This window comes from Mycobacterium sp. (assembly GCF_036490025.1).
Taxonomy (GTDB): Bacteria; Actinomycetota; Actinomycetes; order Mycobacteriales; family Mycobacteriaceae; genus Mycobacterium.
This window is the reverse complement of the sequence record NZ_DASXEP010000200.1, coordinates 1-57,671: the sequence shown is the minus strand read 5'-3', so window position 1 is coordinate 57,671 and position 57,671 is coordinate 1. Positions and strand designations below refer to the sequence as shown.

At 66.3% G+C, this 57,671-nt stretch carries 53 protein-coding genes, 1 tRNA gene and 1 pseudogene (1 of these 55 running past the window's edge); 22 read left to right on the top strand and 33 right to left on the bottom strand.

What is annotated here, in order from left to right:
* A protein-coding gene (locus VGG53_RS23440) for a class I SAM-dependent methyltransferase (RefSeq protein WP_331520514.1) crosses the window boundary here: on the bottom strand, positions 1-464 show its 5' portion. The gene continues 283 nt to the left of window position 1, outside the view; 464 of the gene's 747 nt are visible here — the first part of the coding sequence; its start codon is at positions 462-464; its stop codon lies beyond the left edge, outside the window.
* A gap of 117 nt (positions 465-581) precedes the next feature.
* On the opposite strand from VGG53_RS23440, the gene VGG53_RS23435 reads away from it, so the two are divergent.
* Genes VGG53_RS23435 through VGG53_RS23425 form a run of 3 tightly spaced genes read left to right on the top strand, consistent with a single transcriptional unit; the run spans position 582 to position 2,910 of the window.
* The gene (locus VGG53_RS23435) at positions 582-1,577 is read left to right on the top strand and encodes a GNAT family N-acetyltransferase (protein ID WP_331520513.1); all 996 of its coding nucleotides are present in this window, start codon (positions 582-584) and stop codon (positions 1,575-1,577) included.
* 1 nt (position 1,578) lies between these two features.
* Entirely contained in the window at positions 1,579-2,232 is a 654-nt protein-coding gene (locus VGG53_RS23430) for a DUF5642 family protein (protein ID WP_414689041.1), read from the top strand.
* Between the two features lie 24 nt (positions 2,233-2,256).
* A complete protein-coding gene (locus tag VGG53_RS23425) occupies positions 2,257-2,910 on the top strand; it encodes a DUF5642 family protein (protein ID WP_331520511.1) in 654 nt (217 codons plus the stop codon).
* Positions 2,911-2,913: 3 nt separating this feature from the next.
* Here the strand turns inward: VGG53_RS23425 and VGG53_RS23420 are convergent, their stop codons facing one another.
* The gene (locus VGG53_RS23420; RefSeq protein ID WP_331520510.1) at positions 2,914-3,510 is read right to left on the bottom strand and encodes an alpha-ketoglutarate-dependent dioxygenase AlkB; all 597 of its coding nucleotides are present in this window, start codon (positions 3,508-3,510) and stop codon (positions 2,914-2,916) included.
* 50 nt (positions 3,511-3,560) lie between these two features.
* The gene (soxR, locus tag VGG53_RS23415; RefSeq protein ID WP_331520509.1) at positions 3,561-3,992 is read right to left on the bottom strand and encodes a redox-sensitive transcriptional activator SoxR; all 432 of its coding nucleotides are present in this window, start codon (positions 3,990-3,992) and stop codon (positions 3,561-3,563) included.
* Positions 3,993-4,037: 45 nt separating this feature from the next.
* Between soxR and arcA the strand changes: the two genes are divergently transcribed.
* On the top strand, positions 4,038-5,246 hold the full coding sequence (gene arcA / locus VGG53_RS23410; protein WP_331520508.1) for an arginine deiminase: 1,209 nt from the start codon (positions 4,038-4,040) through the stop codon (positions 5,244-5,246).
* A 371-nt stretch (positions 5,247-5,617) separates the two neighbouring features.
* On the opposite strand, the gene VGG53_RS23405 is transcribed toward arcA, so the two are convergent.
* Both VGG53_RS23405 and VGG53_RS23400 read right to left on the bottom strand, forming a co-directional pair.
* The gene (locus VGG53_RS23405) at positions 5,618-6,499 is read right to left on the bottom strand and encodes a hypothetical protein (RefSeq protein WP_331520507.1); all 882 of its coding nucleotides are present in this window, start codon (positions 6,497-6,499) and stop codon (positions 5,618-5,620) included.
* A 102-nt stretch (positions 6,500-6,601) separates the two neighbouring features.
* Positions 6,602-8,161: a dolichyl-phosphate-mannose--protein mannosyltransferase gene (locus VGG53_RS23400; RefSeq protein WP_331520506.1), complete on the bottom strand. Its 1,560-nt coding sequence runs from the start codon at positions 8,159-8,161 to the stop codon at positions 6,602-6,604.
* A gap of 87 nt (positions 8,162-8,248) precedes the next feature.
* Between VGG53_RS23400 and rsmI the strand changes: the two genes are divergently transcribed.
* Entirely contained in the window at positions 8,249-9,088 is an 840-nt protein-coding gene (gene rsmI / locus VGG53_RS23395) for a 16S rRNA (cytidine(1402)-2'-O)-methyltransferase (protein WP_331520505.1), read from the top strand.
* Here rsmI and VGG53_RS23390 read toward each other — a convergent pair.
* The 4 genes from VGG53_RS23390 to VGG53_RS23375 form a co-directional block, all read right to left on the bottom strand.
* Positions 9,024-10,301, bottom strand: coding sequence for an aminodeoxychorismate synthase component I (locus VGG53_RS23390; protein WP_331520504.1), 1,278 nt, complete (start codon positions 10,299-10,301; stop codon positions 9,024-9,026). The genes rsmI and VGG53_RS23390 overlap by 65 nt on opposite strands.
* A 21-nt stretch (positions 10,302-10,322) precedes the next feature.
* A complete protein-coding gene (locus VGG53_RS23385) occupies positions 10,323-11,225 on the bottom strand; it encodes an RNA polymerase sigma-70 factor (RefSeq protein WP_331520503.1) in 903 nt (300 codons plus the stop codon).
* Positions 11,222-12,397 carry an NAD(P)/FAD-dependent oxidoreductase gene (locus VGG53_RS23380; RefSeq protein WP_331520502.1) on the bottom strand — a complete coding sequence of 392 codons (1,176 nt, stop codon included), beginning with the start codon at positions 12,395-12,397 and terminating at the stop codon, positions 11,222-11,224. Before VGG53_RS23380 ends, VGG53_RS23385 begins: the two co-directional genes overlap by 4 nt.
* A gap of 88 nt (positions 12,398-12,485) precedes the next feature.
* Complete coding sequence (locus tag VGG53_RS23375) at positions 12,486-13,064, bottom strand: TetR/AcrR family transcriptional regulator (protein WP_331520501.1); 579 nt, start codon at positions 13,062-13,064, stop codon at positions 12,486-12,488.
* Between the two features lie 99 nt (positions 13,065-13,163).
* Here VGG53_RS23375 and VGG53_RS23370 point away from each other — a divergent pair, with 99 nt between their 5' ends.
* On the top strand, positions 13,164-13,628 hold the full coding sequence (locus tag VGG53_RS23370) for a DUF1772 domain-containing protein (protein WP_331520500.1): 465 nt from the start codon (positions 13,164-13,166) through the stop codon (positions 13,626-13,628).
* 20 nt (positions 13,629-13,648) lie between these two features.
* Positions 13,649-14,017, top strand: a complete 369-nt coding sequence (locus tag VGG53_RS23365) for a hypothetical protein (RefSeq protein ID WP_331520499.1) — start codon at positions 13,649-13,651, stop codon at positions 14,015-14,017.
* Positions 14,018-14,019: 2 nt separating this feature from the next.
* Here VGG53_RS23365 and metG read toward each other — a convergent pair whose 3' ends face one another.
* A complete protein-coding gene (gene metG, locus VGG53_RS23360; protein WP_331520498.1) occupies positions 14,020-15,561 on the bottom strand; it encodes a methionine--tRNA ligase in 1,542 nt (513 codons plus the stop codon).
* An 18-nt stretch (positions 15,562-15,579) separates the two neighbouring features.
* On the opposite strand from metG, the gene VGG53_RS23355 reads away from it, so the two are divergent.
* The 5 genes from VGG53_RS23355 to VGG53_RS23335 all read left to right on the top strand — a co-directional run bounded on the left by VGG53_RS23355 (position 15,580) and on the right by VGG53_RS23335 (position 21,579).
* A complete protein-coding gene (locus VGG53_RS23355) occupies positions 15,580-16,425 on the top strand; it encodes a TatD family hydrolase (RefSeq protein WP_331520497.1) in 846 nt (281 codons plus the stop codon).
* Between the two features lie 138 nt (positions 16,426-16,563).
* Positions 16,564-17,691, top strand: a complete 1,128-nt coding sequence (locus VGG53_RS23350) for a transglycosylase family protein (protein WP_331520496.1) — start codon at positions 16,564-16,566, stop codon at positions 17,689-17,691.
* Positions 17,655-18,605: a 16S rRNA (adenine(1518)-N(6)/adenine(1519)-N(6))-dimethyltransferase RsmA gene (rsmA, locus tag VGG53_RS23345; RefSeq protein WP_414689040.1), complete on the top strand. Its 951-nt coding sequence runs from the start codon at positions 17,655-17,657 to the stop codon at positions 18,603-18,605. The genes VGG53_RS23350 and rsmA overlap by 37 nt, the downstream gene beginning before the upstream one ends.
* A 56-nt stretch (positions 18,606-18,661) precedes the next feature.
* Entirely contained in the window at positions 18,662-19,627 is a 966-nt protein-coding gene (locus VGG53_RS23340) for a 4-(cytidine 5'-diphospho)-2-C-methyl-D-erythritol kinase (protein ID WP_331520530.1), read from the top strand.
* A gap of 317 nt (positions 19,628-19,944) precedes the next feature.
* A complete protein-coding gene (locus tag VGG53_RS23335) occupies positions 19,945-21,579 on the top strand; it encodes a fatty acyl-AMP ligase (RefSeq protein WP_331520495.1) in 1,635 nt (544 codons plus the stop codon).
* A 17-nt stretch (positions 21,580-21,596) separates the two neighbouring features.
* Here the strand turns inward: VGG53_RS23335 and pth are convergent, their stop codons facing one another.
* The 10 genes from pth to VGG53_RS23285 all read right to left on the bottom strand — a co-directional run bounded on the left by pth (position 21,597) and on the right by VGG53_RS23285 (position 29,186).
* Positions 21,597-22,172 carry an aminoacyl-tRNA hydrolase gene (pth, locus tag VGG53_RS23330; RefSeq protein ID WP_331520494.1) on the bottom strand — a complete coding sequence of 192 codons (576 nt, stop codon included), beginning with the start codon at positions 22,170-22,172 and terminating at the stop codon, positions 21,597-21,599.
* A gap of 3 nt (positions 22,173-22,175) precedes the next feature.
* Positions 22,176-22,838, bottom strand: coding sequence for a 50S ribosomal protein L25/general stress protein Ctc (locus VGG53_RS23325; RefSeq protein ID WP_331520493.1), 663 nt, complete (start codon positions 22,836-22,838; stop codon positions 22,176-22,178).
* A 126-nt stretch (positions 22,839-22,964) separates the two neighbouring features.
* Complete coding sequence (locus VGG53_RS23320) at positions 22,965-23,831, bottom strand: oxidoreductase (protein WP_331520492.1); 867 nt, start codon at positions 23,829-23,831, stop codon at positions 22,965-22,967.
* Between the two features lie 32 nt (positions 23,832-23,863).
* Positions 23,864-24,514, bottom strand: coding sequence for an LpqN/LpqT family lipoprotein (locus VGG53_RS23315; protein WP_331520491.1), 651 nt, complete (start codon positions 24,512-24,514; stop codon positions 23,864-23,866).
* Complete coding sequence (gene arsC / locus VGG53_RS23310) at positions 24,511-24,858, bottom strand: arsenate reductase (glutaredoxin) (protein ID WP_331520490.1); 348 nt, start codon at positions 24,856-24,858, stop codon at positions 24,511-24,513. Before arsC ends, VGG53_RS23315 begins: the two co-directional genes overlap by 4 nt.
* Complete coding sequence (locus VGG53_RS23305; protein WP_331520489.1) at positions 24,859-25,839, bottom strand: ribose-phosphate diphosphokinase; 981 nt, start codon at positions 25,837-25,839, stop codon at positions 24,859-24,861.
* An 81-nt stretch (positions 25,840-25,920) separates the two neighbouring features.
* Positions 25,921-27,399 (bottom strand): bifunctional UDP-N-acetylglucosamine diphosphorylase/glucosamine-1-phosphate N-acetyltransferase GlmU, encoded by a 1,479-nt coding sequence (glmU, locus tag VGG53_RS23300; protein WP_331520488.1) that lies wholly within the window; start codon positions 27,397-27,399, stop codon positions 25,921-25,923.
* Positions 27,400-27,516: 117 nt separating this feature from the next.
* Entirely contained in the window at positions 27,517-28,170 is a 654-nt protein-coding gene (locus VGG53_RS23295; protein WP_331520487.1) for a TetR/AcrR family transcriptional regulator, read from the bottom strand.
* A gap of 46 nt (positions 28,171-28,216) precedes the next feature.
* Positions 28,217-28,891: a TetR/AcrR family transcriptional regulator gene (locus VGG53_RS23290; protein WP_331520486.1), complete on the bottom strand. Its 675-nt coding sequence runs from the start codon at positions 28,889-28,891 to the stop codon at positions 28,217-28,219.
* Positions 28,892-29,114: 223 nt separating this feature from the next.
* A tRNA-Gln gene (locus VGG53_RS23285) sits at positions 29,115-29,186 on the bottom strand.
* 129 nt (positions 29,187-29,315) lie between these two features.
* Between VGG53_RS23285 and VGG53_RS23280 the strand changes: the two genes are divergently transcribed.
* From VGG53_RS23280 to VGG53_RS23245, 8 genes are all read left to right on the top strand, one after another.
* Complete coding sequence (locus VGG53_RS23280) at positions 29,316-29,909, top strand: TetR/AcrR family transcriptional regulator (RefSeq protein ID WP_331515053.1); 594 nt, start codon at positions 29,316-29,318, stop codon at positions 29,907-29,909.
* Positions 29,910-29,984: 75 nt separating this feature from the next.
* Positions 29,985-33,632, top strand: coding sequence for a transcription-repair coupling factor (gene mfd, locus VGG53_RS23275; RefSeq protein ID WP_331520485.1), 3,648 nt, complete (start codon positions 29,985-29,987; stop codon positions 33,630-33,632).
* Positions 33,629-34,645 carry a nucleoside triphosphate pyrophosphohydrolase gene (locus VGG53_RS23270; protein WP_331520484.1) on the top strand — a complete coding sequence of 339 codons (1,017 nt, stop codon included), beginning with the start codon at positions 33,629-33,631 and terminating at the stop codon, positions 34,643-34,645. Before mfd ends, VGG53_RS23270 begins: the two co-directional genes overlap by 4 nt.
* A 219-nt stretch (positions 34,646-34,864) precedes the next feature.
* Positions 34,865-35,596 carry a lytic transglycosylase domain-containing protein gene (locus tag VGG53_RS23265; RefSeq protein ID WP_331520482.1) on the top strand — a complete coding sequence of 244 codons (732 nt, stop codon included), beginning with the start codon at positions 34,865-34,867 and terminating at the stop codon, positions 35,594-35,596.
* 53 nt (positions 35,597-35,649) lie between these two features.
* Positions 35,650-36,942 (top strand): phosphopyruvate hydratase, encoded by a 1,293-nt coding sequence (gene eno / locus VGG53_RS23260; RefSeq protein ID WP_331520481.1) that lies wholly within the window; start codon positions 35,650-35,652, stop codon positions 36,940-36,942.
* Positions 36,943-36,953: 11 nt separating this feature from the next.
* Positions 36,954-37,610, top strand: coding sequence for a septum formation initiator family protein (locus VGG53_RS23255; RefSeq protein WP_331520480.1), 657 nt, complete (start codon positions 36,954-36,956; stop codon positions 37,608-37,610).
* Positions 37,603-38,094, top strand: a complete 492-nt coding sequence (locus VGG53_RS23250) for a DUF501 domain-containing protein (RefSeq protein ID WP_331520479.1) — start codon at positions 37,603-37,605, stop codon at positions 38,092-38,094. The genes VGG53_RS23255 and VGG53_RS23250 overlap by 8 nt, the downstream gene beginning before the upstream one ends.
* Positions 38,091-39,032 carry an exopolyphosphatase gene (locus VGG53_RS23245; RefSeq protein ID WP_414689039.1) on the top strand — a complete coding sequence of 314 codons (942 nt, stop codon included), beginning with the start codon at positions 38,091-38,093 and terminating at the stop codon, positions 39,030-39,032. The genes VGG53_RS23250 and VGG53_RS23245 overlap by 4 nt, the downstream gene beginning before the upstream one ends.
* Positions 39,033-39,036: 4 nt before the next feature.
* Here VGG53_RS23245 and VGG53_RS23240 read toward each other — a convergent pair whose 3' ends face one another.
* The 12 genes from VGG53_RS23240 to VGG53_RS23185 all read right to left on the bottom strand — a co-directional run bounded on the left by VGG53_RS23240 (position 39,037) and on the right by VGG53_RS23185 (position 55,468).
* Positions 39,037-40,452, bottom strand: a complete 1,416-nt coding sequence (locus VGG53_RS23240) for a PPE family protein (RefSeq protein WP_331520478.1) — start codon at positions 40,450-40,452, stop codon at positions 39,037-39,039.
* Between the two features lie 56 nt (positions 40,453-40,508).
* Positions 40,509-41,921: a PPE family protein, SVP subgroup gene (locus VGG53_RS23235; protein WP_331520477.1), complete on the bottom strand. Its 1,413-nt coding sequence runs from the start codon at positions 41,919-41,921 to the stop codon at positions 40,509-40,511.
* A 15-nt stretch (positions 41,922-41,936) separates the two neighbouring features.
* A complete protein-coding gene (locus tag VGG53_RS23230; protein WP_331520476.1) occupies positions 41,937-42,176 on the bottom strand; it encodes a hypothetical protein in 240 nt (79 codons plus the stop codon).
* Positions 42,177-42,548: 372 nt separating this feature from the next.
* Positions 42,549-44,342 carry a potassium channel family protein gene (locus tag VGG53_RS23225; RefSeq protein ID WP_331520475.1) on the bottom strand — a complete coding sequence of 598 codons (1,794 nt, stop codon included), beginning with the start codon at positions 44,340-44,342 and terminating at the stop codon, positions 42,549-42,551.
* Positions 44,343-44,604: 262 nt separating this feature from the next.
* Entirely contained in the window at positions 44,605-45,285 is a 681-nt protein-coding gene (locus VGG53_RS23220; protein WP_331520474.1) for a response regulator, read from the bottom strand.
* On the bottom strand, positions 45,278-47,806 hold the full coding sequence (locus VGG53_RS23215; protein WP_331520528.1) for a sensor histidine kinase KdpD: 2,529 nt from the start codon (positions 47,804-47,806) through the stop codon (positions 45,278-45,280). Before VGG53_RS23215 ends, VGG53_RS23220 begins: the two co-directional genes overlap by 8 nt.
* A gap of 89 nt (positions 47,807-47,895) precedes the next feature.
* Positions 47,896-48,831, bottom strand: a complete 936-nt coding sequence (locus VGG53_RS23210) for a potassium-transporting ATPase subunit C (RefSeq protein ID WP_331520473.1) — start codon at positions 48,829-48,831, stop codon at positions 47,896-47,898.
* Position 48,832: 1 nt separating this feature from the next.
* Complete coding sequence (gene kdpB / locus VGG53_RS23205) at positions 48,833-51,010, bottom strand: potassium-transporting ATPase subunit KdpB (RefSeq protein WP_331520472.1); 2,178 nt, start codon at positions 51,008-51,010, stop codon at positions 48,833-48,835.
* Position 51,011: 1 nt separating this feature from the next.
* Positions 51,012-52,673: a potassium-transporting ATPase subunit KdpA gene (gene kdpA / locus VGG53_RS23200; protein ID WP_331520471.1), complete on the bottom strand. Its 1,662-nt coding sequence runs from the start codon at positions 52,671-52,673 to the stop codon at positions 51,012-51,014.
* The gene (locus VGG53_RS23195) at positions 52,674-52,763 is read right to left on the bottom strand and encodes a potassium-transporting ATPase subunit F (protein ID WP_331520470.1); all 90 of its coding nucleotides are present in this window, start codon (positions 52,761-52,763) and stop codon (positions 52,674-52,676) included. It abuts the gene before it with no gap.
* Positions 52,764-53,191: 428 nt separating this feature from the next.
* Positions 53,192-54,676 carry a HAMP domain-containing sensor histidine kinase gene (locus VGG53_RS23190; protein WP_331520469.1) on the bottom strand — a complete coding sequence of 495 codons (1,485 nt, stop codon included), beginning with the start codon at positions 54,674-54,676 and terminating at the stop codon, positions 53,192-53,194.
* An 18-nt stretch (positions 54,677-54,694) separates the two neighbouring features.
* Entirely contained in the window at positions 54,695-55,468 is a 774-nt protein-coding gene (locus tag VGG53_RS23185; RefSeq protein ID WP_331520468.1) for a response regulator transcription factor, read from the bottom strand.
* Between the two features lie 324 nt (positions 55,469-55,792).
* Here VGG53_RS23185 and VGG53_RS23180 point away from each other — a divergent pair, with 324 nt between their 5' ends.
* A complete protein-coding gene (locus tag VGG53_RS23180) occupies positions 55,793-56,101 on the top strand; it encodes a PE family protein (protein WP_331520467.1) in 309 nt (102 codons plus the stop codon).
* A gap of 31 nt (positions 56,102-56,132) precedes the next feature.
* The gene (locus tag VGG53_RS23175; protein ID WP_331520466.1) at positions 56,133-57,488 is read left to right on the top strand and encodes a PPE family protein; all 1,356 of its coding nucleotides are present in this window, start codon (positions 56,133-56,135) and stop codon (positions 57,486-57,488) included.
* 71 nt (positions 57,489-57,559) lie between these two features.
* Here VGG53_RS23175 and VGG53_RS23170 read toward each other — a convergent pair.
* Positions 57,560-57,671, bottom strand: a pseudogene (locus VGG53_RS23170) (type VII secretion protein EsxI); the annotation flags it as partial.

Genomic DNA, 57,671 nt, shown 5'->3' with positions numbered 1-57,671 from the left:
GCGTCGAAAGTTTCATCGCCGAACGGCAGCGTGCTCGCGTCACCGCGGACATAACCGGTGCGTGGTCCGCTGTTGTCGAGCACCGCGCGGGTCAGCATCGGCACCGAGATGTCCAACCCGACAGCAAGGCCGCCCGACGGTAGTTGTTGAGCCAATTGAGCGGTGAAATTGCCTGGGCCACATGCGATATCGAGTAATCGGTGTGCGCCAGACAAGCGCAGGGCATCGGCAGCTCGGCGTTGCTCGGCGCGGGTGGTGACGCCGCTGGCAACGTAGAACGCCACTGGGCGCCACAGCCGCTCGTACACCGTCGCGACCAGCGGGCTGTTCATCGCGAGCTGAGCCAGCGTGGGGGTTTCGCTGGCCACCGACGCGCCGAGCACGTCGAGGAAGCCGTGTCGCAAGCTGGCTTCGCGATCGAGCAAATCGCGGGTTGTCTCCAGCGGATCGTCGGTGCTGCCCATCTCAGTGAGTTTGGCCGCACGGGGGTCGGGATGCGCGTCCGGGGCCGATTTCCTTGCTGCAACACGATCAAAACACCTAGCCTGGGCACCATCTTCAGAAGTCGACAGGGGCGGCATGTGACCGAACTGACCGCACTGCGCGCCGACGAACTTGCCGGACTGGACATCTTCACGGGCCGTCCCGCCGAAGACTTGATGCCATTGGCGGCCAGCCTGCAGCCCCTGCAGGCCGCTGCCGGTCAGGTCCTGATGAGACAGGGCGAAGAGGCGGTGTCCTTCCTGCTCATCGCGTCGGGCACGGCCGCGATCAAGCACGTCGCCGACGACGACGTGGTGACCGTCGAGCAGGTGTCGGCCGGCACGATCGTCGGCGAGATCGCGCTGCTGCGCCACATCCCGCGGACGGCGACGGTGACCACCTCTGAGCTGCTGACCGGTTGGATCGGCGACAACGACGCGTTCGCGCGGCTGGTGCACATCCCCGGGATCATGAGCCGGTTGGTGCGCACCGTCCGCCAGCGGCTCGCGGCCTTCCTCACGCCGATCCCGGTCCGCACCCGTGACGGCACCGACCTGTTACTGCGCCCGGTGCTTCCCGGCGACAGCGAGCGGACTTTGCAGGGCCACGTCTGGTTTTCCAGCGAGACGCTGTATCGACGCTTCATGTCGGCGCGCTTGCCCAGCCCGGCGCTGATGGACTATCTGGCCGAGGTCGACTACGTCGACCACTTCGTCTGGGTGATGACCGATCGCGATGGCAATCCGGTAGCCGACGCGCGCTTCGTGCGCGACGACCATGATCCGGCGGTCGCCGAGATCGCGTTCACCGTCGCGGACGCATACCAGGGCCGCGGGATCGGGTCGTTTTTGATCGCCGCCCTCTCCGTTGCCGCCCGGGTCGCCGGGGTCGAAAAATTCTCCGGCCGCATGCTCGCCGACAATGTGGCGATGCGCACGATCATGGACCACTACGGCGCGTTCTGGGAGCGCGACGACGTCGGGGTGGTCACCACCACGATCGACGTACCCGATCCGCACGATCTTCTGCTGAGTCGCGACATGATCGCCGAAATCAAACACACTGCCCGCCAAGTCATTCTGGCTGTCAGCTAGCATGCGGTTCTGGGCAGTCGCATTGGTTTGCCTACTGCTCGCCGCGTGCAGTCATCCAAGTGAGCGTGCACCCGCACCTACGGCCAAGGCAGCGATGCGACACGTCGATCCCGCCAATGTCAGGCGGGTGCGGCGCGAACTACCGCCCGGCTACGAGGTGACCGCGGTATCGGCAGTGACTGCGCCGCCGGGGATCTGGGGTCTGGGTGGGGCCGCTGTCGCGACCCCACCGCGCTGTGCGGCGCTGGCCGACCCGGCCGGCGGGCACAGGCAATCCGCGCAAGGTGTTTCGGGATCGGGCGCCGGCGGCACGGTGTACGCGGTGGTGGTAGCGGCGTCCGTGGCGCTGGATCAGTCCCTGGTCGCGCAGTGCCGGCAATGGAGCATGACCGGCCGGCGCGCGCACGCGCGTGTTCATCTCGTCGACCCGCCGCGCATCGACGCCGCTGAAACCCTGGGTATGGCCGTCGAAATCGTGACATCGGTCGAAGGCGGCAATGAAATCGGTTCGCAGGCAAGCACCTTCACCGCGTATCTGGGCGACTACTACGCATTCACCACCGTGGTCAGCGACCCCGGCTCGCCGGACCCCGCGCTGACACCTCAGTTCGCGCGCGAGTTGCTGGTGAAAACGGTATCGGCGTTACGCGGTTGACGGCGGTGCGTTAGATTGACGCGAATGATGCGGATTGCGGTGGCGATCGGAAGTGTCTGCGTGTTGGCGGCTTGCTCGCATGGATCTGAGGCGCCGCCCTCAGCCGATATCACCAAGATCGGGCAGGTGAAGTCCGACTTCGGGCCGGGCTACAAAGTCAAGGAAACGGCGAAAACCGGGATCGATCCCAAGGTGTTGTCGACGCACAAACTTCCGCCGGGGCTGACCTTCGATCCGCCCGACTGCGCGTCGTTCGTGGTCGGCGAGGACATGCCATCGGGTCTGCAGGGAAACATGGCCGCGGTGGCCGCCGAAGGGACCGGCGGCCGCTTCATCGCGATGGCTGTGCAGACGTCGCAGCCGGTGCCGTTCAAGGAGCCCGGGCGAAACTGCCAGAAGGTGGCCTTTCAAGGTGGCCGGGTCCGCGGTCTCATCGAGGTCATCGAGGTGCCGCAGATCGAAGGGACGCACACCCTTGGCGTGCACCGCGTTCTGCAGACCGTGGTGCAGGGAAAGCCGCGCAGCGGCGAGTTGTACAACTACACCGCCCGTTTCGGCGACTATCAGGTGATCGTCACCGCCAACCCGATCGTGGAGCAGGGCCAGCCCGCCAAACCCGTCGATACCAAGCAGGCGCGCGACTTGCTCGTCAAATCGGTCGCCGCGATCAAGGGCTGATGTCTAACGGACGTTCCTGGGCCTGAACTGAATACTGATCCGCGGCCCAGTGCTGGCCGACGTCTTCGGTACCGAGTGCTCCCAAGTCCGCTGGCACGAGCCCCCCATCACCAGCAGATCGCCGTGCGCCTGCGGCAATCGCAGCGACGAGCCGCCCCCGCGGGGGCGCATCGCGAAGGTGCGGGTGGCGCCGAGGCTGATGATCGCCACCATGGTGTCGTGGGTGCTACTGCGGCCGATGGTGTCGCCGTGCCACGCCACGCTGTCGGACCCGTCGCGATACCAGCAGAGGCCGACGGTGGTGAACGGCTCGCCGAGCTCGCCCGCGTAGATGTCGTTGAGACGCCGCCGGATCCGGGCCAACTGCGGATGCGGCGGCTCCTCGGCGGCGAGGTCGTGAAAGCTCACCAGGCGGGGAACATCCAGCACCCGGTCATACATCTGGCGGCGTTCGGCCCGCCAGGGGACCGTCTTTTGCAATTCGCCCAACAACTCGTCGGCACCGGTCAACCATCCTGAGCGGATATCGATCCAGGCTCCGTGGCCGAGCGTTCGACGGTCGTTGCACTCAAACAACGACTCCTGAACCGAGATCGCCACGGCGGCCAGTCTATCGCACAACTGTTCGAACTTCGCGTGGCGACGATGCACTACAGCCGGACCGGCCCGGGGCCCTGGTTGGCGAGCACGTCGCCGGGATTGAACAGCGCGCAACTGCGCAGGCTCAGACATCCGCAGCCGATGCAATCGGCGAGGTTGTCGCGTAGCCGCTGCAGATGCAGGATCCGATCGTCGAGGTCGGCGCGCCAGTCGGTGGACAGCCTGGCCCAGTCCCGGCTGGTCGGGATCCGATCGGCGGGCAGCGTGGCCAGCGCGTCACGGACGCGTGCCAGCGGAATGCCCAGCCGCTGCGACATCTTGATGAACGCGACCCGCCGCAGGGTGTCACGGCTGTAGCGGCGCTGGTTGCCCGACGTGCGCCTGCTGACGATCAGACCCCGCCGCTCGTAGAAGTGCAGAGCTGAGATCGCGACGCCGGCCCGACTGGCGAGTTCACCGGGAAGCAGCTCATGGCCGTGCACAAGCTGAACCTACTTGAGGTGCAGTTTCGCATTAACGTGCTAAGTGTGAGCAACGGTGGGCTGGGCGTGAATTCCGAAGTGGGTGCATTACGGGTAGTCATCGTGCACCGGCCCGGCGCCGAGCTGCGCCGGCTCACCCCGCGCAACTACGACGATCTGCTGTTCGACGGACTGCCTTGGGTGGCACGGGCACAAGAGGAACACGATGCGTTCGTCGAGTTGCTCCGCTCCCGCGGAGTCGAGGTGCTGTTGCTGGCCGACTTGCTGAACGAGGCGCTGGCCAGCGGCGCAGCCAGAATGCAGGGCATAGCGGCTGCCGTTGATGTCCTGCGGTTGGGATCGCCTCTGGCGCAGGAACTTTCGATCTATCTGCGTGCCCTCGAACCGACCGCGCTGGCTGATGTGCTGATGGCCGGCATGACGTTCGACGAGTTGCGGTCGGATATGCGCCCGGACGCTTCGCTTGTCCGTCGCATGTATCGCGGCGGCGACTACGTCATCGAGCCGTTGCCGAACCTGGTGTTCACCCGCGACTCGTCGATCTGGCTCGGTCCCCGGGTCGTCATCCCGTCGCTGGCCTTGCCCGCACGAGCCCGCGAGGCCTCGCTGACCGACTTGATCTATGCCCACCACCGCCGTTTCACCGGTGTGCGACGCGCCTATGAATCGCGCGCTGCGCCCATCGAAGGTGGTGACGTGTTGTTGCTGGCTCCGGGGGTGCTCGCCATCGGCGTGGGCCGGCGAACTACTCCGGCGGGCGCAGAAACTTTGGCGCGCAGCTTGTTCGACGATGGTCTGGCCGAGATCGTGCTGGCGGTGCCGCTGGCCCAGGAGCGTGCGCAGATGCACCTGGACACGGTATGCACGATGGTCGACACCGACGCGGCGGTGATGTACGCCGACGTCGTCGACACGTTGTCCGCGTTCACCATCGCGCGCACATCCGACGGGGTGCGGATCTCCGATGAAGCACTGTTCGTCGACGCCGCGGCCGCCGCGATGGGCATCGACAAGTTACGCGTCATCGACACCGGGCGCGGTGCCGTTGTCACCGAACGGGAACAGTGGGACGACGGCAACAACACACTCGCCCTGGCGCCCGGCGTGGTCGTCGCCTACCAGCGCAATTCGCGAACCAACGCCCGCCTAGAGGATGCCGGGATCGAAGTGCTGACTATCGGCGCCTCCGAGCTGGGCACCGGCCGGGGTGGGCCGCGGTGCATGTCGTGTCCAGCCGCCCGCGATCCGCTGTAGTCGCGCCCGTCAGATCAACGACACGCCCACGGCGGGACACCAAACCATAACGATCCGGCAACCGACCTGCCGTTGTCGCGCGGAACCTGTCACTGTCGTGGTCGTGGCTATTGATACCGACGACCTCGGCAGCGCCGGCGAGCGAATATTTACCGAGAGACAGCCTTACCGCTGTACGCGGGGGCACTGGTTGTTGCCGGGACACATGATCGCCGGAAGCGTGCGGTGCTCATGCGCTCGACGTCGACACACCACGTGGGAGTGCGAATGCGGCGACGTCACATATGCGCCGGCGCTCGCCAAGGCGTGCGCACCACTCAACGCACGCGGCTAGACGGCGCTCCGCGCGAAACAGAAGCTGCGGCAGTGCTTTACGCCGCATCGCGACCCTGGCTTCTGTTTCGAGGCGGTGTCTCAGCGTATCCACGTCGCGCGAGGGCCCGCGATGCCCGTTCAACGATGTCGCGTGGACGATCTTCTTTGATGACCTTGACCACGTGCCAACCGAGTCGTTCGAGCATTTCCGCTCGCCTGATGTCTTTGACATATTGTCGGCGGTCGGTGCGGTGGTGGTCGCCGTCGTATTCGAGTGCGGTCATCTGATCTTCCCAACCCATATCGAGGTATGCGACTTGCTGCCCATCGGTTACCCGAATCTGCGTGGTGGGGTGGGGAAATCCGGCATCGACCAAAACCAGCCGCAGCCAAGATTCCTTCGGTGATTCCGCACCTGCGTCCATGAGGTCGAGGGCTTGTCGTGCCCGTTGGTTGCCGCGGGCACCGGGATAGCGCGCGACGAGAACCATCACGTCCTGCCTCGTGACATTTGTCGCCCGGGCGAGGGCGTCGAGGTACGCGACCGCCTTGCTTCGCGGAAGATGTCGCGCGAGGTCGAAAGCCGCTCGTGCCGGGGTGGCAACCGCGACTCCTGTGATCGACGTGACCTCGTCCGGTTCGAACCGCTCGTCGCGAACTACGACGCCGGGCGGGTAGTGATTGTTGCGCCGCAGCAACTCGACCGGCGCTTGTTCCCCGATCCACCGCGCGCCGTGCAACGCCGATGCCGCCAGGCCGGTGACGAGCGCGCGTCGGCCGGACCACAGCCAGGCGCCGATTGTCATGACTTCCAACGACCGAGACATCGATTTCGGGACGTATACATCCGGAAAGATAGGCCGGTAGTTCCAGCGCAACTGGCCACGAGTGAGTGAGCCACTGGCCAACGCTTCGCTGCCAATGGTGGGTGCGATCATGTAATGATCGTGATCGTCGGCACTGACATCCCGCGAAGCAGAAGCCAGGGCTGTGGATTGCCGCGAAACTACAGCCCTAGCTTCTGTTTCGAGGTGGGGAGGTCAGCGCCAGCTGGGCAGCCAGATCTCCATGTTCCAGGTGTTCTGCGAAATCGGCTGACCGGTGAGCACCGGAAACAGCCACGCGAAGTTCGTCAGCACGAGAGCCACGTAGCAGGACACCGCGATGAGCCCGAGGCTGCGGCGTTCGGCACCTTTGATCCCAGGTTTGTAGAGGATGTCGCCGAGGATCAACGCGATCGCCATCGCCAGGAACGGCGCCATGGTGGCCGCATAGAAGAAGTACATCTGGCGGTCGATGTCGGCGAACCACGGCAGCCAGCCCGCGCAATAACCAACCAGCACTGCGGCGTAGCGCCAGTCCCGGCGCACGATCATCCGCCAGCAGGCGTAGGCGAGGACGGGTACCGAAATCCACCACATCGCCGGTGTGCCAACCAACATCACGGCTTTGACGCACGATTGCGCGCCGCAGCCGGGAACGTTCTGCTGGTCGATGGCGTAGAGCACCGGCCGCAACGACATCGGCCAGGCCCATGGTTTGGATTCCCACGGGTGGTAGTTGCCCGCGGAATTCGTCAGGCCGGCGTGGAACTGGTAGGCCTTGACGGTGTAGTGCCAGAGCGACCGGATCGCATCGGGCAGCGGGAAATTCGTCTGTGGCCCGATCGACTGGCCGACCTCGTGCCGGTCGATGGCAGTCTCGGACGCGAACCACGGCGCGTAGCTGCCCAGGTACACCGCGAACGGAATGAGCAACAGCGCGTACGCCGTTGGGATCACGTCACGGCGTACGGCGCCCAGCCATGGCCGCAGCACCTGGTATTGCCTGCGCGCCGCGACGTCGAAGGCCAACGACAGCAGTCCGAAGAACACGACGAAGTACAGTCCGGACCACTTTGTTGCACAAGCCAATCCGAGCAGTACCCCGGCGCCGAACCGCCACCAACGCACGCCCAGCCGCGGTCCCCACACCGTCTCGCCGATCCGGCCTTCGATTGATGCGACGTGCATGCGCTCGCGCACCTGGTCCCGGTCGACGATCAGCGCGCCGAACGCCGCGAGCACCAGGAAGGCCAGGAACCCATCGAGCAGTGCGGTGCGTGCCACCACGAAGCTCACCCCGTCGGCGATCAGCAGTACTCCTGCGATTGCACCGACCAGTGTCGAGCGGCTGATCCGACGCACGATCCGCACCACCAACGCCACCATGGTCACGCCGAGGACGGCGCCGGTGAACCGCCAGCCGAGCCCGTTGTAGCCGAAAATGGCCTCGCCGATCGCGATCAGCTGCTTGCCGACCGGCGGATGGACGACGAGGCCGTAGCCGGGGTTGTCCTCCACGCCGTGGTTGTGCAGCATCTGCCAGGCCTGCGGGGCGTAATGCTTTTCGTCGAAGATCGGGGTGCCGGCATCGGTGGGCGAACCCAGGTTCACGATTCTGGTCACCGCGGCCAGCGCGGTGAGGACGCCGGTGACCACCCAACCCTCTAAGCGGTCGACGGGCCCGAAGTCGGGTGCCGGCGTCAGCGGCCCAGGGCTGATCACCGGGACGGTCCGCTCGGGAGCGACGAGCTCGTCGGCCGGGGCGGTGGTGCTCATCAGAGACGATCGTAGGCTGTGGCGGATGACGGCGCGCCGGCGACGATGAACAGAACAGTGCGATCAGAAAAGGAGGAGGAGCGGCGCATGACGGGTGGTCGACTGCTGCTGGGCGCCACGCCGTTGGGTCAGCCGTCCGATGCGTCATCGCGGCTGATCGCGGCGCTGTCGACGGCGGACATCGTCGCCGCCGAGGACACCCGCCGGGTGCGGACCCTGGCCAAGGCACTTGACGTGACGATCGGCGGAAAGGTGGTCAGCTTCTTCGATCATGTCGAGGCCGCCCGGGTGCCCGCGCTGGTCGAGCAGCTCAACGCCGGCGCCACCGTGCTGGTGGTCAGCGACGCCGGGATGCCGTTGATCAGCGACCCGGGTCACCGGCTGGTGGCGGCCTGCGTGGCGGCTGGCATTGCGGTGCAGTGCCTGCCGGGCCCGTCGGCAGTGACGACCGCGCTGGCGGTGTCCGGGCTGCCGTCGGAGCGGTTCTGCTTCGAAGGTTTCGCGCCACGCAAACAGGCAGCGCGCAGAAGCTGGCTGACGTCGCTGGCGGCCGAGCCGCGCACGGCGGTGTTCTTCGAATCGCCGCGGCGGCTGGCGGCCTGTCTGGGCGACGCGGTCGATCAACTCGGCGGGGATCGCCGGGCGGCGGTGTGCCGCGAGCTGACCAAGGTGCACGAGGAAGTGGTGCGCGGATCGCTGGACGAGCTGGCCGCGTGGGCCGCCGATGGCGTGCTCGGCGAGATCACCATCGTGCTGGCGGGTGCGACTCCGCGCGCCGACCTGCCTTCGCTGGTGGTGGAGGTGAGCGCGCTGGTCGACGGCGGGATGGGCGTCAAAGACGCCTGCGCGCAGGTGATTGCGGCTACGCCGGGAGCGCCCTCACGGCGTGAGCTCTACGACGCGGTGCTTCGCGCCCGGCGGCGGTGATACCGGCTCCGATGATCGGCGCCGCCTTGTGCAGGCATTCCTCCCATTCGGCGTCGGCGTCGGAGTCTGCGGTGATCCCGCCGCCGGAGCCCAGCACCGCGTTGCCTATCGCGTCGAATTCCACCGTGCGGATCGCGACATTCAGTTCGCAGCCGGCCACCGGCGAGGCCAAACCGACTGTGCCGCAATAAACTCCGCGTCGCGACTGCTCCCACTGCGAAATAAGTTGCCGCGCACGTAATTTCGGCGTGCCAGTGATCGAGGCCGGCGGGAAGGTGGCTTCCAGCAGCGCCGAGGTGGGCAGCTCGATGGGTACTTGCGCCGACACGGTCGACACCAGGTGCCACACCCCGGGTGCGGGCCGCACCTCGAGCAACTCGGGAACCGTGACCGATCCGGTGACCGCGACCCGGCCCAGGTCGTTGCGGACCAGGTCGACGATCATGATGTTCTCGGCGACATCCTTGCTCGAGGCTCGCAGCGCCGACGGGGGAGCGTAGAGCGGCAACGTGCCCTTGATCGGACTCGAAATGACCAGGTCGCCGCGTCGGCACAAGAAGAGCTCCGGCGACAGCGATGCCACCGCGCCCCAGGGGCCGGCGACGTAGGCCGCCCGCGCCGGTGCGGTGCGCGCTACACCGTCGACGAAGAAGTCCAGCGGCTCCCCGGCGATGGTGCCGGCGAATTGCGTGCACACACAGGCCTGGTAGACCTCCCCGGCGCGGATGGCTTCCAGACAGGCCAGCACCCCGGCGCGATGCGCCTGACGGTCGGCGGCGTCCCAGTCGATCCGGTACGCCCGCGCCGGCACCGGAGCCGTCAGCGCGTCGGCCAGCCAACCGGGCATCGGGGCACCGGACAGGCTTTCGAACCACCATTGCCGGTCGCGGTCGCAGCGCAACACGCAGTCGGTCCAGCCGCCCGCGGCCTCGGGTATCCGGGCGGGTCGCCCATCGGCGCCCGGATCGGGATAGGACAGGTAGCCGATCCAGCCACCGCCGACCGTCGTACTGTGCGAACCCGGTCGCACGTCGAACGCATCGGCTGGGTCGACGGGCTGCACCGACAGGCTCGGGGCGATCACGGCCAGCGCGCCGAACCATTGGCCGGTCAGCGCGGCCGGTGGCGGCAGCTCCAGCCGGTTCGCGGCGTCGCCGATGGCCCGCAGCACCTCGTGAGCGCTGCCGAGATCGCCGAGCCGGTCGATTCGCACGCTCCTAGCTTTGCAGAAATCTCAGCCGCGGCTGATTTTGCGTACGATCGTCGCGGCGGCGAGCTTGTCGGGATTGCGCATCGCATAGAAGTTTCTGATCTTTCCGTGGACGATCTCCACGGTGAAAACACCTTCCAGTCGGTCGCCGGCGTAGAGCAGCACCGCCGGTGCCGCGTTGCAGACGACCATCTCCACGCGGACACCGGGCAGTTGCATGCCGCGCCCGATCAGCCCGACGACCGCTCTGGCGACCCGATCGGCCCCGATCACCGGACGGCGGGCCGCGCTGGCCTTGCCGCCACTGTCGGCGGTCCACACTACGTCCGGAGCCAGCATCGACATCACCGCCTGCACATCACCGCCGGCGGCCGCCGCCATGAACTCGGTGGCGATCCGCGCGTTCTGCTCCGGGTCGACCGGAGCGAAGCGCTTCCGCCGGGCCTGGACGTGTTCGCGGGCCCGATGAGCGACTTGGCGCACTGCGGCCGCCGATTTGCCTACCGTGGAAGCGATTTCGTCGTAGTCGAAGCCGAAAACCTCACGCAGCACGAACACCGCGCGTTCGTCGGGACCCAGCGTCTCCAGCAGCACCAGCATCGCCATCGAAACCGACTCGGCCAGAAGGACATCCGCCGACGGGTCCTGCTCGTCGAGCAGCAGCGGCTCGGGTAGCCACGGCCCGACGTAGTCCTCGCGACGCCGCGCACCCGCCCGCAGCGCGTTGAGCGACTGACGGGTGACCAACCGGGCCAGATACGACTTGGTGTCGTGCACGGTCGAAAGGTCCACCTCCGCCCAGCGCAGGTAGCTGTCCTGCAGGACGTCATCGGATTCGGTTGTCGAGCCGAGGATTTCGTAGGCGATGGTGAACAGCAGCGGCCGCAGCAGCATGAACCGTTCGGCGTGGTCGTTGGAGGTGGTCACGGTACCGCGACCACCTCGGGAGCGATGCGCTCGGCCCGCTTGCCACCTTTGAGCCAGCGGTACCAGCCCGGCTTGGCGGCCTCCCGGCGAATGCCCCACACCGTGCCTTTGCACACCGCCTCTTTGATCGACGCGGCGAGCCGGCCGCCGATGAACAGGTTCACCGGGCTGTCGTCGGGGCGAGCGAACTGGACCGTGGCATACGAGCGGCCCAGGCTGATGCACTGGCCGGTGAAAGCCTGGTTGATCGCGGCGGGTTCCGTGCCGGCGATCCGGCTGAGCACCGTGTTGGCGGCCTGGGCACCCAGCGGGATCGCCGCTTGGCAGCTCATCCGCAACGGCTGGTCCGACGGCGCAGCAGCGTCACCGGCCGCCACGACGCGCGGATCGTCCACGCTGGTCAGTGTCTCATCGGTGAGTAGCCGGCCCAGCGCGTCGGTACGAAGTCCGCTGCGAGCGGCCAGATCCGGCACGCCGAAGCCCGCGGTCCACACCGTGACCGTGCTCGACAGCACGGCGCCGTCGTCCAGTACCACCGCGTCGGGGCGGACCTCGCCGACCGTTGCGGTTTCGAGCACGTTCACACCAAGGCGACGCAGCCACTTGGCCACCGAACGGCGGCCGGGCCGGCTCAGCGACGGCCCCAGCAGTCCGCCGCAGACCAGCTGCACCGATCGGCCCTGCTCGGCCAGTTCGGATGCCGTTTCGATGCCGGTCAGACCGGCGCCGACAACGGTGACCGGGGCGTCGGGATGCACCTCGTCCAGGGTGCGACGAAGCCGCTCGGCGTGCTCGAATTCAGCGATGGGATAGGCGAATTCAGCTGCGCCGGGCACTACGGCCGGAACCGCTCCGGTGCTGCCGACCGCATAGACGAGGTAGTCGTAATCCAACACGAACGAAGATGCCAGCTCGATCTGGCGATCAGCGGTGTTGATCCGCTCGGCGCTGTCGACGACTAGCTGGATGCCGTCGCCGAGCAGGGTGCCGTAGTCGACGGCGGCGGTGCCACTGCCTGCGGCCAACTGATGCAACCGGATTCGCTCGACGAAAACCGGACGTGGGTTCACCATGGTGATGTCGAGATCGGCGCGCAGCCGCAAATGGTTGGCGGCCAGCGTGCCGGCGTATCCGCCGCCGATCACGACGACGTGAGTGCGCTGGGCAGTCATTGTTGTCTCCTGTTCTCGCGGGTTGTCCTGCCCTCAAGACACCGCTGAGACCGACGATGTGACAACGGTGGCGCCGCTGTGACCAGGCTCACGTCGGGTGCGAGAAGCCGACAAGCAGTAGATCTACCCGCGCGGCGTCATATTCCGGTCGCAACCGGCCGCTGCGGTCGAGGGTGACCAGGCCGTGCAGCGCGGCCCACACCACTTCGGTCAGCGTGTCAGGATCCCGGGTGCCGGCGATCATCTCCACCGCCGCGCGCAGTTCGGCGAAGCCCGCGTTCAGTTCGGCTGGTGTGTCCTCGGCGGCGAACGGCAGGGTGGTCGCCCGGGTGAACATCGCGTCGAACAACGCGGGGTTATCGCGGGCAAACGCGATGAACGCGTTGGCAACTCGGGTCAGGGCGTCGCGGCCGCCGGCTGCGCCGGTGCGCGCGGTGCACAGCGCGCCGGCAAGTTCGCCGAATCCCTGGAGGGCGACCGACGCGACGATGCCTTCCATGCCGGCGAAGTGCTTGTAGAGCACCGGCTGGCTGTATTCGATCTCGGCGGACAGCCGACGGGTGGTCACGGCGTCCCAACCCTCTTCTTCGGCGAGCCTGCGTGCCGTGTCGGTGATGAGCCGGCGGCGGGCGGCTCGCTCGCGCTCACGGCGGTCTTCGATGGCCATGCGATCCATGTTAGCGACGATATGAAAGCTAGCGACGCTATTGACGCGCCGAATAGGTTGGGTTAGCGTTGCTAACACCTACCGCGGAGGGGAGCACGCATGATCGGCAAATTGTTCGCGTTGATCGCGGTACTGGGTACCGGTGTCGTCTATGGCACCGACGTGTTCTGCGCGATGGTGCAGCGGCCCGCGCTGGCGCATGTCGACGACCGGGCCCTGCTCGCGGTGATGGGCAACATCCATCGCTACGGCGACCGGCGGATGCCGGTGCCCGGCGTGCTCGGCGTGGCGGCCGCAGCGATCAGTGCGGCATTCGCCGCGGCGTCCGGCAGCTGGACCCAAGCCGGCGCAGCCGGTGTCGGCGTCGGCCTGCTGCTGCTGTGGCTACTGCTCTACCTGCGCGTCAGTGCGCCGATCAACCACCAACTCATTGCCGGGGCCGACCGTCTCGAGCTGTCGACGGATGCCCGTGCACTGCAAGGCAACTGGGATAAAGTCATCACCGCCAGGGCCAGTCTGCAAGGCCTGGCGGTCGCGGCGTTGTGCGTGACGTTGCTGATCTGAAACGAAAGGGGATCGATCCAATGACCATTGGCAAAAACGTCGGGCGGCTGCTCATGCGCGCGGCTCCGCTGTTCAACGCGCCAATAACGGCGATCGCGACCTCCCCCCGGCTGGGGGCGGGACTGCGGCGCAATATCGCGCTGATCACCTACACGGGGCGACGTTCGGGACGAACGTTCAGCATCCCGGTGGCCTACCGCCGTCGCGGTGACGAGAACATCGATATCGTCGCGAACCTGCCCGACGCCAAGACGTGGTGGCGCAACTTCGTCGGCGACGGCGGTCCCATTTCGTTGACACTCGACGGAGCCGAGCGGGCCGGACATGCCGTCGCCCACCGAGACGCCAGCGGGCGCGTCACCGTCCGGGTTCGCCTGTCCGACTTGTGAACTCAGTCGACTTGGTAACGCGGGAAAACGCCGACCGGCGCCGGTAGCGCCGTGCCGGGTGTCAGACGTGTGCCGATCGCGGCAAAGTCGCGCTGCTCCGGTGGCTGGCCAAGCAGGTCCAGGAGCTTGCCTGCCGATTCGGGCATCACCGGCTGAACCAGCAGCGCCGCAATGCGCACCGCTTCGCACGTCGTATAGAGCACGGTCGCAAAGCGCGTCTGGTCTTCCGCCGATTCGCTCTTGCGCAATACCCACGGCTGCTGAGCCGAGAAGTACCTGTTGGCTGCGCCGAGCATCAGCCAAATCGCTTCAAGTGCGAGATGCATTGCCTGGCTGTCGAATTCGGCACGAACCCGATCGAGCAGACCATCGGCGATGGTGAGCAGCTCGGTGTCGTCGGTGCTGAATTCGCCGGGCGCGGGGACCACCCCGTCGAGATTCTTGGCCACCATCGACAGCGACCGCTGGGCCAAGTTGCCGAGCTCGTTGGCCAGGTCGGTGTTGATCCGGGTGATGATCGCGTCTTCGCTGTAACTGCCGTCCTGGCCGAACGGGACTTCGCGCAACAGGAAGTAACGCACCTGGTCCAGGCCGAAGGTGTCGACCAGGGTGTTGGGATCGACGATGTTGCCCACCGACTTGCTCATCTTCTCGCCGCGGTTGAGCAGAAAGCCGTGCGCGAAAACCCTTCGTGGCAAATCGATTCCGGCTGACATCAAGAAAGCCGGCCAGTAGACGGTGTGGAATCGGATGATGTCCTTGCCGATCATGTGCAGGTCGGCGGGCCAATAGCGTTGAAACAGTTCGGATTCGGTATCCGGGTAACCGACACCGGTCAGATAGTTGGTGAGCGCGTCGACCCAGACGTACATGACGTGGTCGGGATGTCCGGGGACCTTCACGCCCCAGTCGAATGAGGTGCGGGAGATGGACAGGTCGCGCAGGCCGCCCGAGACAAAACTGACCACTTCATTGCGTCGCACCTCGGGTGCGATGAAGTCGGGGTTGGTGTGGTAGTGGGCCAGCAACTTCTCGGCATATGCCGACAGCCGGAAGAAGTAGGTCTGCTCCTCGGTCCAGGTCACCGGTGCGCCGGTTTCGACGGCGATTCGAAGCCCGTCGACCAACGCCGTCTCCGATTCCACGAAGAACCGTTCGTCGCGCACCGAGTACCAGCCCGAGTAGCTGTCGAGGTAGATGTCTCCGGCGGCTTCCATCCGTCGCCAGATGTCTTTGGACGCCTCGTGGTGGTCGGCGTCGGTCGTGCGGATGAACCGGTCGAAGGAAATGTCCAACTTCTTCTGCAGGCGCTGGAACACGTCGGAGTTGCGCCGGGCCAACTCGGCGGTCGGAATGCCCTCGGCCGCTGCGGTCTCGACCATCTTGAGGCCGTGCTCGTCAGTGCCGGTCAGAAAGCGGACGTCGAAGCCGTCGAGCCGCTTGAACCGGGCGATCGCGTCGGTGGCGATGTACTCATAGGCGTGCCCGACATGCGGGTCGCCGTTGGGGTAGGTGATCGCGGTGGTGATGTAGTACGGCGTCATCGCGTCTCACCCTATTGTGTGCGCGTGAGCTCCAAACGTCAGCCGCCACCCGCCCCGCAACGGCTGAGCCCGCTGATCGACGCGCACACCCACCTGGACGCCTGCGGCGCGACGGACGCCGACGACGTGCGCGCCATCGTCGATCGCGCGGCGGCGGTCGGTGTGGTCGCGGTGGTCACCATCGCCGACGACCTGGCCTCGGCGCGCTGGGCGACACAGGCCGCCGAGTGGGATTCACGCGTCTACGCCGCGGCGGCACTGCACCCCACCCGCGCCGGCGCCCTGACCGAGGCGGCCCGCACCGAGATCGAGCGGCTGGCGGCGCACCCGCGGGTGGTGGCGATCGGCGAAACGGGAATGGACCTGTACTGGCCGGGAAAGCTCGAGGGCTGCGCGGACCCCGCCCTGCAGCGGGAGGCTTTCGCCTGGCATATCGACCTGGCCAAGCGGACCGGCAAACCGTTGATGATCCACAACCGCGACGCCGACACCGAGGTGCTCGACGTGCTGCGCGCCGAGGGCGCGCCCGACACCGTGATCTTCCACTGCTTCTCCTCGGGGCCGGGATTGGCGCGTGCCTGCGCGGATGCCGGCTGGCTGGTCAGCCTGTCGGGGACGGTGAGCTTCCGAAACGCACATGAGCTGCGCGAAGCCGTTCCGCTGGTGCCGCCGGCCCAGCTACTGGTGGAGACCGATGCACCGTTTCTGACCCCGCACCCGTATCGGGGCGCCCCGAACGAGCCGTACTGCCTGCCTTACACCGTGCGGGCGCTGTCCGAGCTGATCGACCGGCCCGCTGACGAACTGGCCGAGATCACCACCGGCAACGCCCGCCGGGCCTACGGATTGACGCTGACGAGTTAAAAGTCGGTGAACGCGGCAGGTTCGAGTTGCCCTATCCACCGCGGATTCGTTACCTTCTTGTGATCGAACGGTTGGGGCCCCTGGCGGGCCTTTTTATTTGTTACCCAAGTGCATTTTGAGGTCGGGGATAGACGCGCGTTGAACGTACTCACAAAACTCCATCAGGCTCCGTCACCGGCCCTGCGGCTCCTGGTCGCGGGCCTTCTGCTGGTCTTGGCATTCGCCGGCGGCTTCGCTGTCGCCGACTACAAGACGGTGACGCTGAGCGTCGATGGCACCGCAATGACCGTGACGACGATGAAGTCGCGGGTGATCGACATCATCAAGGAGAACGGATTCACCGTCAGCGACCGGGACGACCTGTACCCGAACGCCGGTGAGCGGGTGCCCGACGCGGCGAACATCGTGCTGCGGCGAAGCCGGCCGCTGCAGATCTCGTTGGACGGCCAGAACACCAAGCAGGTGTGGACGACTGCCTCCACGGTCGACGAGGCGCTGGCCCAGTTGTCGATGACCGACACGGCGCCGGCGGCGGCCTCGCGCGGCAGCCGCGTCCCGCTGGCCGGGATGGCCTTGCCGGTCGTCAGCGCCAAGACGGTCGAGGTCGACGACGGGGGCGTGGTGCGCAACGTGCACCTGGCCGCGGCCCGGGTCGGCGATCTGTTGGCCGACGTCGGGGTGCCCCTGGAGCAAAGCGACCAGGTCACGCCCGGGGCGGCGGCACCGGTGATCGACGGCATGCACGTCCAGGTGACCCGCAACCGGATCGAGCGGCTCACCGAGCGGGTGCCGCTGGTTCCGGCTCGGCACCGCATCGAGGATCCGCAAATGAACATGGACCGCGAGGTCGTCGAGGATCCGGGTACCCCGGGCACCCAAGACGTGACCTTCTCGGTGTCCAAGGTGAACGGCATCGAGACCGGTCGGTTGCCGGTGGCCAGCCACGTCATCACACCCGCTCGCGAGGCGGTCGTGCGGGTGGGCACCAAGCCGGGCACCGAGGTGCCCGAGGTCGCTCACGGCGAGATCTGGGACGCGATCTCGCATTGCGAGGCCGGCGGCAACTGGGCGATCAACACAGGAAACGGCTACTACGGCGGCGTGCAGTTCGACCAGAACACCTGGGAACGCAACGGTGGCCTGCGGTTCGCGCCGCGCGCCGACATGGCGACCCGGGAAGAGCAGATCGCCGTCGCCTCGGTGACGCAGGCGCGTCAGGGCTGGGGCGCGTGGCCGGTGTGCAGCGGCAGAGCGGGTGCGCGCTGACCATCCGGCTGCTTGGCCGGACCGAAATTCGGCGGTTGGCCAAAGAACTCGAATTCCGACCGCGTAAATCGTTGGGGCAGAACTTCGTTCACGATGCCAACACAGTGCGCCGGATTGTGTCGTCGTCCGGAATCAGCCGGAACGATCACGTCCTGGAAGTCGGGCCCGGTTTGGGATCGCTCACGCTGGCACTGCTGGACCGCGGCGCCACGGTGAGCGCCGTCGAGATCGACCCGGTGCTGGCCGATCGGCTGCCGCAGACGGTGTCCGAGCACGCGCACAGTGAAATCCAGCGGCTGACGGTGATCAACCGCGACGTGTTGTCCATCGGCCCCGCCGATCTGGCTTCCGAGCCGACGGCGGTGGTGGCGAATCTGCCCTACAACGTCGCGGTACCGGCGCTGCTGCATCTGCTTGCCGAATTCCCTTCGCTGCGAACGGTGATGGTGATGGTGCAGGCCGAGGTCGCCGAGCGGCTCGCCGCCGAACCCGGTGGCAAGGAATACGGCGTGCCCAGCGTCAAGGTGCGCTTCCACGGACAGGTCCGCCGGCACGGCATGGTGTCGCCGACCGTGTTCTGGCCGATTCCGCGGGTGTACTCCGGACTGGTCCGCATCGACCGTTACACCAATCCGCCGTGGCCGACCGATGCCACCTTCCGGCAGAACGTGTTCAAGCTCGTCGACACCGCATTTGCGCAGCGGCGCAAGACATCTCGCAACGCCTTCGTTGAGTGGGCGGGTTCGGGTAACGAATCGGCGAGTCGGTTGCTCGCCGCGAGTATCGATCCGGCACGCCGGGGCGAGACGCTGACCGTCGACGAATTCGTCCGGCTTCATCAGCGCTCGGCGGACCTCGGCGACGCCAATCCACCCGGCCGCGGCCTTCCTCATCGGCACGCCTCGGCCAGCTGACAGGTCACGGCCCGGACCCGCACCCGGGCGGCGGGCGATAGTCTCGTTCGGTGCCGATGGACGGGAGCACCGCAGCTCAATGGGTGCCCACTGGGTCGGTGACGGTCCGCGCGCCCGGGAAAATCAACCTCTATCTGGCCGTCGGTGATCTGCTGGAAGGCGGTTATCACGAGCTGACCACGGTGTTTCAGGCCGTTTCGCTGCTCGACGAGGTGACGGTGCGCAACGCCGATGTGCTCTCGCTCGAGATCAGCGGCGAGGGCGCCGACCAGCTTCCTCTGGACAACCGCAATCTGGCGTGGCAGGCGGCCGAATTGATGGCTGAGCATGTCGGTCGTGCGCCCGACGTGTCGATCCTGATCGACAAGTCCATCCCGGTGGCCGGTGGAATGGGCGGCGGTAGCGCGGATGCGGCGGCCGTGCTCGTGGCGATCAACTCGTTGTGGGAACTCGGCGTGCCCCGGCGCGACCTGCACACGCTGGCCGCAAAGCTGGGCAGCGATGTGCCGTTCGCGTTGCACGGTGGCACCGCGCTGGGCACCGGCCGCGGCGAGGAGCTGGCTACGGTGTTGGCCCGCAACACTTTTCACTGGGTACTGGCGTTCGCCGAGGGTGGGTTGTCTACTCCGAAGGTGTTCAGCGAGCTGGACCGGTTGCGGCTCGGCAAGCGCAAGGGGGCGGCTGCACCACCGAGGCTCGGTGAACCGGGCCCGGTGCTGGGGGCACTGGCGGCCGGTGACCCCGAACAACTCGCGCCGCTGTTGGGCAACGAATTGCAAGCCGCCGCAGTGAGCATGAACTCCGCGTTGCGCCGCGTTCTGCGGGCGGGTGTCGATGCCGGCGCACTGGCGGGCATGGTGTCGGGTTCCGGGCCGACGTGTGCGTTTTTGTGCCGGTCGGCGCCCTCGGCGGTCGACGTCGGCATCGAGCTGTCGGGGGCCGGTGTCTGCCGCACGGTGCGCGTCGCCAGCGGCCCCGTGCACGGGGCCCGGGTGGTGCCCGCGCCCGCCGCTGACGTGTGACGAAGCGCCTATTTCGCCACACGGTTTGTTTAGTTACTTAAGAGGAGTTTAAGATATTCGGCGGTGACAATTACCGGTCAAGCAATGCGCCTGGTTCGTCCGCCCGCCGTCCCTACCGGCGGGCGTGCCATTGACGCTGTACGGCGGCCCCGCCGCCGTGGCCTCGCCGACACCGAGATGTTGCGCGAGGTTATCGCTGCGCCACCGATTCGAGATGAAATTGCTCCCCAATTGTGGGCGCGCGGATGTCCCAATGTGTGCTTGAGCAGGGGCAACATTAGACGCTGGGCGATGGCGCCGGAACCGAGGAGGCAATCGTGAGCAGGTTTACCGACAACATGTTCCGCAACGCCCATGAGACTACGCGGGGCATGGTTACCGGCGAGCCGCACGAGCCCGTCCGGCACACCTGGCTCGAAGTGCATGAGCGGGCGCGCCGCATCGCCGGCGGACTGGCCACCGCGGGCATCGGGCACGGCGACGCCGTCGGCGTGCTGGCCGGGTTCCCGGTGGAGATCGCGCCGACCGCGCAGGCCCTCTGGATGCGTGGCGCGAGCCTGACGATGCTGCACCAGCCGACGCCCCGCACCGACCTCGCCGTCTGGGCCGAGGACACCATGAACGTCATCACGATGATCGAGGCGAGCGCCGTCATCGTCTCGGAGCCGTTCCTCGTCGCCATTCCGGTGCTTGAGGAGAAGGGCATCAAGGTGCTTATCATTGGCGACCTGCTCGACGGCGAGCCGATCGATCCGGTCGAGACGGACGAAGACGACCTGGCGCTGATGCAGCTGACGTCGGGCTCGACCGGATCTCCCAAGGCGGTGCAGATCACCCACCGCAACGTCTACTCGAACGCCGAGGCCATGTTCATCGGCGCCGAGTACGACGTCGACATGGATGTCATGGTCAGCTGGCTGCCCTGTTTCCACGACATGGGTATGGTCGGGTTCCTGACCATCCCGATGTACTTCGGGGCCGAGTTGGTCAAGGTCACCCCGATGGACTTCCTGCGCGACACGTTGCTGTGGGCCAAGCTCATCGACAAATACCACGGCACTATGACCGCGGCGCCCAACTTCGCCTACGCGTTGTTCGCCAAGCGGCTGCGCAACCAGGCCACCCCCGGCCAATTCGATCTGTCGACGCTGCGATTCGCGCTGTCCGGCGCGGAGCCCGTCGACCCCACCGATGTCGAGGACCTGCTGGATGCGGGTAAGGCCTTCGGGCTGAAGCCGTCGGCCATCCTGCCCGCCTATGGCATGGCGGAGACGACGCTCGCGGTGTCGTTCTCGGAGTGCAACGCCGGCTTGGTCGTCGACGAGGTCGACGCCGATCTGCTGGCTGCGCTGCGCCGCGCCGTCCCGTCCACCAAGGGCAACACCCGGCGGCTGGCATCGCTCGGTCCGCTGCTCAAGGACCTCGAGGCCCGCATCGTCGACGAGAACGGCGAGGTGATGCCCGCTCGCGGCGTCGGCGTCATCGAACTGCGCGGCGAATGCGTCACCCCGGGCTACATCACCATGGGTGGGTTCCTGCCCGCACAGGACAAGAACGGCTGGTATGACACCGGCGATCTCGGTTACCAGATGGAAAACGGCCACGTCGTGGTGTGCGGTCGCGTCAAGGACGTCATCATCATGGCCGGGCGCAACATCTACCCGACCGACATCGAGCGCGCTGCGGGCCGCGTCGAGGGTGTGCGCATCGGCTGTGCCGTCGCGGTCCGGCTCGACGCCGGGCACTCACGCGAGACCTTCGCCGTCGCGGTGGAATCCAACGCTTACCAGGACCCCGTCGAGGTGCGCCGGATCGAGCACCAGGTGGCCCACGAGGTCGTCACCGAGGTTGACGTGCGGCCGCGCAACGTCGTGGTGCTCGGCCCCGGCACCATCCCCAAGACGTCGTCGGGCAAGCTGCGGCGAGCCAACTCCGTCACGCTGGTCACGTAGTTCTCAAGCGCGCCGACTCACCAGGCATGCACCCGGTTCTGGGCAGCCTCGAGACCCAGCTCGATCAACAGCTCGGTGGCGTCAGCCGCCTGCTCGCAGACCGTCGGCACCTCCGGGCGTTCGGCGGCGGTGAAATTCTCCAACACGAACGCCGCCGGGTCTTTGCGTCCCGGCGGCCGGCCGATGCCGATCCGCACTCGCTGAAAGTCCTTGGTACCCAGTGCGTTCACGATTGAGCGCAGCCCGTTGTGGCCGCCTTCGCCCCCACCGAGCTTAAGTCGGATCTGACCGAAGTCGATATCGAGTTCGTCGTGGATGATCAGCACGTCAGCCGGCGACACCGAGTAGAACTTGGCCAGCGGGCCCACCTGGCGGCCGGACTCGTTCATGTAGCAGCGCGGCTTGGCCAGCACGACGGGACGTCCGCCGAGCCGGCCGGTGACGATCTCCGCACCGGAACGCTTGTGCACCTTGAAGTTTGAACCCAGCCGGGCAGCGAGCCGGTCTGCGACCATGAACCCCAGGTTGTGCCGCGTCTGGGCATAGTTCGGTCCGGGGTTGCCCAGACCCACCACCAATTGTGGGCCGGCCACGGTCTATTCGGATTCGGACTCGGCTTCGGCTGCCTCGTCCTCGCCTTCGGCGGCCTCCTCGGCCGGCGCTTCGGCCTCGGCCACCTCGCCGGCGCCCTCGCTCTCGAGCTCCTCGGCGGTCGGCGCGTTCACCACGTTGACCACCAGCAGCTCGGGGTCATCGATAAGCGTGACCCCCGCTGGCAGGGCGATCTGCCCGGCGGTGAACTGGGTGCCCGGCTCGGCGCCGTCGATCGACAAGGTCAATGACTGCGGGATCGACATTGCGTCGGCCTCGATCTCGATGGTGCTGGCCTCCTGGGTCACCAGGGTGCCGTATGCGGCCTCGCCCACCACGTCGACGTTGACCTCGACGGTGACCTTCTCGCCGAGACGAACCACCAGCAGGTCGGCGTGCGTGATGCTGCGGCGGATTGGGTGGATTGCGAGCGCCTTGGTCAACGCGAACTGTTCTTTGCCGTCGATGTCGAGGGTCAGCACCGCGTTGGTGCCGGAGTGGCGCAGCACCGCGGCGAAATCGCGCCCGGGCAACTCCAGGTGCTGCGGGTCGGCGCCGTGACCGTAGAGAACGGCCGGAACCTTGCCTTCGCGCCGTGCCCGCCGGGACGCGCCTTTGCCGGTCTGGGTCCGCACCAGCGCGGTGAGCTTATTCGCAGATCTAGCCATGGTGTCGCTCCTGGGTCAGGTTTCTGGCACGGCCAGGATCGCGACAATGAGTCGGTCCCGTCGATGACGGTGGCTTGTCTAAGCCACCCTCGCCGTGACGCCTGGTCAGGCTAGCGCATCAGCACCTCAGAGCGGAAATTTGGTGGCCGTGAGCCGCTCGGACAGCTCCCACAACGCAGCGGCGGTGGCGTCACGTTTGGCCAGCGGGCTGCGGCCAGCCGGCCGACTGCGTCCGAACACGCCGAAGGTCGGGCCGATGAAGCTGTTGCCCGGGACGTCTTGTGCTACCGCGTACAGCGTCTGCCGGGCACCGAAGTCGGCGTTGGTGGCCAACCGGTTGCCGACCGACATCAGTGCATCGCCGAGTTTGCGCCCGGATTGGCCCTGCAGGTTGGTGTGCGAGTAGCCGGGGTGGGCGGCCACCGCCCGCAGCTGCGAGCCGGTCGCGGCCATCCGGCGCTGCAACTCGCTGGTGAACAACAGGTTGGCGAGTTTGGACTGGCCGTAGGCCAGCCACGCCGAGTAGGGCCGCGACGTCCAGTTCAGGTCCCGAAGGCTGATGTAGCCCATCCAGTGCATCAACGACGACACCGTCACCACCCGGTCGGTGACCTTCGGCAACAACAGGTTGGTCAGCGCGAAGTGGCCGAGATGGTTGGTGCCGATCTGGCTCTCGAACCCGTCGGCGGTGACCGCGTGCGGGACGGCCATGATGCCGGCGTTGTTCACCAGGATGTCGACGGTGTCGACCCCGTCGGCGAACTGCCGCACCGAAGCCAGATCCTGCAGGTCGAGTCGGCGCACCTCGACGTCTCCGGTCATCTCCCGGGCGGCGGCTTCACCCTTGCCGGTGTTGCGCACGGCCAGGATCACTTGAGCGCCGGCCCGGGCCAGCTCGCGGGCCGTGACCGCACCCAGGCCGCTGTTGGCTCCGGTGACGATGGCCGTGCGTCCGGCGAATGAGGGCAGGTCTGCGGCGGTCCACGACGTCATGGCACACACAGTAATGCGGTGCCGTTGTGGTGCTACTTCGCGGCGACGGTGAATCCGTGGATGATCGCCTCGACGTCGACCGCGTCGGCGACCGCCTTGTCGGCCAGGCTGGTGACCGCGAGCTGGACGAGGTAGCGGTCCGGTTCGGCGCCGGATCCGGTGGCGATCACCATCCGGTTGATGGTGTGCAGCCGCTGGTCGCCGAGGTTGTAGCTGCCCTCGATCATCGAGGACGGAAAGCCGTGGAAGTCGGCCGTTGACGACTCGAGCTGCTTGAAGTTCTGCGCGAGCCGGGCATCGTCATTGCCGTGCTTGACCAACTCGGCGGCATCGAAATCGCCGTCCAGTTTGAACACGATCAGCATCGCGTTGGGAAAGCCGTCGTCCTTGGCGATCATTTCGGTGGTGGGCGGGATGTTCGGCTTGTCGGCCTTCTGCCAGCCCGGCGGGGTCGGGATCGACACGGTCAGGTCGGTCAACTTGTCGGGCGCGACGGGGCGTCCGGACACCCCGCTACTTTCCAGATACTGCGAGAAAGGTACCGGGGTTCCCGTCGGCGTCGGGGTTGTCGACGTGGTTGTCATCCAAATCGACTGGTAGTCAGGGTTTTTCGGCCCGCAGGCAACCGGCAAGAGGGTCAGTAATGCCGAGGCCACCAGCAGCGCCCGCCGTGGCCGGCTCACAGGATCTCGCGGACCGTGTCGACCGGACGAGCCAGCCGCGTGCCTTTCGGTGTGACGACGAATGGCCGCTCGATGAGGATGGGATGCTCGGCCATCGCGTCGAGCAGTTGGTCGTCGCCGGCATCGGCCAGACCGAGCTCGGCGTAGAGCGCTTCGCGTTTACGCACGGCGGCCCGCACCTCGATGCCGGCAGCGCGGATCATCTTCACCAACTCCGCACGGGACGGCGGTGTTTTCAGGTACTCCACAACGTCGGGCTCGATACCGTTGTCGCGCAACAACTCCAGGGTCTTGCGCGACGTCGAGCACTTGGGGTTGTGGTAGATGACGGCGGCACTGGCCATCTACGCGTCACCGTCGAATAGACCTGTGACCGAACCGTTTTCGAATACCGCGCGAATGGTGGTTGCCAGCAGCGGGGCGATCGACAACACGGTGAGCTGCGGAAAGCGCTTCTCCTCGCCGATCGGCAGCGTGTTGGTGACGATCACTTCCTTGGCGCCGCTCTCGGCCAACCGCTCGGACGCCGGGTCGGACAGCACGCCATGAGTCGCGGCGATGACGACGTCTTTCGCGCCGTCCTTGCGCAGCAGCGTGACCGCGCCGGCGATGGTGCCACCGGTGTCGATCATGTCGTCGATCAGCACGCAGGTACGCCCCTGCACCTCACCGACCACGCGATTGGACACCACCTGGTTGGGCACCCGCGGGTCGCGGGTCTTGTGGATGAACGCCAGCGGGACGCCGCCCAGCGCGTCGGCCCACTTCTCGGCGATACGCACCCGGCCGGAGTCGGGGGAGACGACCACCATGTCGCCGCTGTCGTAGTTGTCCTTGATGTAGCCGGTCAGCAGGTTCTGCGCGCGCATGTGGTCGACCGGCCCGTCGAAGAAACCCTGGATCTGGTCAGTGTGCAGGTCGACGGTCACGATCCGGTCCGCACCCGCGGTCTTGAACAGGTCGGCGACCAGGCGCGCCGAGATCGGCTCGCGGCCGCGGTGCTTCTTGTCCTGACGGGCGTACGGGTAGAACGGCACGACCGCGGTGATCCGCTTGGCGCTGCCGCGTTTGAGTGCGTCGATCATGATGAGCTGTTCCATCAGCCACTGATTCACCGGTGCCGGGTGTGATTGCAGGACGAATGCGTCGCAACCGCGGACCGATTCCTGGAATCGAACGAAAATCTCGCCGTTGGCGAAGTCGCGTGCGGTCTGCGCGGTGACCTGCACATCGAGCTCCTTGGCCACCTGTTCGGCCAGCTCGGGGTGCGCGCGACCGGTGAAGAGCATCAGGTTCTTGCGGTTGTCAGTCCAGTCGTAGCTCACGTGCTGCCCTCGCTGGTTCGGGTCGGATGGCTGCTTTACGAATACTAGGTAGTGAAACGTTGCTCCGCTGCCCCGGTGGTGTCATGTCGGCTCCGTGGGTGTGGTGTGTGCCCCGTCATCGGCGGTTCGCGTCCGCTCCGCGGCCTGTGCGGCCGCGCTGCCGGGCCGTTTGCGTTCGACCCAGCCCTCAATGTTGCGCTGCTGGCCGCCGGATACCGCCAGCGCGCCGGGCGGAACGTCCTCCCGGACCACCGTGCCGGCCCCGGTGTAGGCCCCGTCGCCGACGGTGACCGGGGCGACGAACATGGTGTCGGAGCCGGTGCGCACGTGCGAGCCGACCCTGGTGCGCTGCTTGGACGTGCCGTCATAGTTGACGAACACGCTGGAAGCGCCGATATTGCTGTGTTCGCCGATGTCGGCGTCGCCGACGTAGGTCAGGTGCGGCACTTTGGTGCCCGGGCCGATGGTGGAGTTCTTGGTCTCGACGAATGCGCCGAGCTTGCCCTCGGCGCCCAGCACCGAACCGGACCGCAGATAGGTGAACGGGCCGACCACAGCGCCGTCACCGATCGACGCGTCGGCGCCGTGGGTACGGACCACCGACGCGCCGTCACCGACCGCGACGTCGGTCAGCGTGGTGTCCGGGCCGATGGTGCAGCGCCCGCCGATGCGGGTGGCGCCGAGCAGCTGCGTTCCCGGCTGGATCACGGTGTCGCGGCCGATGCTCACATCGATGTCGATCCAGGTGGTCGTCGGATCGACGATGGTGACGCCGGCCAGTTGGTGAGCGGCCACGATACGGCGGTTGAGCTGGGCCGCCAGCTCAGCCAACTGGACACGATTGTTGACCCCGGCCACCAGCGAGCTGTCGTCGACGTGGCGGGCCTGCACCACCTGCCCGTCCTGGCGAACGATCGCGACGACGTCGGTGAGATACAGCTCCCGCTGCGCGTTGTCGGCGGACAGCCGGCTCAGCGCCGATCGCAACGCCGCGATGTCGAAGGCGTACACGCCGGCGTTGACCTCGCGGATTTCTTGCTGTGACGGCGTCGCGTCGGCCTGCTCCACGATCCCGATCACCTCGTGGTCCTGTGTCCGCAGCGTGCGGCCGTAGCCGGTCGGATCGCTCAGGGTGGTGGTCAGCACGGTGACCGCCGCGCCGCGGGAGTTGTGCGTGGCGACCAGGTCGGCGAGCGTGTCGGCGTCGAGCAGCGGAATGTCGCCGGAGGTCACCACGACGACGCCGCGGAAATCGTCCGGCAGTGCTGACAAGCCGCACAGCGCCGCATGGCCGGTGCCCAGTTGTTGGTCCTGCGTTGCCACGTCGATCCGGCGGTCGAGGGTTTGTGCCAGTTCACCGATCGCCTGGTCGATGCGTCGGTGATCCCGGCCGAGCACCACCACCAGGTGTTGGGGGGCCATCTTGGTGATCGCGTGCAGCGAATGCGCCAGCATGCTGCGGCCGGCCAAGGTGTGCAGCACCTTCGGGGTGTCTGAGCGCATGCGGGTGCCGGCCCCGGCCGCCAGGACGAGGACCGCTGATTCGCCGTGTGTCGTCATCGAACCTCCTCGCTGCCGGCCGCCCGGTGGCACAAGCATGCATGTCGGTGCGCCGCCATCCGTTCAGCGTGTCATTATCCGCACGGTTGCGGCAAAGCACGACGACCGCGATGGGCATCAATCGCCGCGCGCGACGTGACGCAGCGCCTCGCGGGCCAGGAACTCGCGGTAGTAGCCCAGCGACGCCTCGGTGACGATGGCGGGAAACAACAGCTCCCACATCTGCGTGAGTCGCTGGACGAGATCGTGGCCGTTGGCCGTCGCTTGGCCCAGCAGCCGGGCACCGAATGTCGCGCCGATGATCGACTCGCTGACTATCTTGGGGTCGAGTTCTGACCGGATGTCGCCTTCGGCTACCGCCCGCCGGGTCTGTGCCGTCATCGCCTCGATCCAGGGGGCGTACGCGGCACCGACCGGGTCGACGAATTTACCGAACGCGAGAGCCAACTGTTCGGCGGTGCGCACGACGTCGTTGGTAGCGAACAGATCTGCGGTGACGAACGTTCCGTGCAGGATGTTCTCCAACGCCGGAGAAAACGAGTCCGACATCACGCTCAATGTGGCGACCACACGGTTGGCGCCGTCGTCGATGATGGCCGACGCCAGTGACTCCATCGAGTCGAAGTGGTGGTAGAAGGCGCCCTTGGTCATCCCGGTGCGCTCGATGATCGCGCCCCGGTCGGCAGCCGCGAACCCGACCTCGGTGAACACCTCAACCGCAGCGTCGAGGATCTTGCGCCGAGTCGCCTCCGATCGAACCTGACGGGCCACGCCGATCACCTCCGGAGTTCCGCTGGTGCGCTTGGCTTCCGGACCGTCATGTCGAACCCGCCAGCGCGGTCGTACTTCCGATCGCGATTGTCGTACGTCGCCTGATGAATTGCCGGAAGTAGTCGATCCGCTCCGGCCGCACCAGGCCGGGCAGTGCCACCGCCCAAACCTTCTCCAGCTGGCGGAGGAATCGTTCCGGCTCGTCGAGGTCACTGACCCGGCGCAGCCCCATGTAAGTCGACACCAGCAGACGTCCCACGTCATGGGGATCGCGTTCCTCGAACACGTCGCCCTCGACGATGGCCTGCCGGACGGTGAGCGCGACGGTATCGATCCATGCCGCAAGAGATTTCGACTGCAAGCCGTCGATTCGCCCGATTGACTCGAGCAGATGCAAAGCCGCGCGGGAGAGGTCCTCGCTGATGTCGCGGACCGCCAACTGGTACGACAAATCGATCAGCGTCTCCAGGCCGGATAATTTCCGTGCCAGCAGGTCGGCGACCGCCGCGCTGGACCGAGCGTACTGATCGTCGATGACGGCCAGCGCCATCGCATGCTTGGAACGGAAGTGGAAATACATTGCGCCCTTGGTCAATTCGGCCTCAGCCAGGATTTCATCAAGGCCGACCTGATGGTAGGGCCGCCGGGCGTACTGTCGCGCGGCGGCACGCAGAATCTGCTGGCGGGTGGAATCCGCTCTGCTGTCGGTCGTCTGGGTCATGGTTGGCCACCTAATCGTGCTGCGCGGCAGGGGTTCGACGATCGGTTTGCGATCGACGGGAGCTGGCAACGTTCGACTGAGCTTGGCGGGAATCGATGACTGCGAGTTTATCAAAAGCGCCAGATAATCCCGATAGCATGTATCAATTTCCCGGTTTGCATGCTCGGCGGCCGTCATGGCGCGGAGGTCGTGGACCGGCGAACGATGGCCGGACTCGAGGAAGCTCCGTCGCCAGGACTCGAACCTGAACTGTCTGAACCAAAATCAGAAGTGCTGCCGATTACACCACGACGGATCGCTACGACCAGCGGTAAGACCGCGTCCACTCTAGACGACCGTGCGGACCGATCACCGACCGCAGGCGAGGGATAACCTTTGAGGCGTGGCCGCGCCGGACAAGGAAACGCGGGCGCCTCGCACCAGGATGACCGGTAGCGAGCGCCGGCACCAACTCATCGACATCGCGCGGTCGCTGTTCGCCGAGCGGGGCTACGAAGGAACCTCGATCGAGGAGATCGCCCTTCGGGCCAACGTGTCCAAACCCGTCGTCTACGAGCATTTCGGCGGCAAAGAAGGTCTGTACGCGGTGGTTGTCGACCGGGAGATGTCGGCGCTGCTGGACGGCATCACCTCCTCGCTGACCAACAACCGGTCGCGGGTGCGGGTCGAGACGGTTGCGCTGGCACTGCTGACCTATGTCGAGGAACACACCGACGGATTTCGCATCATGATCCGCGACTCGCCGGCTTCGATCAGTTCTGGCACCTACTCCAGCCTGCTCAACGATGCCGTCAGCCAGGTCAGCTCGATCCTGGCCGGCGACTTCGCCCGCCGCGGCCTGGACTCCGACCTTGCCCCGCTGTACGCCCAGGCGCTGGTCGGCTCGGTGTCGATGACCGCACAGTGGTGGCTGGACACTCGAGAACCAAAGAAAGAAGTGGTCGCCGCCCATCTGGTCAACCTGGTGTGGAACGGCCTGACCCATCTGGAAGCCGACCCGCACCTGCAGGACGAATAATCACTTCCCGCACGGATCCTTGACAGCGCTCGGCCAGAAATTGGCGATGCTCGGCCCCCATACAATGGCGGCATCATGACCGCAGGGGGGCCGGAAATCACAGATACCCCGATCGCGGGGCTTGTCGAGCTGGCGTTGCGAGCGCCGACGCTACAACGACTCGTCGACCTGGCTGCCGATCGACCCGACGATCTGGCGTTGGTCGGGCCGGCCAGCGCGCGACTGTTCGTCGCCTGCGCGCTGGCCCGCACCGGCCCGCTGCTGGTCGTCACCGCCACCGGCCGAGAGGCCGATGACCTTTCCGCCGAACTGCGCGGCGTCCTCGGCGATGCAGTGGTGATGTTCCCGTCCTGGGAGACGCTGCCCCACGAGCGGCTCTCTCCCGGCGTCGACACCGTCGGCGCCCGGATGATGCTGCTGCGCCGGCTGGCCCACCCGCAGGACGGCCGGCTCGGCCCGCCGGTGCAGGTGGTGGTCACGGCGGTCCGCTCGCTGCTGCAGCCGATGGCACCGCGGCTCGGCCTGGCCGAGCCCCTCACGCTGACCGTCGGCGGCCAGGTGGCCTTCGAAGACGTCATAACCCGGCTGGTCGAGCTTGCCTACACCCGAGTGGACATGGTGGGCCGACGGGGCGAATTCGCCGTTCGCGGCGGCATTCTCGACATTTTCGCTCCGACCGCCGAGCACCCGGTACGGGTCGAGTTCTGGGGCGACGAGGTCACCGAGATGCGGATGTTCTCGGTGGCCGACCAGCGGTCGATAACGGAGATCAGTGTCGACTTCCTGGTCGCGGTCGCGTGCCGCGAGCTGTTGCTGACCGATGAGGTGCGGGCCCGGGCCGCCGAGCTGGCCGGACAACAGTCGGCGCCCGAGCACGGTATCACCGGCGGCGTCGGCGACATGCTGGCCAAGCTCGCCGAGGGCATTCCGGTCGACGGCATGGAGGCACTGTTGCCGGTGCTGCGGCCCGACGGTGTCACGTTGTTGACCGATCAGCTGGCCGATGGCACCCCGGTGCTGGTCTGCGACCCGGAAAAGGTCCGCACCCGGGCGGCCGACCTGATCAAGACCGGCCGCGAATTCCTCGAGGCGTCGTGGTCGGTGGCCGCGGTCGGCGGTGATTCGCCCATCGACGTCGAACAACTCGGCGGATCGGGATTCCGCGAACTCGACGAGGTGCAGGACGCGGCGCGGACGTCCGGGCACCGGTGGTGGACGCTGTCCCAGCTGTCCGACGAGTCGGCGATCGAGCTGGATATCCGCGCCGCGCCGTCAGCCCGCGGCCGGCAGAGCGCTGTCGACGAGATCTTCGCGATGCTGCGCGCGCACGTGGCGACCGGCGGGGCCGCCGCCGTCGTCGCACCGGGGACCGGAACCGCACACCGCGTCGTCGAGCAGCTGGCCGAATCCGAAACGCCGGCAACGATGTTGGAGTCGGGAGCCGAGCCCAAGCCCGGCGTCGTCGGAGTGCTCAAAGGCCCACTGCACGACGGTGTCGTGTTGTCGGATGCGGGGCTGGTGATCGTCACCGAAACCGACCTGACCGGCAACCGGGTGACCGCCACCGACGGCAAACGGCTGGCCGCCAAGCGCCGCAACACCGTCGACCCGCTGGCCCTGACCGCGGGTGACCTGGTGGTGCACGATCAGCACGGCATCGGCCGATTCGTGGAGATGACCGAACGCACCGTCGGCGGAGCGCGGCGCGAGTACCTGGTGCTGGAGTACGCGTCGAGCAAGCGGGGACTCAACGAGACCGACAAGCTCTACGTGCCGATGGATTCGCTGGACCAGCTGTCGCGCTATGTCGGTGGCCAGGCGCCGGCGCTGAGCCGGCTCGGCGGCAGCGATTGGACCAACACCAAGACGAAGGCCCGCAAAGCGGTCAGGGAGATCGCCGGCGAGCTGGTGGCGCTGTACGCCAAGCGGCAGGCGAGCGCGGGGCATGCGTTCGGGCCGGACACGCCGTGGCAGGCCGAGATGGAGGACGCGTTCGGCTTCACCGAGACCGTCGACCAGCTCACCGCGATCACCGAGGTCAAGGCCGACATGGAGAAACCGGTGCCGATGGATCGGGTGATCTGCGGCGACGTCGGCTACGGCAAGACCGAGATTGCGATCCGTGCGGCATTCAAGGCGGTCCAGGACGGCAAGCAGGTCGCGGTGCTGGTACCCACCACGCTGTTGGCCGACCAGCATCTGCAGACTTTCACCGCGCGGATGTCCGGATTCCCGGTCCGGATCAAGGGTCTGTCCCGATTCACTGAGCCCGCTGAATCCCGTTCTGTCATCGAGGGTTTGGCCGATGGCTCGGTGGACATCGTGATCGGCACCCACCGGCTGCTGCAGACCGGGGTGCGCTGGAAAGACCTTGGCCTGGTGGTCGTCGACGAGGAGCAGCGCTTCGGTGTCGAACACAAGGAGCACATCAAGTCGCTGCGCACCCACGTCGACGTGCTGACGATGAGCGCCACCCCGATCCCGCGCACACTGGAAATGAGCCTGGCCGGGATACGCGAGATGTCGACGATCCTGACGCCGCCCGAAGAGCGCTATCCGGTGCTGACTTACGTCGGTCCGCAGGACGACAAGCAGATCGCCGCTGCACTGCGCAGAGAGTTACTGCGCGACGGGCAGGCGTTTTACGTGCACAACCGGGTCAGCTCCATCGACGGGGCCGCGGCGCGGGTACGCGAGATCGTGCCGGAAGCCAAGGTCGCCGTCGCGCACGGTCAAATGCACGAGGAGCTGCTGGAAACCACCGTCGAAGGATTCTGGAACCGCGAGTTCGACATCCTGGTGTGCACCACGATCGTCGAGACCGGCCTGGACATCTCCAACGCCAACACGCTGATCGTCGAGCGTGCCGACACCTTCGGTCTGTCCCAGCTGCACCAGCTGCGCGGGCGGGTCGGCCGCAGCCGGGAACGCGGCTACGCCTATTTCCTGTATCCGCAGCACGCGCCGCTGACCGAGACCGCCTACGACCGGTTGGCGACGATCGCCCAGAACAACGAGCTGGGTGCCGGCATGGCGGTCGCGATGAAGGACCTGGAGATCCGCGGGGCGGGCAACGTGCTGGGGGCCGAGCAGTCCGGGCACGTCGCCGGGGTGGGCTTTGACCTCTATGTCCGCCTGGTCGGCGAGGCGGTCGAGGCGTATCGGGCCGCAGCCGACGGGCAGACGGTCCTCAGTGCCGAGGAGCCGAAAGATGTGCGTATCGATCTGCCGGTGGATGCGCACCTGCCGCCGGACTACATCCCGAGCGATCGGTTACGGCTGGAGGGATATCGGCGGCTGGCCGCGGCGGGGGATGACGCCGCCGTTGAGTCCGTCACTGAGGAGCTGACCGACCGCTACGGGCCGCTGCCCGAAACCGCCGAACGGCTCGTCGCGGTGGCGCGACTTCGACTGCTGTGCCGCGCCGCGGGTATCACCGAGGTGTCGGCGGCGACTGGAGGGACAGGGGCCACGCTGCGGCTGGCTCCGATGACGCTGCCGGACTCCGCCCAGGTGCGGCTGGCGCGCCGGTATCCGGGTGCGCGTTACCGGGCGACGACGTCCACTGTGCAGGTCCCGATTCCGCGGGCCGGCGGTGTCGGCGCACCACGCATTCGCGATCTCGAACTTGTTCAGATGGTGGCCGATTTGGTGGCGGCGCTGATCGGGAAACCTGCAGAATCGACCCAGGTAGTGACGTCAAGCCAGGAGTGGCGCCGATGACTGTCATCTTGGTGGACCCTCGCCGCCCGTCGCTGGTTCCGGTGGAAGCGATCGAGCTGCTCACCGGCGAAGTGCAGTACACCGAGGAGATGCCCGTCGCGGTGCCCTGGACGCTGGCGTCGGCGCGCCCGGCGCACACCGGAGACGACGCTCCGGTGCTGTTGTCGTCCGATCCCGAACACCCCTCGGTCATTGCGCGATTGGCCGCCGGTGAGCGCCTGATCTCCGCGGCCGGCCGGCAGCTCGGGGAGCGGCTGGTGGACGCCGTCGCGATGATGGACAAACTGCGTACCGCCGGGCCCTGGGAAAGTAAGCAGACGCACGACTCGCTGCGCCGGTTTTTGCTGGAGGAGACTTACGAGCTTTTCGACGCGGTCCGCAGCGGCGACACGGATGCCCTGCGCGAAGAGCTCGGTGACGTGTTGCTGCAGGTCCTTTTTCACGCGCGCATCGCCGAGGACGCGCCTGCGCATCCGTTCACCATCGACGATGTCGCCGATACGTTGCTGCGGAAGTTGGGCAATCGAGCTCCGGGAGTTCTTGCCGGAGATCAGGTTTCGCTTGACGAGCAGTTGGCGCAATGGGAGGAGCGCAAAGCCCAGGAGAAGCCGCGGAACTCACTGATGGACGATGTGCCTACCGGTCAACCGGCTTTGGCGTTGGCACACAAGCTGATTCAGCGGGTCACGCGGGCCGGCTTCCCGATCGACCTGATCCCGACCGACATCACGTCGGTCACCGTGACAGCCGACGCCGATGCCGAAAACGCCTTGCGCACCGCTGCACTGGAATTCATGGACACCGTCCGCGCCGTCGAGAAGGCAATCGCCGCGGAGCGTCGCTCAGAGGATGTCCCCGCAGAGCTGGATGTCGCTGCGATCGGCACGATCACCGAGCACGAGTGGCGGGCATGCTGGCCATCGACAGACGGGGCCGAACCCGGGCCCGTCACCGAACCCGACGAGACAGCCGAGGATGCCGAACCCTCGTCGGATGACCCGGACGAAGACTGACAGCGGTATTGACGCGGGCGAAAACATTCCGGAACCAGCAGTGGGCGCGGTGATGTTCGACACGCCCGATGAGGCGATTGCCATCCGGCGAAATGCAGCCAGGACGCGGATCATCACGCCTGGACAACCTAGGTGCGCCAGCGATTGGTGTTCGCGGCGGGCTGACCTACTCGATTCCCATGCGACCATGGTCGGGGAAATCGTGTTGAGGGGTGTGTTGTGTCGCCGGTCCGTTGGCTGCGCGCGTTCGCCGTCATAGGTGCAACGGCGCTGCTGTTGGCATCGAGCTGCTCCTGGCAGCTCGGCCCCTACATTCCCAAAGGCGTCCCGCCCCCACCGGGCGCCACGGTGCCGCCGGTCGACACCCACGCCAAGGGCCGGCCCGCCGGCCAACTGCATGGCTGGGCCGCCGAGCGTGCCCCGGCGCTGCGGATACCGGTGACCGCTCTGGAGGCCTACGGCTACGCGGCGCGGGTCGCCGAGGTGGAGAACCCGAACTGTCACATCGCCTGGACAACGCTGGCCGGCATCGGGCAGGTGGAAAGCCATCACGGCACGTATCACCACGCGACGCTGTTTGCCAACGGTGACGTGCGCCCGCCGATCAGGGGAGTGGTGCTCGACGGAACCAACGGCACCATGCGCATCATCGACAGTGAGGCCGGCGGGATGGACGGTGAGCCCGACACCGTCCGGGCGATGGGACCGATGCAGTTCATTCCCGAGACGTGGCGGGAATATGGCGTGGACGCCAACAACGACGGCGTCATCAGCGTCGACAACATCGACGATGCCGCGTTATCTGCTGCGGGCTATTTGTGTTGGCGCGGGAAGGATCTCGCCACTCCGCGAGGGTGGATCACGGCGCTATGGGCCTACAACGACTCCGACGTCTACGCCCGCGCCGTTCGTGATTCGGCTACCGCCTATGCGGCGGGTCACCCGCTGTAGACCAAGGCTCTAGGCTACTGGGTGCTGTAACCCTCACGACGCAAGGAGAACCAGTGCCGATTATCGAGCAGGTCGGGGCCCGCGAGATCCTCGATTCCCGCGGTAACCCGACAGTCGAGGTCGAGGTGGCTCTGATCGACGGGACGTTCGCGCGAGCCGCGGTACCCTCCGGCGCGTCGACCGGCGAGCACGAGGCCGTCGAGCTGCGGGACGGCGGCGAACGCTATGGCGGCAAGGGTGTCAAAAAAGCCGTGCAGGCCGTGCTCGACGAAATCGCTCCGGCGGTGATCGGGCTCAACGCCGACGATCAGCGGCTGGTCGATCAGGCGCTGCTCGACCTCGACGGCACCCCGGACAAGTCCCGGTTGGGAGCCAACGCCATCCTGGGCGTCTCCCTGGCGGTCAGCAAGGCCGCCGCCGATAGCGCCGCTCTGCCCCTGTTTCGGTACCTGGGCGGACCGAACGCGCACATCCTGCCGGTACCGATGATGAACATCCTCAACGGTGGCGCGCACGCCGACACCGCCGTCGACATTCAGGAGTTCATGGTGGCCCCGATCGGGGCGCCGAGTTTCTACGAGGCGCTGCGCTGGGGCACGGAGGTCTACCACGCCCTCAAGGCGGCACTGAAGAAGCAAGGGCTGTCCACTGCGCTGGGTGACGAAGGTGGATTCGCCCCTGACGTCCCGGGCACCAAGGCCGCCCTGGACGTGATCAGCCAGGCCATCGAGTCGGCGGGTTTCCGGCTCGGCGCCGACGTGGCTTTGGCGCTCGACGCGGCGGCAACCGAGTTCTACACCGACGGCACCGGCTACGCGTTCGAGAAGAGCACGCGCAACGCCGAGCAGATGACGCAGTTCTATGCTGAGCTGCTGGACTCCTATCCACTGGTGTCCATTGAAGACCCACTGGCCGAAGATGATTGGGACGGCTGGGTGGCTTTGACGACGGCGATTGGTGACCGCGTGCAGATCGTCGGTGACGATCTGTTCGTCACCAATCCTGAACGGCTGGAAGATGGCATCGACAAAGGGGCGGCAAATGCCTTGCTGGTCAAGGTCAACCAGATCGGGACGCTTACCGAGACCCTCGATGCGGTGGCGCTGGCACACCACAGCGGCTACCGGACGATGATGAGCCATCGCAGCGGCGAAACAGAAGACACTACGATCGCTGACCTGGCGGTGGCGGTGGGAAGCGGGCAGATCAAGACCGGCGCCCCGGCCCGCAGCGAGCGGGTGGCGAAATACAACCAGCTGCTTCGGATCGAAGAAGCCCTCGGTGACGCCGCCCGGTACGCCGGCGATCTGGCCTTCCCCCGATACGTGCCGCCGGAAACCAGATAGCCGTCGCGCCGATGCCCGAATCGAAACGGCCAGAACCGAAGCGGCGCTCACCGGCCTCGCGTCCGGGCAAGGCCGGCGATTCGGTGCCGGGCCGGCCGCGCAAATCGCCGGCCCCCCGCCGCGGGGCGACGGCCGCTCGCGCGCTGCCCGAGGTCGTCGAACCGATCAAACAGGCGATCGCCGAATCTGCCGAGCAGCGTTCGGATCAGCGACTCGGTCTGACCGCGCGACGGGCGGCGATCCTCGCGGCCGTGGTCTGTGTACTGACGCTGACCATCGCCGGCCCGGTCCGCACCTACTTCGCGCAGCGCACCGAGATGAAACAGCTCGCCGCCTCCGAAGCCGCACTGCGCCACCAGATCTCCGACCTCGAGCAGCAGAAGGGCAAGCTGGCCGATCCCGCCTACGTCGCGGCGCAAGCGCGCGAGCGTCTCGGGTTTGTCATGCCGGGCGAGATCCCGTATCAGGTCCAACTTCCGCCGAATGCTGCGCTGCCCGCCGACCCGGGCTCGGCGCCGACGCCCCGAGCCACCAACGACCCCTGGTACACCTCGCTGTGGCACACCATCGCCGACAGCCCGCACGGCCCGCCGGCGGTGCAACCGCCGCCGCCGGCACCCGTGCCGCCCGGTCCCGTAGCACCCAGTCCCGTGCCGCCCGGTGGTTGATCCCACCGACCTCGCTGTGGTCGCCCGCCAGCTCGGCCGCGAACCGCGTGGCGTGCTCGACATCGCCTACCGGTGTCCCGACGGCGAGCCGGGCGTGGTCAAGACAACGCCGAAACTTCCTGACGGAACGCCCTTTCCGACGTTGTACTACTTGACGCATCCGGCCCTGACTGCTGCGGCGAGCAGGCTGGAGACAACGGGGATGATGCGCGAGATGACACGGCGGCTACAGGCCGACCCCGAACTGGCCGCCGCGTATCGCCGGGCCCACGAGTCGTACCTGGCCGAACGGGACGCCATCGAGCCACTGGGAACGACGTTCTCGGCCGGCGGGATGCCGGATCGGGTCAAGTGCCTGCACGTGGTGATCGCGCATTCGCTGGCCAAGGGCCGGGGCGTCAATCCGTTCGGCGACGAAGCGCTGGCGGTTCTTGCGGTCGAGCCGTCGATGGCCGGCATCCTGACACCGGGGGACTGGATATGACGCGCGTCGCCGCAATCGACTGCGGCACCAATTCGATTCGGTTGCTGATCGTCGACGCGGTCGACGGCCGGTTGCGCGACGTGTATCGCGAGATGCGGATTGTGCGGCTCGGCCAGGGTGTGGACGCGACCGGTCACTTCGCGGCGGATGCGTTGCAGCGCACCCGTTCTGCGCTCGCCGACTACGCTGCGCTGTGCACGGCCCACGGCGTCGAGCGGATACGGATGGTCGCGACGTCGGCGACTCGTGACGCCGGCAATCGTGACGTCTTCTTCGCGATGACGGCCGATGTGCTCGGCGACGTGGTGGATGGCGCGGTCGCCGAGGTGATCACCGGCGCCGAGGAGGCCGAGCTGTCCTTCCGCGGTGCGGTCAACGAATTAGATGCTGCTGCAGGCCCGTTCGTGATCGTCGACCTGGGCGGCGGCTCGACGGAGGTCGTGCTGGGCACTGACACGGTGGTGGCGAGCTTTTCTGCCGACATCGGCTGCGTGCGGCTGACCGAGCGGTGCTTGCACTCCGATCCACCGACAGCCGCCGAGATCGCGGCCGCGCGCGAGGTGGTTCGCGAACGGCTCGGCGAGGCGCTGCGCGTCGTCCCGGTGGAGCAGGCCCGCACCTGGGTGGGGGTGGCCGGAACGATGACGACGGTGGCAGCGCTCGCGCAGGACATGACCGCCTATGAGTCTGCGGCCATTCATCTTTCGCGAGTCGGTATGGACCGACTGCTGATGGTCTGTGGTCGGCTGATCGGTATGTCGCGAGGGCAGCGGGCTGCCCTGGGGCCGATGCACGAGGGACGGGCAGACGTGATCGGTGGCGGTGCGATCGTGATCGAGGAACTGGCCTTCGCGCTGCGCGAGCGCGCCGGTATCGCGGAGTTGACGGTCAGCGAACACGACATCTTGGACGGCATCGCGCTTTCGATCGCCGACTGAACGGCTAGGCCAACGGCCGGTGCCCGGACGAGATTTCGAGCAGGTGCTTCTTCTGCTCGGTGTATTCCCGTTCGGTCAGCCGTCCCTCGGCGCGCTGTCTGGCGATGTCGCGGATTGCTGCGGCGACGCCGGTGACGACGGTCCGCGGTGCGGGTGACGCTTGGGCTTCGTCATCGGCCGGTGCATCCGCGGCGCGCCCGGTCAGCCGGGCCGGCGTGCCCTTTTCGGCGACTGCGTCGCCGGCTGGCGGACCGGCCATCGCCTGCCCCGCCATTCCGCCAATCCCCATCTGATTGAACGTGTTTGCCGCGCCTGCTTCCGCGGCTGGGGCGGTAGCGGCGTTCGCAGTGGTGAGCGGTGTCGTGAAGGCGGTCGGTTTCACCTCCGGCGCGGCCACAGTCCAGTTCCGCGGCACCGACAACGCCCCGATCGTATTCGCTTCACCCGCACTGGCTGATGCCGTCGACGCCGCGCCGGGGCCGGTCAGGGTGGCGGGGAATCCTCTGACAGGCGCCGGAGCGTGGTCCCCTTCTACCAAGGTCTGTTGCCCGTTCCAGCCGCTGACGATCCGGTCGGTGTGCAGACCCGTGGCGGTAGAGGATACGAGGGGCAGAAGGTCTACCGGTCCCGCCGCGACGCCGATCGGCAAGACCGCGACGAACAGGGCCAGGTCGCTGGGCACTGAAACGAAAATCGAGATCAGATCGCTCAACGTGCTCAGCGGGTCGGTGGCAGCGGATCCGGTTGCTACCGAGTCGGAAGTCGCCAGGCTTTGCAGTGCATTGGGCACTGCGGAAAATGCCTGCTGTGCAGTCGAAATAGCGCTTTGCACGTCGCCGGCCGACGTGCCGGTCGCCTGACTGACCGCCGCGGCCTGAGTGGCTGACGAACTGGCATCGGTGTTTTGCTGGGCTTGGCCGAATGGCGTCAACGTCGTGGCAGCTGCTGACGAAGCGGCGTAGCCGTACATCGCGACGGCGTCCTGTGCCCACATTTCGGCGTATTGCACCTCGGTGGCCGCGATCGCCGGCGTGTTCTGGCCGAAGAAGTTGGTCGCCACCAGCGCTGCCAGCAGAGTGCGGTTGGCCGCGATCACCGGGGGCGGCACCGTCATGGCGAACGCCGTGTCGTGGGCGGCGGCAGCGGCACGGGCTTGGGCGGCGGTTTCTTCGGCGTGGCCGCCGGTGGCGCTCAGCCACTCAACGTATGCGGCAGCGGCGGCGCTCATCGACTCCGACGACGGACCAGACCACGTCCCGGACGTCAGCTCCGACACCACCGACTGGTACCCGCTGGCCGCGGTGTACAGCTCGTCGGCGAGTGCCGCCCAAGCTTGCGCAGCGGCCAGCATCGGCCCCGATCCCGGACCGGAATACATCCGGCCGGAGTTTATCTCCGGCGGATAGAACCCGAAATCCATTGCTGCGCATTCCTTTTCCAGACAATCGACATATCCGCCAGCTGGCGGTGGGGGTTTCAGCGACCAAGCAGGCGGTTCTTCTGCTCGGTGTATTCCGCGTCGGTGAGAATTCCTTCGTCTCGAAGCTTGGCGAACTCGCGCAGCTCGGCTGCCACGCCGGTGACCACCGTCCGGGGCTTGACCTGCGACTCGGCATCGTCGTGGCCAGTTGACTTGCGGTTGACCGAGTTTGGCGCCTCATTGGCGCGAGCCGCCACGCCTCTACCCGGGGTCTTGGCGGTCCGGCTGACGCCGGTGCCGACCGTCCCGGCCATGGCCCGACCAGCCATCCCCGCCAGTGCCATTTCGCTGAGCGCGCTGCCTGAAGCGCCCGTAGATTCACCGGCAAGGGCGCTGGCCGCAGCTTCCGGCAGCGCCGGCAACGATACGGCGGTGGGACGTACGGCTGGCGTGGCGATAGTCCAGGTCGGCGGCACCGACAACGCCCCGACTGTGTTCGCCTCCGCCAGACCGGCTGTGACGCTGGGCGGCGGCACTGTACCTACGGGCAGGTTGAGCAGCGGGGCGGGGAACGGTTCCACCGGCGCCGGCCCGTCGTCCGGCCATGCTTGGACGCCCGCCCAGCCGCTGACAATGTCGTCGGTGTGGGTACCGGTCAAGGCGCTGACGACGTCGAGGGGAAGGGCGACGACTCCGAGGCTGCCCAACGGTATGTCGGCGGCAAACGTTGCCAAGCCCGCCGGCAGGTCCACGAAAATGGCGATCAGGTCGCTGATGGTGCCCAGTGGATCGGCGGCCGCAGCGGGTGCCGCGGCGGCACTCTGCAGCGCATTGGGTACCGCGGAGAACGCCTGCTGGACTGACGACACGGCGCTCTGGGCGTTGCCGGCCGCGGTGCCGGTGGCCTGGGTCGTCGCGGCCGCCTGGGTGGCCGAGCCGGCCGGGCTGGTGTTCTGCTGGGGCGGGTTGAACGGCGTCAGTTGGGTCGCAGACGCCGATGACGCCGCGTAGCCGTACATGGCCGCCACGTCCTGCGCCCACATCTCGCCGTACTGTGCTTCGTTCGCGGCGATCGCCTGGGTATTTCTCCCAAACAAATTTGTGGCGATCAGCGTCATCTGCTGACTGCGGTTGGCGGCGACCATCGGCGGCGGCACCGTCGACCCAAACGCCGTCTGGTAGGCCGCGGCTGCCGATTTGGCCTGGGCGCCGGTCTCCTCGGCCTGTGCGGCGGTGGCTTGCAGCCACGCCACGTATGACGCGGCGGCAGCACTCATAGACGTCGACGCGGGGCCCTGCCAGGGGCCGGCGGTCAATCCCGATACCACCGACTGATACGAGTTGGCCACCGAATGGAGTTCGGCGGCCAACGTATCCCAGGCCTCGGCGGCGGCCAGCATCGGTCCCGATCCGGCACCGGCGTACATGCGAGCGGAGTTGATCTCCGGCGGATAATTTCCAAAATCCACGGCTAGCCAACCCCTCTAATTCACCGCGGTCGAGCCAGCCAAGCACCCGGCCGTGGCAACGCCATTGACCGTTGGGTGAATGGTGGCACGTGCCATGATGTTTGTCGCCTCCGGGTCCGGCGCGTCGTCAGTCGACATCGGAGTCGCCAGGTAGCTCAGGGTGGCCGCGTCCGCGCCGATCACCGCGCTGCGAACCTCCGGCGAAATCACCGGCGGGCGCTCGCGAGATTGGCGCTCATCGATCCCCCAAAGCATGCTTTCCCTTTCCGGTAATGGTCGAGCAGGCCGCCTTAATTACGGCGTTAGGTCGTGTAAATACTGCACCCACCCGCGGGGTATCTCAACCGGCGGATAAAGTCATTATCAGTTCGTACCTGGAGCTATACAATTGATTACGCGCACTCAATGACACATTGTGGCAGCAATCACCTATATCTCTCAGGTTAATCCTTCGTATTTCTCAGGTTCACCGATTCTAGACTCGCGCTTTCCCCCCGGCCGAACACTTGGAGGGATTCTAAGCGGTAGCGAGAGCCTTCTCTCTCCGGCAGCGGCCCCTGCAGCGAGTTGCCAGCTTCCCGCAAGCATGTTGTACGGAAGCGGAGAAATCTCGACCCAGGTGGTGTGTCAGCCGGTTCGTGCCTGGCGGCTCGCGTCGACGTCTTGCTGTTGTGGGGAGGACTGGTCGGCGTCGACGGGACGTTCCTTGTCGGCGGCGGCGTGCCGGGGCGGCAGTCCCTTACGCAGGGTGGCGACCAATTCCCGGTACGGGCCGACGAGGTACACGGTGTCGCCGCCCCGAAGCCGCCCTTCGTGGTGAGGGCGCAGATCGATCGGGGCGTCCTCCCGGCTGATCGCGATCACGCGTGTTCTGGTCGACAATTTCCCCATCTGCAGCCCGTCGAGCTCACTGCCCTCGGCCACCAGCATCGCGCCGACCATGAACGAACTCTGGCCGATGGAGAAGGTGCCCAGCACCTCCACACCCATCGCGGCGCCGATGAACCACGGCGCGGCCAGTGCGACGGAGGAGCGGACGTTCTCGAAACCGAACCGCTGCGCGACCGCCAGGCCCAGCGCCCGGTCGTATACCCGGAGCACAACCGAAACCTCGGCGCGCCGGTTGATTTTGGGCAACACCCGCGGCCCCAGCATCTCGGCCAGCACGATCCCGGTCTCGATGTTGATCATGTCGTCGCGGGTCAGCACCGCCACCGCACGGGCCCGGTCGACGCGCGCCGCCTCAAGCGTCTGAACCAGCGTTGCGTCGCCGAAGATCACCGGGACGTCGAGTTCACGTGCCGCGGCCAGGAACCGATTGTCTTCGTTGATCTCGATGACTGCGACGTCGTAGCCGGCCGTGATCAATTCGGCGACCACCCGCATGCCCAGGGCGCTCAGACCGACGACGATGACGTGGTTGCGCAGGTGCCGCACCCGCGGCCGTGCGGAGGCGAACACGAACCGGCGCGACAGCAGCACGTCGGCAATGAACGCGACCAGCAACGCGATGGTGGTCGCTCCGCCGAACATCAACATGGCGGCGAAAATTCGGAGCCATGTTTCCTGGTGGGCGAAGCTGAAGTCTCCGTAGCCCGTCGTGGTGATCGTCTCGATGGTGAAGTACAACGCGTCGATCCAGGACATCCGCGGATGCCGATAGTTGAAGCGCAACAAAAACATTGAACCGACGACGAGGGTGAGGGCCGCCGCCAGGGCAGGATAGAACGCCGGGTTGAAGTCGTTGATGACGGTGCGTACCGCGTCGAGCACTCGTCGTAACCGGGGTCGTTGTGGCCGGGTTCCGGCCGGTCGCCGAACCTTGATACCGCGCTCGGCCGACTCGTCGGCGGTGCCGATCATCACCGCTCGATCACCGGCGAGCACTCGATGATTGCGGGTCGGGCAGACCTCGATCTCGCCGGGACTTGATGAGTTCTCACCGTGGATGACCGCCACCGGTGCCAGGTCGCCGTAGATCTCACGCAGCGTCGCCGCGCGCGGTGCTTCGCTGCCCGAGACGAGGAACTGGATCCCGGCCGCCTCGAACGGGTGCGTCCGGTGCGCCAGGCACGCTTCGACGACCGATGGTGCGGTCAGCTCGGCGACGTCGAGGATCGCGCCGGGCCCGTTGTCGTCGGCCACCGCCGCGCGCAATACGTCGTTTGCCAGCCGGGCGACCACCCGGACGGAAGGATTGGCTCTCCTTGCCAGCAAAGCGATTTCGAGGTTTGCCGCATCATCGTCGCCGGCGCATACAACCGCGAGCGCGTCGGCGACCGCAGCGGTGTCCAGTTGCTGAGCGACCCCGGTGAACTCGCCGTTGGCCAGCCGGACAACGTTCGCGCCAGCGCTTTCCAGCTCCTCGATGATCGTCGTGGCCAGCGCATCGTCACCGCTGACAATGATGTGGTGCTGCATTCTCTTATCCGCCACTCGGGTATATCTGATCGCGATCGTGTCGGAGACTTCGTGCGGGTGGGCGCACCCGCTTTGCTGACGCCGTTCTTGATGCAGGTTACACCACGGCTTTGTGTAATTCGGCGGCTACGCTTAATTTTGCTGGTACGGAATGCGACTCGTTATGTCGCTGCTATCGTCGCTGCGCCGCGGCCTGCCGGACCGGAACGCGAATCCGTTCTCGTGCACAGTGTTTCCCGGGAGCAATCCGCCATGCGGGCAGTCACAGCTCGAAGCGGTAGCCCATGCCCGCCTCGGTCAGCAGGTGGGCGGGATGCGACGGGTCGTCCTCGAGCTTGCGCCGCAACTGCGCGAGAAAGACACGCAGATAATGGGTTTCCTTGGCGTACTTGGGTCCCCAGACCTCTCTGAGTAACTCTTCGCGGCCGACCAGCTTGCCGCGATTGCGCACCAGCATTTCCAGCATGCCCCATTCGGTCGGGGTCAGGTGGACCTCCGCGCCGTTCTTGATCACCTTCTTCGCTGCGAGGTCGACAAGAAACGACTTGGTTTTCACCACGGGATTGTCGGCTCCGGTGGCCACTGCGGCCCGTCGCACCGCGGCACGCAACCGAGCCAGCAGTTCATCCATGCCAAACGGTTTCGTCATGTAATCGTCGGCGCCCGCGTCCAGCGCGCCCACTTTGTCGGACGAATCGGTGCGTGCCGACAGCACGATCACCGGAACCGTCAGCCAGCCGCGCAGGCCCGCGAGCACCTCGATGCCGGACATATCGGGCATCCCCAGATCCAGGATCACCACCTGGGGTGGGTGGTCGGCGGCGACGGCGAGCGCACGAGACCCGGTCGGGGCGGTGATCACCTCGTAGCCGCGCACCGACAGGTTGATGCGCAATGCGCGCAGCAGCTGGGGGTCGTCGTCGACCACCAGCACCCTAGTCATCTGCGCCACTCTTCTTCATTGGCGCCGCCAGGTCGACCAGGATGGTCAGCCCACCGCCAGGGGTGTCGCTTGCGGTGATGGTGCCGTCCATCGCCTCGACGAATCCCTTGGCGACCGACAGCCCCAGACCCAGACCGGTGGTCGTGTCGAAGTCGCCGAGCCGCTGAAACGGTTGGAACATTTGTTCCGCGGCACCTTTGGACACTCCCGGTCCCTCGTCGACGACGTTGATCAATACCCGCGTGCCGACCTGTCCCGCATTGATCCGGACCATGCTTCTCGGCGCGTAGCGCAGCGCATTGTCGATGACGTTGGACAACACCCGCTCCAGCAGACCCGCGTCCCCCATGGCGATGGTTCCGCCGACCTCCACCTTGACCCGGTCGATGCTGGCCCGTCCGTAAATTGTGCTGCGACCCCCGATCCCGACGAGCGCGCGCTGCACGACCTCTTCGAGATAAACCTCGGTCAGCTCTGGCCGCACCACGCCAGCGGCCAGCCGTGACGAGTCCAGCAGGTTGGCCACCAGCAGGGTCAGCTGATCGACCGACTCTTCAACGGTGGCAAGCAATTCGCTGGTGTCTTCCGGTGAGAACCAGACGTCCTCGGCCCGCAGGCTGGATGCCGCCGCCTTGGCGGCGGTCAGCGGCGTCCGCAGGTCGTGGCCGAGGGCGGAGAGCAACAGCCGGCGCAGCTCGTCTGCTTCCGCGAGCGACTTGACTTTGCCGGCCTCCTCGGCGAGCTCGCCCTGCTTGACCAGACCTGCGGCCTGTGTCGCGACGACTGACAGCACCCGGCGGTCGCGGCCGGTCAAGGCGCGCCCGGACATCAGCATCCAGAATTCCTCGTCGCCGACCTTCACTGCGGTATCGGCGGAATCCACCGTCACGCACGGGTTCGAGCCCACCCCCGCGACCGCCACCGGCCGGCCGTCGACCTCCCGCACCAGGCACACCGCGCGCTGGGAGTAGGCCTCGCGCACCCGTTCCAGCAGCGTGTTGAGATCGGCGCCGCGCAGAACCGACGCGGCGAACAGCGAGAGTAGCTCGGCCTCCTGGCTCGCCCGCCTGGCCTCGCGGGCCCGGCTGGCTGCGGCATCCACCAAAACGGCGATCGCCATCGCGACCCCGAGCAGAAGCACGATGGTGAAGGCGTTGCCCAGGTCGGCGACGACAAAAGAGTTGCGTGGCTCGGTATGGAAATACACCAACAGCGCACCCGACAACAGCCCCGACAGCACGGCAGGCGCCACCCCGCCGAACAGCGCGACGCCGATCACCCCGGCGAAGAAGATGGCGGTTTTGCCGCCGACGTCGAGCGTCGGGTCCAGCCAGCGCAGCGTGATCGCCAAGATCGCCCAGGGCAGCGTGACGGCGGTCAGCCAGGACACGATCTGGCGGACGCGCGGCGAGAGGGCCGAGAACGGGATGCCGCGATTGGCCTGCTCGTGGCTGACCATGTGGACGTCGATCTTGCCCGAGTTCTTGATGGTTACCGCGCCGATACCCTCGCTGAAGATGCTCGCCCACCGCGACCGCCGGGAAGTGCCGAGCACCAGCTGGGTCGCGTTGGTCTCGCGTGCGAAGTCGAGCAGCGCGCTCGACACGTCGTCGCCGACCACCACGTGCACGGTGGCGCCGATGCTGCCGGCGAGCTCGCGGACCTTGCCCATGTCCCGCGGCGAAATCCGCGAGAGCCCGTCGCCCCGGATCACATGCACCACCATGAGTTGGGCGCTGGACTTGGATGCGATGCGAGACGCACGGCGTACCAACGTTTCTGATTCCGTGCCGCCGGTCACCGCGACGACCACTCGTTCGCGGGCTTCCCAGGTTTCGGTGATCTTCTTGTCTGCGCGGTATTTCGTCAGCGCGGAATCGACCTGATCGGCAAGCCACAGCAGCGCGATTTCGCGCAGCGCGGTCAGATTACCGGCACGGAAGTAATTGGTCAGCGCTGCATCGATCCGCTCCGACGGGTACACGTTGCCGTGAGCAAGCCTGCGCCGCAACGCTTCTGGTGTGATATCGACCAGTTCCATCTGGGCGGCTTTCCGGACGATCTCATCGGGCACGGTTTCGCGCTGTTCAATGCCGGTGATCTGAGCGACGACGTCGTTGAGACTCTCCAAGTGCTGGATGTTCAGCGTCGATATCACGGTGATTCCGGCGTCGAGCAGTGTTTCGATGTCCTGCCACCGCTTGTCGTGGGTACTGCCCGGGATATTGCTGTGCGCATATTCGTCGACCAGCGCCACTTCCGGCTTGCGTCGCAGCACCGCCTCGATGTCGAGTTCCGGGAACGTGCTTCCGCGATAGGAGATGTAGTGCGGCGGAATGACTTCGATGCCTTTGATGAGTTCGCCGACCTTCTTGCGGCCGTGCGTCTCCACCACCGCCGCGACGACATCGGTGCCGCGCTCCAGCCTGCGGTGTGCCTCGCCGAGCATGGCGCATGTTTTGCCGACACCCGGCGCCGCGCCGAGGTAGATGCGCAACTCGCCGCGGCGCTGCGGATACACCCGGTGAGCAAGCGGGTCGTCGTTCGACGCTGGTGGCGCCCCCGCCGGCTCGTTGCTGGAGGTCACCTGCTCATCATCCTCCGGCAGGGTCAAGACTTCACCGGGGACTCGCGATCCAGCTCGAGATTGACGGCCAGCACGTTGACCACCTGCTCGCCGACGAAGCCGAACAGCCGGCCGTGCTGGTTGTGTCGCACCGCGTCGCGCACCTGTCCGAGGCTGATCCCTCGCGCCCGGGCCACCCGGGCCACCTGAATCTCGGCGTAGCGGGGGGAGATGTCGGGATCCAGGCCACTGGCGCTGGCCGTGACCGCATCGGATGGCACCTCGGGTTGATCCGGCGCCGAGCCGCGAATCGGAACGAGCTGACCGAGTGAGTAGTCCTGGCCGTACTGCGCGCACTGCACTCGGGCACCTTCGTAGAACTGCTGGAATACCGCTTTCGGCGCGCTTCCCGGTTTCGAGCAGGGTTCGTTGATGCTCACGACCTGAGTCGGATGCGCGACACGGCCGGACCGATCGCGTGGTCCGATCGCCGAGAGCACGGCCCCGACGCCGCTGCCGGTACAGAACGGGCGCGAGCCGTCGACCTTCTCGGAACGGCCGATCGCGATGCTGCGCGAGCACACCTGGGTCAGCAGGCTCGGTTTGAATCCTGCGGTGGAGGGATCGGTACCCGGCGTCAGCTTGGCCGGGTCGGCGGCCGTGTCGACCATGCTCTCCGGGCCCAGGTTGCTGCCGCCCGATGCGGTCGGGTCATATCCCGCTCCGGCCGCCGAGGGCCGGCTCTGGAGATATTGCGGCAGCGGGTTGCCGTCCTTGTCGACGAACAGCTGCCCAATCAGCTTGCTGCCGACTGGTTTTCCCGAAACTTTGAGTATCGACCCCTCCGCCTTGGCGTGCAGACCGGGAAGCTGCGCGATCCCCCACACGGCCAGCGGGTAGAGGAAGCCGGTGATCACCGTCAGTGCCAACAGCGCTCGCAGCGCCGCCCAGTGTTGGCGGACCATGTTCGAGAGATTCATGTCAGCCCATCCCGGGGATGAATTGCACGGCCAGGTCGATCAATTTGATACCGATGAACGGGGCGACGACGCCGCCCAGGCCGTAGATGTAAAGGTTGCGGCTCAACAGTTTCGACGCGCTGCTCGGCGTGTACTGGACCCCGCGCAGCGCCAATGGAATCAGCGCGACGATGACCAGCGCGTTGAAGATGACCGCCGACAGAATCGCCGATTGCGGGCTGTGCAGGCGCATCACGTTGATCAGATCCAGTCCGGGGAACAGCGCCACGAACATGGCCGGGATGATCGCGAAGTACTTGGCGATGTCGTTGGCGATCGAGAAGGTGCTCAGCGCGCCGCGGGTGATCAGCAGCTGCTTGCCGATTTCGACGATTTCGATGAGCTTGGTGGGATCGGAGTCCAGATCGACCATGTTGCCGGCCTCTTTGGCCGCGCTCGTCCCGCTGTTCATCGCCACCCCGACGTCGGCCTGAGCCAACGCCGGCGCGTCGTTGGTGCCGTCGCCGGTCATCGCGACCAGTCGGCCGCCCTGCTGCTCACGCTTGATCAGCGCCAGCTTGTCTTCGGGGGTGGCCTCGGCGAGGAAGTCGTCGACGCCCGCTTCGTCGGCAATTGCCTTGGCGGTCAACGGGTTATCGCCGGTGATCATCACCGTCCGGATGCCCATCTTGCGCATCTCGTCGAACCGCGTGCGCATGCCGTGCTTGACGATGTCTTTGAGGTGGATGACACCGAGCACGCTGGCTTTCTTGGCGGCAACGCCGTCGTTGCCGCTGCTGACCACGCCGACCACCAGCGGGGTTCCGCCCGCGGCCGAAATGCCGTCGACGACTTCGCCGAGCTCGTCGGGAATGCTGCCGCCCTGATCGCGAATCCAGTTGGCAACGGAGTTCGCAGCACCCTTGCGGAGCTGCCGTCCGGCGAGGTCGACGCCGGACATCCTGGTCGTCGCGGTGAACTCGATCCAATGCGCTTTGCTGAGTTCACCGGGGGAGCGCTCGCGCAGCCCGTACGCCTGCTTGGCGTAGACGACGATCGAGCGGCCCTCCGGGGTTTCGTCGGCCAGACTGGACAGCTGAGCGGCGTCCGCGAGGTCCTCGGGGGTAACCCCGTCGACGGGGATGAATTCCGATGCCTCCCGGTTGCCCAGGGTGATCGTGCCGGTCTTGTCCAGCAGCAGTGTGTCGACGTCGCCGGCCGCCTCGACCGCGCGGCCCGACATGGCCAGCACGTTGCGTTGGATCAGCCGGTCCATGCCGGCGATGCCGATCGCCGACAGCAACGCACCGATCGTCGTCGGAATCAGGCACACCAGCAAGGCCACCAGGACAACGCCGTCGACGCCGTTACCGGTCAGGGCCGCGGTGTCGGGCACGCCCGGATTGTTGACCTTGGAGTAGATCGCCAGCGGCTGCAGGGTGACGACCGCGAACACGAAGATGATCGTCAGCGCCGCCAACAGAATGTTCAGCGCGATCTCGTTCGGCGTCTTCTGCCGGTTGGCGCCCTCGACCAACGCGATCATCCGGTCGATGAAGCTCTTGCCGGGTTCCTGGGTGATCTTGACCACGATTCGGTCGGACAGCACGGTGGTGCCGCCGGTGACCGCGGAGCGGTCGCCACCGGATTCTCGGATCACCGGTGCTGATTCACCGGTGATGGCCGATTCATTCACCGAGGCAATGCCTTCCACGATCTCGCCGTCACCCGGGATCGTTTCGCCGGTCTCGACGACGACGATGTCGCCTTTCTGAAGTTCCGGCGCGCGTACGTCTTCCTCGCTGCCGTGTTTGCCCGGTGCCCAGCCACGGAGTCGGCGTGCGATGGTGTCCGCCTTCGATTTACGCAAAGTGTCGGCCTGGGCCTTGCCTCGCCCTTCGGCGACGGCCTCTGCGAGGTTGCCGAAAAGCACTGTCAGCCAAAGCCAGAAGACGACAAGCCAGCCGAACCAGGACGGGTCGCGGATCGTCAGCACGCTCGACCAGACCGCACCGATCTCGACGATGAACATCACCGGATTGCGCCACAACGTGCGCGGGTCGTACTTGCGTAACGCATCGGGAAGTGATCGGAACAGCAATGCGGGGTCGATGAGCCCACCCTGGACCGGCGCATGCCCGCCGTGATGGGGGCGCGGCGACCGGGTGGAGTGGGCGTGGGTGGCCGTTGACGTTGTCATATCAGTGGATTCCTTCAGCCAGGGGCCCGAGCGCCAGAGCCGGCAGGAAGGTCAGGGCACACAGGACCACCGTCACCGCTGCGACAAGACCGACGAATTGCGGCCGGTAGGTGGGAAGCGTGCCGGGCGACTCGGGAGTACGACCCTGGCGGGCCAGTGAGCCGGCCAGCGCCAGCACCAAAATGATCGGCAGGAATCTGGCGATCACCATCGCGAGGCCCAATGCCGTGTTGTACCACGTGGTGTTGACCGACAATCCGGCGAAAGCCGAGCCGTTATTGTTGGCCGCGGAAGTGAACGCGTACAGCACTTCCGAAAGGCCGTGCGGTCCAGTGTTGTTCATGCCGGCCCGCGGGCCGGGCAATGCCATCGCGGTTCCGGTACCGACCAGCACCAGCAGTTCGGTTACCGGGAAATAGCTTGCCGCCAGCTTCATTTCGCGAGGCCGGATCTTTTTACCGAGGTATTCCGGGGTGCGGCCCACCATCAGGCCGGCGACGAACACCGTGAGGATCGCCATGATCAGCATGCCGTACAGGCCTGACCCGACTCCGCCGGGCGCCACCTCGCCGATCTGCATGTTGAACAACTGGATCAGGCCGCCCAGGCTGGTGTAGGAGTCGTGTGCCGAATCGACGGCGCCGGTGGACGTGAGCGTGGTTGCGTCGCCGAAAACGGCGGAATTGGCAACGCCGAACCGTTGCTCCACTCCCTCCATGGCTGCCCCTACCGAGGTTGGGACCGTTCCGTGGTGGCTCAGCTCGAACAGCTCGGTCAAGGTGAGGCTGACTGTTGCCAGCACCCCCATGACCGCGACGATGGCGTAACCCTGCTTGGTGTTCTCCACCATGCGGCCGAAGGTGCGCGGTAGCGAGAAGCTGATCGCCAACATCAGGAAGATCTCCACCCAGTTGCTCAGCCTGGTCGGATTCTCGAACGGGTGCGCGGAGTTGGCGTTGTAGAAACCGCCGCCGTTGGTGCCGAGTTCCTTGATGACTTCCTGGCTGGCGACCGGGCCACCGGTGATCGTCTGCTGCGCCCCGCTCAGCGTGGTGACCACCTGGTCGTGCAGATGGAAGTTCTCGATCGCGCCGCTCGCGATGAGCACGATCGCGCCGATGATCGAGATCGGCAGCAGGACGCGCAGGATGCCGCGGACCAAGTCGACCCAGAAGTTGCCGAGTTCGAGTGTCCTGCTGCGGGCGAAGCCCCGGACCAGGGTGACGGCTACCGCCATACCCACCGCGGCGGAGACGAAGTTCTGTACGGCCAGCCCGGCCATCTGCACCAGGTGGCCCTGCGTCGATTCGCCCGCGTAGGCCTGCCAGTTGGTGTTCGTCACGAAGCTGATCGCGGTGTTCCACGCCAGCGACGGCGTCATCGGGGTCGCCGGATGGTGCAGATGTAGTGGCAGCTTGTCCTGTAACAACTCGAAGAAGAACAAAAACAGCACGCTGACCGCGGAGAACGCCAGGAGGCTACGGGCGTAGGCGTACCAGGGTTGTTCGGCTTTGGGGTCGGCGCCGATGATGCGGTAGACGAGCTTCTCGACTCGCCAGTCCCGCGGCGAGGTGTAGACGCGGTACATGTAATCGCCCAGCGGTACATGTACCGCCACCAGCGCCAGCACCAGCAATGCGATCCCCGCGGTGGATATGCTCACCTAGAACCTCTCCGGAAAGAACAACGCCGCAATGAGGTAGACGGTCATCACCGCGGCCAGCCCGAGTCCGACCAGGTTGTCGTAGCTCATTGGCGCCACTCCTCCTCATCGCTGCGCTCTGCATCGTCGTCGGCGTAGCTCATTGGCGCCACTCCTCCTCATCGCTGCGCTCTGCATCGTCGTCGGCGCGGCTCATAGTTTTTCGACCAGCTTTTGCGCGTAGCCGAGGACGGCGAACACTGCCAGCGTCAGCAACACGTAGGCAAGCACGGACATAACTCCTCCGTTCGTGACACACCGGTCAGGTCGATCGGCGATCGAGTCTTGGTCCGGCATGCAATTTAGCCCTCGATGACGAGGTCTGGAAAGAAGCTAAGCGCCGTAGCTGTGTAACGCGTCGTCACTAACGTTTTCTTTACAGCCTATCGGCCGAATCAGGTTTGCGGGATGCGTAATTACCTATGGTCGACTAGCCTCGACGAACCGACGCAGATTTGCTGCGCGCACTGTGATGCGGGCTACTGAACGAGTGGCAGACGCACCCGGAAAGTGGTTTGGCCGCCGGCGGACTCGGCGCCGACCGAGCCGCGGTGAGCTTTGACGATCGAGTCGACGATGGCAAGGCCGAGCCCATTTCCGGAACCGTCGTGCGGCGCTTCCTTGGCGCGCACGAATCGGTCGAAGAGATGAGGTAGCAGGTCCGAATTGATGTCGGGTCCGTCGTCGCTCACCGTCAGCTCGGCGTAGGGCGAGTCTTCCGGCTGACGGCAGCAGGAGATTGCCGTCGTCACCGTGACCCCGGGCGGGGTGTGCACCCAGCCGTTGGTCAGCAGATTGCTGACCAGTTGGTGCAGACGGTCGGGATCGCCGCGCACCCAGACCGGCTCGTTGGGCAGATCCTTGACCCACTGGTGATCGGGCGCGGCGACCGCTGCATCGTTGACCGCGTTGAGGACGACGTCGCCCAAGTCGACATCCTCGGTGCGCAGATCTTCGCCCTCGCCCAACCGCGACAGCAGCAAGAGCTCGTCGACGAGCGACGTCATCCGTCGGGCTTCCGACTCGATACGGGCCAGAGCGTATTCCGTGGTCGGCGGTAACGCGGCGCTGTCCTGGCGGGTGAGCTCGGAGTAGCCCTGGATCGCCGCCAGCGGGGTACGCAGTTCGTGGCTGGCGTCGGTGATGAATTGCCGCATGCGCCGGTCGGATTCGGCCCGATGCGCCAGTGCGCTATCGACGTTGTCCAGCAACTGGTTCAAGGTGTGTCCGACGATCCCGACCTCGTTGACTGGATCGGTGTCGTCCGGCTGCACCCTGGTGGTGATGCGATGATCGTCGCCGGTGAGCTGCGTGCCTGCGACCTCCGCAGCGGTCACGGCGACCCGGCGCAGCGGGCGGAGCGCATATCCCACCACCAACGCGGTGAGCCCCGCCGTCACCAGCAGGGCCGCTATGGAAAGTACTGTCGCACTGACGATGCGGCGAGTAATGGTCTTGTTGACCAAGTCCAGCGAAACCCCGACCACGAGTACGTCATCGGCACCGAATTTTTGGCTACTCATCCGGTATGGGCCAAGCCGGCCGAGTTTCACAGTGTGTAGCTCGCCGTCGTGCCAGGGCTGTGTCTTGATGGCCGCGATGACGTCGGCTGTGGCCGGCCGCGGATCGTCCTCGAAAAACACTGCCGAGCCGATCACGTCGCCGTCGTGGATCACGGCGATGACATTTCCCGGGTTCTGCCCGGTGAACCCCAGCAGAGATTGACCTATGTCGCCACGATGGCCGGCGTCGCCGGCGCGATGCCTGGCAAACGAGTGATCAAGTGCGTCAAGTGATTCGGAAACTTCGGCATCATTCATTGCGTTGACGTAGTCCCGCAGACTCACCACGGAGATGACGCCCACCACCAAGACGACAATCGTTACCACCGCCGAGACGCCGAGGACCAGTTGATGGCGCAATGTCCGCGGGCGCCACCACGGAGTGCTTGGGGGCCCGGTCATTTCACTTTCATCTCGGCGTTACACCGGCGGGCGGAGCATGTACCCGACACCGCGCACGGTGTGGATCATCGGCTCGCGGCCGGCGTCGATCTTCTTCCGCAGATACGAGATGTACAGGTCGACAATGCTGGTACGTCCGGCAAAGTCGTAATTCCAGACCCGGTCCAAAATTTCGGTGCGGGTCAGCGCCCGGCGGGGGTTGCGCATCAAAAAGCGCAGCAGCTCGAACTCGGTTGAGGAAAGCGAAATCGGGGTGCCTGCACGGATTACCTCGTGGCTCGCACCGTCGAGCGTGAGGTCGCCGATCGTGAGGCTCTCCTCAGCCGACGGTGCAAGCTGACTGGAACGGCGAAGCAGTCCGCGTAATCGAGCGACCAACTCCTCGAGGCTGAACGGCTTGGTCATATAGTCATCGGCGCCTGCGGTCAACCCGGTCACCCGGTCCATCACCGAATCCCGCGCAGTCAGAAACAAAGTGGGCGTGTACGGCCCGGACGCACGGATCCGCTGCAGAATCTGCAGACCATCGATGTCGGGAAGCATGATGTCGAGGACGAGCACATCGGGCTCGACGTCGTCGAACTTGTTGACCGCTTCCCGGCCATCATGTGCGACCTCGACGGTCCAGCCTTCGTAGTGCAACGCCATTTTGACCAGGTTGGTCAATGCCGGCTCGTCGTCGACCAGCAATACCCGGATCGGGGATCCGTCGTCCCGACTGATCCGGGGTAACTGGCCGAGGATGGCCTGACGCGGCCGCTGGTCACGCGCGGATCCCGACATAACCGCCATGTTCGCCAATTGTTCCTGCCGCACACGTCATTGTCACGAAGCTCATACCTTTCTCACATGTGTCGGCTATCGGGCGAAAATTCGCCCGCCGCAGATATGTGTTCTCTATGGATCGCTTCTGTGTACTTGATATGAACTCTCACAGCACCGACTCTGGGAATCAGACCAGTTGAACTGGCGGCGGCAAAAGGAAGTGACGGCGTAACGCTAACCGCTTGTGTGCCAACGCTTTACATAACATTTTCGTAACGAGGATCAGCTGAAGAGCAGTCGCGACCTTTTGCTGTCGCAGGCAGTGTCGTTCAAGAACATCTGGAGAGACCAATGTCTTTGCCATCTTTCGTGACCACACATCCCGAGGTGCTGTCCGCGGCAGCCCACGATCTGGCCGGCATCGGTGCTGCGATGTCCGCGGCGAATTCCGCCGCGACGGGGCCGACCGCCGGTGTCATTCCGGCGGCGGCTGACCAGGTGTCGGCGCTGACGGCCGCGCAGTTCACCACGCACGCGGGCCACTATCAAGCAGTCGCCGCCGCGGCAGCCGCCATTCACGAGTTGTTGGTGAGCACCCTGCAGACCAACGCGACGTCCTATGCGGTCACCGAAGCGGCGAACGCGATCGCCGCCGGCTAGGGCACGTCTAACTAGAAAGAAGGCAACGGCAATGGATTTCGGGGCGCTTCCACCGGAAGTCAACTCGGCTCGCATGTATGCCGGTCCGGGCGCGGGGTCGATGCTGGCCGCCGCCGAGGCGTGGGGCGGGCTGGCAGCCGACCTGCAGACCATGGCAGCTGCGGCCGGATCGGTGATCTCCGGGCTCACCGACGAGTCGTGGCAGGGCCCGGCGTCGACGTCGATGGCCGCCGCGGTCGCACCGTATTTGACCTGGATTGGCGCAACCGCACCGCAACTCGAGCAGTCGGCGAGCCAGGCCAGGGCCGCAGCCGCCGCCTACGAGGCCGCCTTTGCGATGACGGTGCCGCCGCCCGTGATCGCCGCCAACCGGGCTCAGCTGATGGCATTGATAGCGACGAATTTCCTGGGCCTGAACACTGCGGCGATCATGGCCACCGAAGCCCACTACGGCGAAATGTGGGCTCAGGATGCCGCGGCCATGTACGGCTATGCCGCGAACTCGGCGGCCGCGTCGACGTTGGCACCGTTCACCTCGCCGAAGTCGACCAGCAATCCGGCCGGGGTGACCAGTCAGAACGCCGCGGTGGCGCACGCCGCGGGCACGGCCGCTAGCGGCCATGCCCAGACCGCGTCGTCGTCGATGTCGTCGGTGCCGCAGACGTTACAGGGACTCGCGCAGCCGACGCAGTCGGCGTCTGGGGCCTTGACGGGCAACAGTACGGCGCTGGCAACCTCGAGCGCTTCGGGAGCATCGGGACCGCTGGGTGCACTTTCGAGTCTGACAGCGGCAACGAGCAAAGGCGCCGGCAAAACAGCGAGCACGGGCGGATCTGCGAGTTCGGGGCTCGCTGCGCTCGCCGCGCAGGCGGGCGGCGAAACGGGACCGGGTGGATTGGCCGGTTATTTGGCGGACGCCGCCGGCCTGGGTGCGGATGGCCTCGGCCTGGAAACCGATGCCGGCGGCTTGGGTACCGACTTCTTTGGTGTAGGGCTGGATTTCCTCGGGGCCGATTCGCTGTTCGAGTCCGAAGGCCTGGGGTCCGTCGACGGCCTAGGTGGATTGGGTATATTGCCTGCCCTAGGTCCGGGGCATATGGGACCCCTTGGCTTTGGTGGGGGCAGCGCGGCGAGTATGGGTCAGGCGGCCTCGCTCAGCGGACTATCGGTGCCGCAGAGTTGGGCGGACGCCGGCCCGGCCGTCGGGTCGAGTCCCGCGGGCGCGATGCCGTTGCCCCACAGCGGCTTTGGCGCGACACCGGCTGCATCGACCACAGGAGTGGCTGCGCCCAAGGTGACGTTTCCGAGTCTGATCGAACGTGAGGCTGACGGGATGCAGCGAATCGGGTTGCGCAGCGCCATGCTTCCGCGGCCCTTGGTCGGATAATCCGGCAGGGCCCGTCCAAGGCTGTGGCCCGCACACCGGTGGGGTGTGCGGGCCACGGTCGTTGTAAAGGGTCAGGCCCAGCTGGAGCCGACGGCGGAGTCGGTGCTGTTCATGTTGTTGCCGGCGGTTTGCACCTTTTGGCCATGAGAGTTGGCTTGTTGGTAGATGACCTGGAAGTTACGG

Excerpts from the sequence above, each read along its gene's own strand:
- VGG53_RS23375 (WP_331520501.1), bottom strand. The coding sequence starts at position 13,064 with ATGGCCATCGAAGACCGCCGTGAGCGCGAGCGAGCCGCCCGCCGCCGG.
- VGG53_RS23180 (WP_331520467.1), top strand. The coding sequence starts at position 55,793 with ATGTCTTTGCCATCTTTCGTGACCACACATCCCGAGGTGCTGTCCGCG.
- VGG53_RS23195 (WP_331520470.1), bottom strand. The coding sequence starts at position 52,763 with ATGAGCTACGACAACCTGGTCGGACTCGGGCTGGCCGCGGTGATGACC.
- VGG53_RS23365 (WP_331520499.1), top strand. The coding sequence starts at position 13,649 with ATGACCATTGGCAAAAACGTCGGGCGGCTGCTCATGCGCGCGGCTCCG.
- arsC (WP_331520490.1), bottom strand. The coding sequence starts at position 24,858 with ATGGCCAGTGCCGCCGTCATCTACCACAACCCCAAGTGCTCGACGTCG.
- VGG53_RS23255 (WP_331520480.1), top strand. The coding sequence starts at position 36,954 with ATGCCCGAATCGAAACGGCCAGAACCGAAGCGGCGCTCACCGGCCTCG.
- VGG53_RS23400 (WP_331520506.1), bottom strand. The coding sequence starts at position 8,161 with ATGAGCACCACCGCCCCGGCCGACGAGCTCGTCGCTCCCGAGCGGACC.
- VGG53_RS23245 (WP_414689039.1), top strand. The coding sequence starts at position 38,091 with ATGACGCGCGTCGCCGCAATCGACTGCGGCACCAATTCGATTCGGTTG.
- VGG53_RS23425 (WP_331520511.1), top strand. The coding sequence starts at position 2,257 with ATGATGCGGATTGCGGTGGCGATCGGAAGTGTCTGCGTGTTGGCGGCT.
- VGG53_RS23210 (WP_331520473.1), bottom strand. The coding sequence starts at position 48,831 with ATGAATCTCTCGAACATGGTCCGCCAACACTGGGCGGCGCTGCGAGCG.
- kdpB (WP_331520472.1), bottom strand. The coding sequence starts at position 51,010 with ATGACAACGTCAACGGCCACCCACGCCCACTCCACCCGGTCGCCGCGC.
- VGG53_RS23225 (WP_331520475.1), bottom strand. The coding sequence starts at position 44,342 with ATGCAGCACCACATCATTGTCAGCGGTGACGATGCGCTGGCCACGACG.
- VGG53_RS23185 (WP_331520468.1), bottom strand. The coding sequence starts at position 55,468 with ATGGCGGTTATGTCGGGATCCGCGCGTGACCAGCGGCCGCGTCAGGCC.
- VGG53_RS23430 (WP_414689041.1), top strand. The coding sequence starts at position 1,579 with ATGCGGTTCTGGGCAGTCGCATTGGTTTGCCTACTGCTCGCCGCGTGC.
- VGG53_RS23320 (WP_331520492.1), bottom strand. The coding sequence starts at position 23,831 with ATGACGTCGTGGACCGCCGCAGACCTGCCCTCATTCGCCGGACGCACG.
- VGG53_RS23340 (WP_331520530.1), top strand. The coding sequence starts at position 18,662 with ATGGACGGGAGCACCGCAGCTCAATGGGTGCCCACTGGGTCGGTGACG.
- glmU (WP_331520488.1), bottom strand. The coding sequence starts at position 27,399 with ATGACGACACACGGCGAATCAGCGGTCCTCGTCCTGGCGGCCGGGGCC.
- VGG53_RS23240 (WP_331520478.1), bottom strand. The coding sequence starts at position 40,452 with ATGGATTTCGGGTTCTATCCGCCGGAGATAAACTCCGGCCGGATGTAT.
- VGG53_RS23370 (WP_331520500.1), top strand. The coding sequence starts at position 13,164 with ATGATCGGCAAATTGTTCGCGTTGATCGCGGTACTGGGTACCGGTGTC.
- rsmI (WP_331520505.1), top strand. The coding sequence starts at position 8,249 with ATGACGGGTGGTCGACTGCTGCTGGGCGCCACGCCGTTGGGTCAGCCG.
- metG (WP_331520498.1), bottom strand. The coding sequence starts at position 15,561 with ATGACGCCGTACTACATCACCACCGCGATCACCTACCCCAACGGCGAC.
- VGG53_RS23270 (WP_331520484.1), top strand. The coding sequence starts at position 33,629 with ATGACTGTCATCTTGGTGGACCCTCGCCGCCCGTCGCTGGTTCCGGTG.
- mfd (WP_331520485.1), top strand. The coding sequence starts at position 29,985 with ATGACCGCAGGGGGGCCGGAAATCACAGATACCCCGATCGCGGGGCTT.
- VGG53_RS23190 (WP_331520469.1), bottom strand. The coding sequence starts at position 54,676 with ATGACCGGGCCCCCAAGCACTCCGTGGTGGCGCCCGCGGACATTGCGC.
- VGG53_RS23405 (WP_331520507.1), bottom strand. The coding sequence starts at position 6,499 with ATGATCGCACCCACCATTGGCAGCGAAGCGTTGGCCAGTGGCTCACTC.
- VGG53_RS23280 (WP_331515053.1), top strand. The coding sequence starts at position 29,316 with ATGACCGGTAGCGAGCGCCGGCACCAACTCATCGACATCGCGCGGTCG.
- VGG53_RS23220 (WP_331520474.1), bottom strand. The coding sequence starts at position 45,285 with ATGACTAGGGTGCTGGTGGTCGACGACGACCCCCAGCTGCTGCGCGCA.
- VGG53_RS23175 (WP_331520466.1), top strand. The coding sequence starts at position 56,133 with ATGGATTTCGGGGCGCTTCCACCGGAAGTCAACTCGGCTCGCATGTAT.
- VGG53_RS23230 (WP_331520476.1), bottom strand. The coding sequence starts at position 42,176 with ATGCTTTGGGGGATCGATGAGCGCCAATCTCGCGAGCGCCCGCCGGTG.
- VGG53_RS23380 (WP_331520502.1), bottom strand. The coding sequence starts at position 12,397 with ATGACTGCCCAGCGCACTCACGTCGTCGTGATCGGCGGCGGATACGCC.
- VGG53_RS23290 (WP_331520486.1), bottom strand. The coding sequence starts at position 28,891 with ATGACCCAGACGACCGACAGCAGAGCGGATTCCACCCGCCAGCAGATT.
- VGG53_RS23325 (WP_331520493.1), bottom strand. The coding sequence starts at position 22,838 with ATGGCTAGATCTGCGAATAAGCTCACCGCGCTGGTGCGGACCCAGACC.